The 44,870-nt window shown below is 34.6% G+C and carries 37 protein-coding genes; 16 read left to right on the forward strand and 21 right to left on the reverse strand.

The features are described from left to right. Positions 1 to 218: 218 nt before the first annotated feature. The 8 genes from Q9Q97_RS22340 to Q9Q97_RS22375 all read right to left on the reverse strand — a co-directional run bounded on the left by Q9Q97_RS22340 (position 219) and on the right by Q9Q97_RS22375 (position 8,418). On the reverse strand, positions 219 to 983 hold the full coding sequence (locus Q9Q97_RS22340) for an alpha/beta hydrolase (RefSeq protein WP_306161207.1): 765 nt from the start codon (positions 981 to 983) through the stop codon (positions 219 to 221). Positions 984 to 1,249: 266 nt separating this feature from the next. Continuing rightward, positions 1,250 to 1,666: an OsmC family protein gene (locus tag Q9Q97_RS22345; protein WP_306161209.1), complete on the reverse strand. Its 417-nt coding sequence runs from the start codon at positions 1,664 to 1,666 to the stop codon at positions 1,250 to 1,252. Positions 1,667 to 2,059: 393 nt separating this feature from the next. Continuing rightward, a complete protein-coding gene (locus Q9Q97_RS22350) occupies positions 2,060 to 3,736 on the reverse strand; it encodes an Eco57I restriction-modification methylase domain-containing protein (protein WP_306161211.1) in 1,677 nt (558 codons plus the stop codon). Further along, positions 3,733 to 4,308 (reverse strand): HNH endonuclease, encoded by a 576-nt coding sequence (locus Q9Q97_RS22355; RefSeq protein WP_306161213.1) that lies wholly within the window; start codon positions 4,306 to 4,308, stop codon positions 3,733 to 3,735. The genes Q9Q97_RS22350 and Q9Q97_RS22355 overlap by 4 nt, the downstream gene beginning before the upstream one ends. Positions 4,309 to 4,313: 5 nt before the next feature. Next, entirely contained in the window at positions 4,314 to 4,958 is a 645-nt protein-coding gene (locus tag Q9Q97_RS22360) for a hypothetical protein (protein WP_306161215.1), read from the reverse strand. A gap of 6 nt (positions 4,959 to 4,964) precedes the next feature. Further along, positions 4,965 to 7,475: a sensor histidine kinase gene (locus tag Q9Q97_RS22365; protein ID WP_306161216.1), complete on the reverse strand. Its 2,511-nt coding sequence runs from the start codon at positions 7,473 to 7,475 to the stop codon at positions 4,965 to 4,967. Between the two features lie 161 nt (positions 7,476 to 7,636). After that, positions 7,637 to 7,975: a hypothetical protein gene (locus Q9Q97_RS22370; RefSeq protein ID WP_306161218.1), complete on the reverse strand. Its 339-nt coding sequence runs from the start codon at positions 7,973 to 7,975 to the stop codon at positions 7,637 to 7,639. 212 nt (positions 7,976 to 8,187) lie between these two features. Continuing rightward, positions 8,188 to 8,418 carry a hypothetical protein gene (locus Q9Q97_RS22375; RefSeq protein WP_306161220.1) on the reverse strand — a complete coding sequence of 77 codons (231 nt, stop codon included), beginning with the start codon at positions 8,416 to 8,418 and terminating at the stop codon, positions 8,188 to 8,190. A 529-nt stretch (positions 8,419 to 8,947) separates the two neighbouring features. On the opposite strand from Q9Q97_RS22375, the gene Q9Q97_RS22380 reads away from it, so the two are divergent. From Q9Q97_RS22380 to Q9Q97_RS22410, 7 genes are all read left to right on the forward strand, one after another. Further along, positions 8,948 to 11,497, forward strand: a complete 2,550-nt coding sequence (locus Q9Q97_RS22380; protein WP_306161222.1) for a hypothetical protein — start codon at positions 8,948 to 8,950, stop codon at positions 11,495 to 11,497. Between the two features lie 496 nt (positions 11,498 to 11,993). Next, positions 11,994 to 12,407: a cupin domain-containing protein gene (locus Q9Q97_RS22385; RefSeq protein ID WP_306161224.1), complete on the forward strand. Its 414-nt coding sequence runs from the start codon at positions 11,994 to 11,996 to the stop codon at positions 12,405 to 12,407. A gap of 724 nt (positions 12,408 to 13,131) precedes the next feature. Next, positions 13,132 to 14,151: an alpha/beta fold hydrolase gene (locus Q9Q97_RS22390; RefSeq protein WP_306161226.1), complete on the forward strand. Its 1,020-nt coding sequence runs from the start codon at positions 13,132 to 13,134 to the stop codon at positions 14,149 to 14,151. A 259-nt stretch (positions 14,152 to 14,410) separates the two neighbouring features. Beyond that, positions 14,411 to 14,821: an organic hydroperoxide resistance protein gene (locus tag Q9Q97_RS22395; RefSeq protein ID WP_306161228.1), complete on the forward strand. Its 411-nt coding sequence runs from the start codon at positions 14,411 to 14,413 to the stop codon at positions 14,819 to 14,821. A 115-nt stretch (positions 14,822 to 14,936) separates the two neighbouring features. Continuing rightward, entirely contained in the window at positions 14,937 to 15,671 is a 735-nt protein-coding gene (locus tag Q9Q97_RS22400) for a thioredoxin family protein (RefSeq protein ID WP_306161230.1), read from the forward strand. Positions 15,672 to 16,066: 395 nt separating this feature from the next. Further along, the gene (locus tag Q9Q97_RS22405) at positions 16,067 to 17,083 is read left to right on the forward strand and encodes a sensor histidine kinase (RefSeq protein WP_306161232.1); all 1,017 of its coding nucleotides are present in this window, start codon (positions 16,067 to 16,069) and stop codon (positions 17,081 to 17,083) included. Then, entirely contained in the window at positions 17,064 to 17,831 is a 768-nt protein-coding gene (locus Q9Q97_RS22410) for a LytTR family DNA-binding domain-containing protein (protein ID WP_306161234.1), read from the forward strand. Before Q9Q97_RS22405 ends, Q9Q97_RS22410 begins: the two co-directional genes overlap by 20 nt. Before the next feature lie 326 nt (positions 17,832 to 18,157). Here the strand turns inward: Q9Q97_RS22410 and Q9Q97_RS22415 are convergent, their stop codons facing one another. The 7 genes from Q9Q97_RS22415 to Q9Q97_RS22445 all read right to left on the reverse strand — a co-directional run bounded on the left by Q9Q97_RS22415 (position 18,158) and on the right by Q9Q97_RS22445 (position 22,954). Continuing rightward, positions 18,158 to 18,556 carry a DoxX family protein gene (locus Q9Q97_RS22415; RefSeq protein ID WP_306161235.1) on the reverse strand — a complete coding sequence of 133 codons (399 nt, stop codon included), beginning with the start codon at positions 18,554 to 18,556 and terminating at the stop codon, positions 18,158 to 18,160. Between the two features lie 625 nt (positions 18,557 to 19,181). Then, positions 19,182 to 20,237, reverse strand: a complete 1,056-nt coding sequence (locus Q9Q97_RS22420) for a nitronate monooxygenase family protein (RefSeq protein WP_306161237.1) — start codon at positions 20,235 to 20,237, stop codon at positions 19,182 to 19,184. A gap of 6 nt (positions 20,238 to 20,243) precedes the next feature. Continuing rightward, positions 20,244 to 20,618, reverse strand: a complete 375-nt coding sequence (locus tag Q9Q97_RS22425; protein ID WP_306161239.1) for a nuclear transport factor 2 family protein — start codon at positions 20,616 to 20,618, stop codon at positions 20,244 to 20,246. Between the two features lie 114 nt (positions 20,619 to 20,732). Further along, positions 20,733 to 21,470: an SDR family NAD(P)-dependent oxidoreductase gene (locus tag Q9Q97_RS22430; RefSeq protein WP_306161241.1), complete on the reverse strand. Its 738-nt coding sequence runs from the start codon at positions 21,468 to 21,470 to the stop codon at positions 20,733 to 20,735. Positions 21,471 to 21,490: 20 nt separating this feature from the next. Continuing rightward, entirely contained in the window at positions 21,491 to 21,709 is a 219-nt protein-coding gene (locus Q9Q97_RS22435; RefSeq protein ID WP_306161243.1) for a 4-oxalocrotonate tautomerase family protein, read from the reverse strand. Positions 21,710 to 21,750: 41 nt separating this feature from the next. After that, positions 21,751 to 22,284, reverse strand: coding sequence for a YceI family protein (locus Q9Q97_RS22440; RefSeq protein WP_306161245.1), 534 nt, complete (start codon positions 22,282 to 22,284; stop codon positions 21,751 to 21,753). Positions 22,285 to 22,369: 85 nt separating this feature from the next. Further along, positions 22,370 to 22,954 carry a Crp/Fnr family transcriptional regulator gene (locus Q9Q97_RS22445; RefSeq protein WP_306161247.1) on the reverse strand — a complete coding sequence of 195 codons (585 nt, stop codon included), beginning with the start codon at positions 22,952 to 22,954 and terminating at the stop codon, positions 22,370 to 22,372. A gap of 215 nt (positions 22,955 to 23,169) precedes the next feature. Here Q9Q97_RS22445 and Q9Q97_RS22450 point away from each other — a divergent pair, with 215 nt between their 5' ends. The 8 genes from Q9Q97_RS22450 (at position 23,170) to Q9Q97_RS22485 (ending at position 35,001) form a co-directional block, all read left to right on the forward strand. Then, on the forward strand, positions 23,170 to 24,003 hold the full coding sequence (locus tag Q9Q97_RS22450) for a universal stress protein (RefSeq protein WP_306161249.1): 834 nt from the start codon (positions 23,170 to 23,172) through the stop codon (positions 24,001 to 24,003). 571 nt (positions 24,004 to 24,574) lie between these two features. Then, a complete protein-coding gene (locus Q9Q97_RS22455) occupies positions 24,575 to 25,621 on the forward strand; it encodes a beta-ketoacyl-ACP synthase III (RefSeq protein ID WP_306161252.1) in 1,047 nt (348 codons plus the stop codon). A gap of 23 nt (positions 25,622 to 25,644) precedes the next feature. Further along, on the forward strand, positions 25,645 to 26,739 hold the full coding sequence (locus tag Q9Q97_RS22460) for a sensor histidine kinase (protein ID WP_306161253.1): 1,095 nt from the start codon (positions 25,645 to 25,647) through the stop codon (positions 26,737 to 26,739). A 5-nt stretch (positions 26,740 to 26,744) separates the two neighbouring features. Next, positions 26,745 to 27,500, forward strand: coding sequence for a LytTR family DNA-binding domain-containing protein (locus Q9Q97_RS22465; protein WP_306161255.1), 756 nt, complete (start codon positions 26,745 to 26,747; stop codon positions 27,498 to 27,500). Positions 27,501 to 28,406: 906 nt separating this feature from the next. Beyond that, on the forward strand, positions 28,407 to 29,540 hold the full coding sequence (locus Q9Q97_RS22470; RefSeq protein WP_306161257.1) for an efflux RND transporter periplasmic adaptor subunit: 1,134 nt from the start codon (positions 28,407 to 28,409) through the stop codon (positions 29,538 to 29,540). A 27-nt stretch (positions 29,541 to 29,567) separates the two neighbouring features. Beyond that, positions 29,568 to 32,723: an efflux RND transporter permease subunit gene (locus Q9Q97_RS22475; protein WP_306161259.1), complete on the forward strand. Its 3,156-nt coding sequence runs from the start codon at positions 29,568 to 29,570 to the stop codon at positions 32,721 to 32,723. Between the two features lie 2 nt (positions 32,724 to 32,725). Then, positions 32,726 to 34,135 carry an efflux transporter outer membrane subunit gene (locus Q9Q97_RS22480; RefSeq protein ID WP_306161261.1) on the forward strand — a complete coding sequence of 470 codons (1,410 nt, stop codon included), beginning with the start codon at positions 32,726 to 32,728 and terminating at the stop codon, positions 34,133 to 34,135. An 83-nt stretch (positions 34,136 to 34,218) separates the two neighbouring features. Further along, positions 34,219 to 35,001, forward strand: coding sequence for a hypothetical protein (locus Q9Q97_RS22485; protein WP_306161263.1), 783 nt, complete (start codon positions 34,219 to 34,221; stop codon positions 34,999 to 35,001). Positions 35,002 to 35,260: 259 nt separating this feature from the next. On the opposite strand, the gene Q9Q97_RS22490 is transcribed toward Q9Q97_RS22485, so the two are convergent. From Q9Q97_RS22490 to Q9Q97_RS22505, 4 genes are all read right to left on the reverse strand, one after another. Then, complete coding sequence (locus tag Q9Q97_RS22490) at positions 35,261 to 37,669, reverse strand: sensor histidine kinase (protein WP_306161266.1); 2,409 nt, start codon at positions 37,667 to 37,669, stop codon at positions 35,261 to 35,263. Positions 37,670 to 37,849: 180 nt separating this feature from the next. After that, a complete protein-coding gene (locus Q9Q97_RS22495) occupies positions 37,850 to 38,308 on the reverse strand; it encodes an SRPBCC domain-containing protein (protein WP_306161268.1) in 459 nt (152 codons plus the stop codon). A gap of 226 nt (positions 38,309 to 38,534) precedes the next feature. Then, entirely contained in the window at positions 38,535 to 40,040 is a 1,506-nt protein-coding gene (locus tag Q9Q97_RS22500; RefSeq protein ID WP_306161270.1) for a hypothetical protein, read from the reverse strand. A 217-nt stretch (positions 40,041 to 40,257) separates the two neighbouring features. After that, on the reverse strand, positions 40,258 to 41,196 hold the full coding sequence (locus tag Q9Q97_RS22505) for a ring-cleaving dioxygenase (protein ID WP_306161272.1): 939 nt from the start codon (positions 41,194 to 41,196) through the stop codon (positions 40,258 to 40,260). A 503-nt stretch (positions 41,197 to 41,699) separates the two neighbouring features. Between Q9Q97_RS22505 and Q9Q97_RS22510 the strand changes: the two genes are divergently transcribed. Continuing rightward, positions 41,700 to 43,277, forward strand: a complete 1,578-nt coding sequence (locus Q9Q97_RS22510; protein WP_306161274.1) for a sigma-54-dependent Fis family transcriptional regulator — start codon at positions 41,700 to 41,702, stop codon at positions 43,275 to 43,277. Between the two features lie 315 nt (positions 43,278 to 43,592). Here Q9Q97_RS22510 and Q9Q97_RS22515 read toward each other — a convergent pair whose 3' ends face one another. Continuing rightward, positions 43,593 to 43,946: a hypothetical protein gene (locus Q9Q97_RS22515; RefSeq protein WP_306161276.1), complete on the reverse strand. Its 354-nt coding sequence runs from the start codon at positions 43,944 to 43,946 to the stop codon at positions 43,593 to 43,595. Then, the gene (locus tag Q9Q97_RS22520; RefSeq protein ID WP_306161278.1) at positions 43,946 to 44,566 is read right to left on the reverse strand and encodes an alpha/beta hydrolase; all 621 of its coding nucleotides are present in this window, start codon (positions 44,564 to 44,566) and stop codon (positions 43,946 to 43,948) included. The genes Q9Q97_RS22515 and Q9Q97_RS22520 overlap by 1 nt, the downstream gene beginning before the upstream one ends. Positions 44,567 to 44,870 lie beyond the last annotated feature (304 nt).

Here is a 44,870-nt window from a genome sequence, read left to right on the forward strand (position 1 = left end):
CATCGTAACAAAATTTATTAAAGTTAAATTTTGTTACCGAATTATCTAACCTTTACAATTTCGACGAAGGAGAAATCACACGCGGCTTTCCGTAAAGTTTGTCACCAATCTTTGTAGAGTTTCTAGTGTGATTTCTCCCTCCGGTCGAAATGACAAGTAAACTTGGAATTTGAACCCGAGCGATAGCGAACAGGCGAAGCAATTTAAAATATTGGAATTTAATTTTTCGAAGCATCAACAATCACATTTGCCACTTTCTCTGGCTGAGAAATAAACACCACGTGACTACCTTTAATCTGCGTGATTTTGGTGTTAGAACGTTTGTACATCGCACGTTCGATATCAGGATTGATACTTTTATCTTCAGTCGCTACGATTCCGTAAGAAGGTTTAGTTCTCCAAGCCGCTTTAGTTATTTTTGTTAAAAACCCTTGTGCATGAAAAGCGCCTTGCGAAGCATACATAAAATCGGCTTGTTCTTTGCTCAAATCGCCCGCAAAACCAGCGTGGAATTTAGCTTTGTCATAATATGCAATTCCTTTTTCATCTGGAGCCAATACACCATTTTCTGGAGCTGGAGGAGCAGTTTGTAACCATTGAACAGAATTTTCTCCATTATCAGGCTGTAAAGCCGCTACGTAAACCAAAGCCGCTACTTTCGGGTGATTTCCAGCTTCTGTAATTACAGTTCCACCCCAAGAATGCCCCACCAAAATTGTTGGTCCGTCTTGTTTGTCTAAAGCTAAGTTTGTAGCATTCACATCATCCTCCAAAGAACTCAACGGATTCTGAACGATGGTTACATTATAGCCTTTTTTAGTCAAAACCTTGTATAAACCCTGCCATCCAGATCCATCTGCAAAAGCACCGTGAACCAATACGACATTTTTAATTTTAGGGTTAGTTTGTGCGTTTACGTTTGTGAATGCTATACTAAAAATTATTACTGCGAATGCTAAAAAGCTTTTAAATATTGTTTTCATTTTTATAAAATTTTAGATTGTTGATTTTGATTATTTGTTGGAATTCCGTTTCCCCACAGTTTTGTCATTCCGCGGAACGAGGAATCTTCGCAAGTAGCTCCGCAAAGATTGGTGATATTCTTTGAAGAATTTCTGGTTCATCCTTCGACTCCGCTCAGGAGGACAAAGCTTTGTACGAAATGAGTTATAGCGAAAATACTAAGCAAATCACACAAGTAATTCCGCAAAGTGATTTGGAATTTGGAATTTTAAAATTTGGAATTTATTTATAATAAAGTGATTGCTAAACTAATCTCAGTATTCAACAACTTAGAAATTGGACAAATTTCTTTTGCTTTTTGTGCAGTTTGCTGAAACTCTTCTGCAGAAATTCCAGGTACTTTTCCGGTAAGTTCTAACTGAATTAAAGTAATAGTTCCGTCTTCAAAAGTTACTTTAGCGGTAGTGTCTAAATCTTCTGGAACGAAACCAGCTTCAGATAATAAAAAGCTTAATTGCATTGTAAAACAGCCAGAATGCGCTGCTGCGATTAATTCCTCAGGATTGGTTCCAACACCTTGCTCAAAACGAGTTTTGAATGATAATTGCGCATTGTCTAAAGTTGTGCTTTGTGTACTAATGGTTCCTTTTCCTTCCATTCCTGTACCTTTCCAGTTTGCGTTTGCTCTTCTTGTAAATTTCATGATTTTTATTTTTAAATTATTTTTTAAGATGTTCAAATCGTTTCTTTGATTTTGATGAGACAAAGGTATAGGGAAGCTCTTTATTAATCAAATTAATAATTTTTAGTAGTTATAAAATTTGTTTATAATTATTAAATGAGATATGTGTAGGGTAGAAAGGTGGAGTAAAATAAATATGAAGAGCGGAAGTTTTAGCAAAAATGGCTTCCTATTTTAATAGTGAAGATTCTGGGTTTATTATTCTGGCAATTTTATTATAGATGGTGGTGATGAGTTTTCAGGGTAAAAATTTGATTTTATTGATATGAAAAAGAGTCTGCTTATTATGGCAGACTCTTTCCATTTTAGTTTCTTATTCTCAAGTTTATACTAGAATTATTAAAACTATTAATTTTATATGTTATTGTTTTTTTTACTCTTATTCGTGTTATTCTTTTTTATTCTTCTATTTACTAATTTTATCCATATTTCTCTTAATCTATTATTATCGATATTTTTAAGAAGTAGATTATCTGTAAAATTCAAGATTTTGTGTATAGATTGATTTTCTCGGATCATATTGTCTAATTTTGTAAAATCATCTTCACTTATTATATCGCAATAAGGAATAGATAAATTTTTAAATTCATTAGGAACTAATTCTAATACGCCACCACCATAAAATCTTCCTTCTAATTCTGCTAATACAAAAGTTAAGGTGTTATAAAATGAAAAAGCTAAGTTTTTAATATTGTATGGATCTTTAGTTTGTAATCTATAAAAAGAATCAGTAACCAATGCGTCTGCTGAATTAACAATTATTTTGGGAAATAAATGAGATCTTTTTACAAAAAGACCTTCAGAATACCATATGCTGGGGATATGATACCAATTTTCTCTTTTTGTCATTTTATATCTTTTATGAAGCTCTCCTGATAAATCATCTTTTTTTTCTTCTCCCTTTAAAATATATTTAATAGCAATTTTATTTAGTTTAGTCTTTGGGATATTTGGAAATTGAACTAAAGAGACTCGCTCATTTTTATCTAATAGATTTTTATAGTCATTTTTTGTAAAATCCAAGCTATTCGATAAAATAGATCCTTTAGGTAAAATAGGCTTAATTAAATCTTCAATTTCATTTAATTGATTATCTAAAACTTCTGAATTTCTTATGATAAAATAGTCATTAGCAGCTGAGACAATTCCAACTTGAGCTTTTTCGCAATATTCTTTTATAGGTTTAAATTGATTTTTTAAACCTTCAATAAAATTTAAATCCTCATCACTCAAAATATAATTTGTCCATTTGTCTAGTGAAAACCGATGAATATTACTATGGAGTTCCGTGAATCTAGGTTCATTTAAATCTTCTAAAGACTCTACTTGGTAAAAAGAAACACCATGGTCTAATTTATTTTCAATTCCCTTAATTCCTATTAATGCTACTACATCTTGTTGAATTCCTTCAAAAATGAGTTCATTAAAAGCAAAAATCTCTACTCGATCAAATTCATTTTGAATTAATTTTCGTAATTCTTTTGTATAATTGACATGCATAATTTCCGCTGGAATTACGAAACACATTATTCCGTCATTTTTTAAACTCATTATTGCAGATTCAACAAATGCAGTCCAAAGATTGTTTATTTTGCTTTTTGTTTTTATTTGTGAGTTGTATTTCAGCATTTTAAGATGAACAGCTTCACAATTTAAAATTTGATTTTCCTCCATGTTTTTTTTTCTTACATATGGAGGATTTCCGAATATTAGAGAATATTTAAGTTTGTTATTTAGAAAAAAATTTAAGTAATCATCATTGATGGCTTTTAATTTGGATGATTTAGGAATTAATGAAACAGTTTTGTTTAGTTCACTCTTATCTATATCACAAATTGTCAAATCAATTGAGTTATATTTATTTAAATTACTCTTGCTAAAGAAAGAGCTAATGAATTGACCATCGCCACAACTTGGTTCAAGAATTGATAAATTTTTACTATTTAAGTAATTATTTGAAATATGCGAAACTAAAAAATCTGATAGAATTTTAGGTGTATAGTATGAGCCCGATCTTTTTTTGTCTTTCATTTAAAAATTTTATTCAAAAATTCTTCTTCAATTATGTAAAGTGCTAGTAAACAGTCTTTAAGTTCTTGTGTCTCACCTTCACTTCTCATTATATTTCTGCACTCATCAATTGAATTTCTTATGTCTTCTAATAACCAAAATATAGTATGTTGAATATTAAATAAGGATAATTCTCTGTAAATCCATTTACCAATGTTTGAGGTCCAATTTATATCTCCATCTGTGTGTCTTATAAAATGTGTGTCATACTCTTCATTACAAGGATCAATAAAACCTTCTTCATTCACTATACTGATATTTTCATCATCAGAAATCCATTTGCCAGACTTAGATCTATTACAAGATTTACATGAATAAACTAAGTTTTTATATTCGTTTGTTTTAATTTCATTTAATACTCTTTGAGGAACAAAATGGTCAATTTCGAAATCATTATTTCTTCTTTTATCGAATGAACCGCAATATCCACAACGAAGTTTAAAATCTTCTTTTAGCTCAAGGAAATATTCTCGATAATCAGATTTGTTTGCAATATGAAGTCTTCGTGCAGGAGGTGTACGTCTAAAACTCATAATCTTTAAGCCTTTCTATATTTAGATAGAATTTCGTTTACTTTTTTATTTGCATCATGTAATTCATCGATATAGGCTTTTTGCTCTAAAACTTCATGAATATCAATTATTCTAGTATCGATGGACATTAAAAATTTTTTCGCAATGAATAATTGATTTTCTTCATCTATATTTAAAGGTTCCATTCTTTTTTTTTCTTTTAACTTTTGTAAGGTTTCATTAGCTTTACTTATATCTTCATTATAATTATCAATTAAGGCTTTTAACTTATGTCTGAAATTTCTGCTTCTGTCAGTGTCTGTTTTAATCGATTTGTCATTTATCATATACATAATCTCATTTTCAACTTCAGGAATAACCTTGTCTTCCTTTGCTGTATAAATTATTTTTGGAAAATGTGGTCTGATCTTATGTATTCTTTCAATTATTTCATTTCCTTCAAACTGAACTCCGATATCGGAAAGGTGGTAGTCAACAACAATGCAATGAATTTTAGATGCTAGAATTTCCTCAATTAAATTATCTAATGAAGTGTTTTGATTTACATCAAACATAACAACCTCAAACATATCTTCTTGTGTTATTAAATTCGCAAAATCAATTCTTTCTCCTTCCTTTTCGTCAATGTAACCAATTAAATATTTTGCCATTTTAATTTACTTTTTAAATGATATTTTTATCTTAAAACCTTGCTCAGAATTCATGATTTCTACAGTTCCTTTGTAATCATCAATTACATTTTTAACAATATACATTCCTAAACCCGTTCCAATATTATTTCCTTTTCTATCTTTTTTTGTTGTAACCATTGGTTGGAAAATTTCTTCTGGATGCGAAAAAACATCTGATAAGCCTATTCCATTATCACTATAGATGATTTCAATTTGTTCAGAAACATTAATCCAATCAATAATAATTTCTCTATTGTATTTTTCTCGTCTTAATTTAAATGCTTCTAAAGAATTTGTGAGTAAATTATTAAAAATTGAATCCATGTCTATTTCAAAGGCTTTAATAGAATTGTTAATGTTTTTGTCACCTTTCAATATTACATTAACATTTCTTTCTTTTAAAACGAAACTCCAGTTTTCTTTCCACTTTTCAAAATAACTTCCATAATTTAAAGTCTTACGTTTTCTCTTATCCATTTTTATTGCATTCAAAGAATAATCAAGCCATCCTTTCAAATTGTGATGATCCTCAGAAATATGTTTAATTAATGTAAATGGATTTTTATAATCTGGTAGCCCAATTATAATATCATTTGATATTAATGATTTCAAATGATTTTGTAAAAACTCTAATCTTGGAATTAAATTATTACTGATTGATTTTAACTCGTGATCAAATGAAGCTACAATTAAACCAAGGCTTGCTAAGCTTCTGGATAATCTTAATTCAATATCTTTTTCATTTTCTTCGTTGTTTACACGTTCATCCTCTTCCTGTGAAAATTCCTTTAACTTCTCTAAAATTAAATCTTTAGTCTCACTATCTGCTTTTGTTTCATTTGAATTATTGTCTCTAGCTTGAACAATTTGATTAGCAATTTCTAATGCTTTTCTTTGTAATTCTTCCTCTTTAATTATCTCTAATTTTCTTTTTCTTTCTAAGAAAAAGGGATTTAATATTCTGCTTCGATCATATTCAAATTCATTTATTATACCGATAATTATTTCTTTAAATGTTTCAAAACTCGTATTTTCAATCAATGAACTACGATCAGATTTATCTCGTAATTCGGGATTTGTTACTCTCGATATATTTATTATTCCAGCGATTTGTCTTGATCGAACCCTCCAATCGCCAATTCTTTGTCCTGCACTTGCTGGACTTGAAGCTTGTCTTTTTCCTAAATCTAACCAGTCATCTCCAGGTTCTCCGTATGGTCTTACTCTAAAATGATCTCTATATATTTTAACGCCACCAAAATTTTCAAAAGATTTTTTGATTGACTCATAATCTTTTTCTTGATAGGGATAACTGAGCTTATCGTCTTTGTTTGGTTTTGATAGTTTTGTAAAGTAAAAAGAAAACCTAAAACTACCGACATCCGCTAATTGTTTTTGACTGTCTTCAAGTCTCCACTTTAGAATTTTATTAATACTTTTCTTGTATTCAAATGTTTTTCGCTCTAGAGTTTTTAGGTTATAAGGAGCAGACTCATTATCTAGAATATTTGAAAAATTTTCATCATAAATTTTCAAGTCTAGTTCCTCTCTAGTTATTTTTATGGTTACATCTAAGTTTTTTGAATCGTAAAAAGAATCAATTTTATAATCAAAATCATTAAAGAAAGCTGTAGAAACATTTCCATACTCTTTACTATTTTGTAAATGAATCAAGTTTATACTAAAGACTCCCAATTCTATTGGAGGGATTAGTGATTCCAGGCTCTTATGTAATTTTTTTATTTCAATATTATCCCAAATATCTCTTGGGCTATTAATTTTTATTATTGTTCCTGATTGAAAATCCTTATTTTCTAATACTTCATTTAATGATTCATTTTTTAGATCAGTCTTTAAGACGTCAAGTAAATTTAAATCACTCATATTTGTTAAATCAGCCTGTACTTCTGATAAGAGTTTCGATTGATCTTCAAATTGACTCCAATCCATTTTCCATTCAAATCCAGAAGAACTTTTAATGTTTTTCGTCAAAATTGTCGAAAACTTACCTAATCTATCTAAGGCAAATCTACCAAGTCCTTTAGCTCCAGTTTTTATTCTCCCTTTATCAGATGTAAACTGTAATAATTTATTATCAGTACCAATTTTCATCCATTTTTCGGAAATAATACTCCTATCCATTCCTTCACCATTATCAATAATATATAAGGCATTTTTAGAATTAAAGAAATTGTTTAATTCTATTATGGAATTTTCGATTAAATCAGAATTATCGTGAAATTTATATGCATCTCCTTGTGGAATATAAAATTCAGAAATAATCCCATTTTCGGAATTGAATTGATTATATTCTTTTTGTGAGATGAGTTGTGGTACTTTGGGATATTTAAGATCAAAAACAATTATGGCATTTTTAGCGTCTGCATCATAACAGTTTTTAACTAATTCAATTATGGCACCGTCAGCTGATGCAAAATTTTCTTGACCAATAAGCCTAGCAGTTCTAGCGGTTACATCAAAACTTATTTTAGACATCCTTAATAATTTATTTAATTCTTCTTATTTGATCAATAGATTTTGTTTTTATAATGATTCGATAAAAACGAAACTTATTTAATCTTCTTAAATCTAAGTATACAATGATATGAATATATATCGAATTGTAATATATTTCTATATTTTTTTTAAGTTTAATTTTATAATGTTTCAAAAAAAGATTTAACATCATGTATAGAACTACTGTTGTTAAATGATGCAATTACATTTCCTTGAATAGTTCCATCTCTAGCTTCTATATTCAAATTATCATGATTATAAACAAAGCAAAGTTTCCTACTGTCAACTTCTAGCCATAGAACATTTTTCATTTCACCATCTCTTGACATAACTTTAATGTTATTAGTTGTTTTCCAAATGATGCCGCCGGCAATTGCAAGAGCAATTTCATTGACATTTTGAGCGTGATGATTTGCACGGTCTAATACACCAGCTAAATATTCTCGAAGTAACTCAATATTTTGTATTGTAGTTGCCATAGTTTTATTTTAAAATTGAAAATAAATTTATTTGAACAAATGTCAGAATTTAAAATCTTTGACTGATACGGAAAACCGTAAAGATTAAAATTTAGTTTCAGCAAGTCTAGCAATAATTAAAAACAAAATCACAAGTATTTACACGGTATTTTCAAAAAAGAAAACCCTCAATCTAAAAGAACAAGGGTTTTAATTTTTTCAAAAAAGAAACATTATTCTACATCCAAATATGGATTTAAAGTCTCAGCTAATTCATTGAGCCAATAGAAACTGTCTCTTAACTTCGTTTCTTGCCGAATGTTTTCTTGTTCGCTCATCACGTTTAGTGCGAGGTTGAAATTGACCTGTCTTAGAGCTTTCGCCATAGATTGCGGGTCTATTCTGTCGTTGAAGAAATTCATCAGCCTGATTTCGGCTTCTTTTGAGAGGGTTTTGGTACTCATAACTCTGTAATTTAGGAAATATAAAACCCATGTAGCTAAGGTGTCCTACGCTTACAGAAGCGTTACGGTTGTTTCCAATGCCGCCACCATACCACATGGGCAAGAAGTTTTTTAAGTATCATATGTCTGTAATTTAGGAATGGCAAATATATTAAATTTGATGGTTTTAATATTAGGAAAATTAATACGTTTTTGTGAAAATTTTTTTCCAAAAATCATTTTTTTGAAAACGAAACCCCTAGCCCTGATAGAAGTGGAAATCCTTTTGTGGTGGGGTTCACCACAAAAGATTGGAACGGATAGCAGGAAACAGCTCCTGAAAAATATTCTCACTTCAACTTCACTTTGCAAACTTTAGATGAGCATAAGAATGAAGATTTACGTACAATTTGGTTTCAAATTACAATCTGAAACAAAGTAACCGACTGAATGCTAGTTTTTTTTGCTCGGTGAATTTAATTTTATGGAAACAATTTTATAAGACGACCAGAAGAATAAATTTTTAATGAATAATCTAACTTTTAAATTTATGAGAAATGCTTTTCTACTAATTGCAGTTTGTCTGAGTACGATTTTGTTCTCCTGCAAGAAAGATAAAGATCAATTGAATACGGAAACAGAGAAGTCTGATAGTGCCGACACGGCATTGATTGCCGATAGAGGCTGGCCTCGCGAAGCTGAAAATAACGGTGCGAAACTGGTTTATTATCAGCCTCAGGTAGACGACTGGAAAGATTTTAAAGAACTTACGGCGCGTGTGGCTTTTTCGCTGACTCCAAAAGACGGGAAACAGGTTTTGGGCGTGGCTTCTGTAAAAGTGGAAACGTTGGTAGATAAGGACAATCGAACTGCTTTTATTAAAAATCTTCAGGTGACAGATGTGCGTTTTCCTGCTTTGGATAAAAAGAAGGTTCCTGAAATGGAAAAATTGTTTAAAGAAACGCTGCCTCAAAGTGGAGATCCTATTTCGGTAGATCGTATTCTGGCTGATATAAGTCATACGAAAAGTCCGGCGAAAGGAATTGCGGGTAAAAATGATCCGCCTGCTATTTTTTACAGCACTAATCCGTCGATTTTGCTTATCGTGCAGGGAGAACCGGTTTTGGTTCCTATTGATAAATCGGATATCCAATATGTGGTGAATACCAACTGGGATTTGTTTTTTGATAAAGCGGGAAAAGATTATTACTTATTGGTAGACAATATTTGGCTGACTTCGAAAAGTGTTGAAGGGAAATGGACGAAAACAACGAAACTGCCTGCTGGTTTTAGCAGTCTGCCTTCGGGACAGAATTTTGATGATGTGATTAAAATGATTCCGCCGCCTTCTTCTGGAGGAGCGCCAGAGGTTTTTTACAGCAATAAACCTGCGGAATTGATTGCGGTAAACGGAAATCCGAAGTTTGTGAAAATTGACGGAACTAAATTGATGTATATTGACAATACCGAAAATGATGTTTTTGCCAGTGAAGCCGATGGACTGTATTATGTATTATTATCGGGAAGATGGTTTAAATCTAAAGCTTTAACGGGACCATGGACGTACGCAAGCAATAGTCTGCCAGCTGATTTTGCTAAGATTCCGAAAGATTCTCCACGTGCGAATGTGTTGTCTTCTGTGCCAGGAACGCAGGAAGCAAATGATGCTGTGATGTTATCTCAGGTTCCGACAACTGCTATTTTGAAAAAATCGGATGCTGAAGCGAAAGTTAAAGTAACGTATGATGGTGGAACGCCTCAGTTTAAACCTATTGAAGGAACGAAAATGCAATATGCAAGCAATACGCAGGAGAAAATTATAAAAGTTGGGGATTTGTACTATTTATGTTTTCAAGCGGTTTGGTTTATGTCGACTAGTCCAAACGGACCTTGGAAAACAGCCGATTCTGTTCCGAAAGAAATTTATACGATTCCGCCAAGTTCGCCAGTATATAATGTGACGTATGTAACGCAAACGACAACAGATACAACGGTTGAAAGTAGTTCGACGGCTGGATATTTAGGCGCTTTTATTATTGGTGCTACGTTTGGCGCGATATTGACTTATGGTACAGGATGGTATTATCCGCCTTATATGTATTACGGCGGACTGTATCCAATTTATCGTCCGTGGCCTTATGCGTATGGCGGAGGGGCAGTTTACAATCCGTGGACGGGTGGTTATGCGGCCGGAAGACGCGTTTATGGCCCTTACGGTGCTGCTGGAACTTCGGCTTGGTATAATCCGGCAACAGGAAGATACGGTCGTTCTGCAAGTGTTCAGGGCTGGTACGGTGGTCGTACGGCAGCAAGCACTTATAATCCGTGGACTGGAAATTATGCTAGAACTAATCAAGGGCATAATGCGTATGCGCAATGGGGACATTCTGCTGCGACAAATGGCAATCAATGGGCGCAGACTGGACATATTACGACTCGACGCGGAACGGCAGTTGGCTATAAAACTTCGGGAGGACAAGAAGGCGTGATTACGCATCACCGTGGCGGAGGAACTACTATTCATACCAATAATAATCTATATGCAGGTCACGATGGTCACGTGTATAAAAGAGATGCTAATGGAAACTGGAGCCATTATAATAATGGAAACGGTGGCTGGACACAGGCAGGAACTTTAGGTTCATCCAAAAAAGCGGGTGAAGGAATTCAAAATAGAGCCAATCAAGGACTAGGAGCAAATGGTGCTGGAGAGCGTATTCAGCGTGATAAACCGAATCAAGGACTTGGAGCAAATGGAGCAGGAGAAAGAATTCAGCCGAGAGCAAATCAAAATTTAGGAGGCGAAACCAGAATAGGCGACGGAGCACAACGAGGTAATTTAGGAGGTGAAACTAGAATGGGTGACGGAATCCAGAGAGATAATTTCCCTAAAGCAGATCAAACACTTGGGCATCCTGATAAACCGCTTGGAGAAGCTGGACGCCCTGACGTGACAAACGACCTCGATCGTTCTGCTTTTTCAAGAGACCGCGGAGAAATGCAAACGCGTAACTTTCAAAACATCCAAAGAGGTGGCGGCGGAGGCGGCTTTGGCGGAGGCGGTTTTAGAGGCGGCGGAGGCTTTAGAGGTAGAAGATAAAAGAGTAAAGGGTCAATTATAATTCAGAAAAATCAGGAATGGTAGCAATACTAAACCTGATTTTTTTTATGCGTTTTTTTAACCGCAAAGAGCGCAAAGGTTTACGCAAAGCACGCTAAGTTTTTTTAATCTCGCAAAGTCGCGAAGTCGCAAAGTTATTTTAGAAAAGCATGTTTCACGCAGATTTAAAAAGATTGCAGCAGATGCGCGCAGATTATTTATAAAAATCCTTTTAGATCTGCCAAAATCTTTGTGAAAAAAAACTTTGCGCCTTTGTGCCTTTGCGAGCAATTTCCATCAGTTTTATCCACAAAGCTTTGCGTTCTTTGCGGTTAAATCATCTAGCATTTCACATCTCACATTTCACAACTTAAACATTGTCCGTTTCCCCCTGAAATTTGTCCGTTTGAACTATTTTCTCATTTCGTAAGAAGCATTACCGATATACTTTTGACTCAGAAATTAACTGATAACAAATAATTTAAAATCAAAAGTTATGGAAACGAAAAAACAAAAAACATGGGTTGTAATCGCAATTATTATTTTAGGAATCATAGCCTTTTTAGTTCCGAATCAGATTACGGCACAAACAGGAGTAAAACGCACGGATTTGCAAAAACACGATCTAAGTATTCCGGGACGTGAAACCATTCAAGCTAGAATTGATTTTGATGCACATTCCGCATTTGGAAAACACTTTCACCCAGGAGAAGAAGTGATTTATGTTCTGGAAGGTTCTTTAGAATATCAAATTGAAGGCGAAAAACCGGTAACACTAAAAGCAGGAGAAGTGCTTTTTATCCCGGCAGGGGTAGTGCATTCCGCTAAAAATAATACCAATGCCAAAGCAGCCGAACTGGCGACATATATTGTAGAAAAAGGAAAACCGACTTTGACTTTGGTGAAGTAAGATTTCAAGTTGAATGCGTATGATTTTTTAACGCAAAGAACGCTAAGAAATTTTATCTAAAGTGGTTTTATGTAAACGTAAAAAAGTTCGCAAAGCTTTGCATAATAAAATGCTTTTTTAATCTCGCAAAGTCGCAAAGACGCCAAGTTTTAAGACAAAGCTTTGTGAACTTAAGCAAACTTAGTTTGAGCTCAAAAAAACTCAGCGCCCTCTGCGAATCCTTTGCGCCCTTTGCGTTAAAATAGTAGTAATAAAAAACATAAGACTTTTTTAATCTCGCAAAGTCGCGAAGCCGCAAAGTTTAAGACAAAGCTTTGTGAACTTAAAGCAAACTTAGTTTGAGCTCAAAAAAACTTAGCGCCCTCTTCGGATCCTTTGCGCCCTTTGCGTTAAAATAGTAGTAATAAAAAACATAAGACTTTTTTAATCTCGCAAAGACGCGAAATCGCAAAGTTTTGAAGACAAAGCTTTGTGAACTCAAAGAAACTAAGTTTCATCTTAAAAACTTTGCGTTTTCTGCGAAAAATCCTTTGCGCCCTTTGCGTTAAAAAAAAAGCAGCAGTAAAAACTTAGAGCCTTAGTGTCTTCGTGGCAAAAACACATACTGTCCATTTCAACCCCAACTTTGTCCACTTCACCTTTTTTCTCCTTTCAAAACAAGCAATGTCGAGATACCTTTGACGAAGAAATTAACTGATAATCAAATAATAAAAAACAAATAATTATGAAAACGATATTAAAAATCACAAACAGCATTTTAGCAAAAACATTCTTAATCGCTATCCTTTTTATGGGAGCAACTTTAGCTCAAGCACAAACTTCAACTCAAAAAACAATCGAAGTTAGCAGTTCACTAGGAACTTTAAAACAAATCAACGCTGGACTTTTAAATGTTGGTTATACCGAAGCAGGTCCAGCAAACGGAACTCCAGTAATATTACTTCACGGTTGGCCTTACGATATTCACAGCTATAATGAAGTTGTTCCGATTCTGGTTGCAAAAGGATACCACGTCTTTACACCTTATTTAAGAGGTTTTGGGACTACAACCTTCCTTTCAAAAGAAACCTTCAGAAACGGTCAGCAAGCAGCTTTAGCAAGTGATATTATAGCTTTTATGGATGCGTTGAAAATTGATAAAGCCGTAATTGGCGGTTTCGATTGGGGAGCAAGAACAGCGGTTGTCGTATCGGCACTTTGGCCAGAACGTGTAAAAGGTTTGGTTTCGGTAAGCGGTTATTTGGTAGTGAATTTAGAAGCAAATTTAAAACCGCTTCCTCCAACTGCTGAATTAGGATGGTGGTACCAATATTATTTCGCAACCGAAAGAGGAAAACAAGGGTACACTCAAAACACTTACGATTTCAATAAACTAATATGGAAAATCGCTTCTCCACTATGGAATTTCGACAAAGCAACTTACGATCAGACAGCGCAATCATTTGACAATCCAGATCATGTAGCTATTGTGATTCACAATTACAGATGGAGACAATCTCTAGAAGTTGGTGAATCTAAATACGATGCTTTAGAAAAACGTTTGTCAGCAAAACCAGAGATTAAAGTTCCAACCATTACAATAGGAAGTGATTTTGACGGCGCTTTCGCGGATGGAAAAGCGTACGCAAACAAATTCACAGGAAAATACGAACACAGAATTTTGAAAGGAATCGGACACAACGTTCCGCAAGAAGATCCAAAGGTGTTTGCACAAGCAATAATTGATGTTACTCAATTGAGATAATTAGATAATTAGTCAATTAGAAAATTCAATATCAATAAAATTTAAACACATAGAGACATAGCTTTTAGGTTGCTGAAAAAAGGCATTTCATTTTGTCTAAATGCACATAGCTATGTGTGAGAAACTAGTTTCTTTTAGCACTCTTTTTTATTCATTTCAAAAAAAATCTATGTCTCTATGTGTTAAAACATCAATTCAAAAATCAATAACATTTTATAATAATCTAAAATCAACAATCTAAAATCTAAAATTTAAAATCATGAACACAAAAGTTTTATACACAGGAAAAATACACACAACAGGCGGTAGAGAAGGAGCTTCTCAAAGTTCAGACGAACAATTGAATATCAAATTAAGCGCACCGGGATCTGGACGTCCGGGTACAAATCCAGAACAGTTATTTGCAGCAGGATGGTCGGCTTGCTTTATCGGAGCTTTAGGAATTGCGGCAGCAAAACAAGGAGTTAAACTTCCTGCTGATACTGCGGTAGATGCCGAAGTCGATTTATGTGTAACGGAAGGAGAATATTCGCTTCAAGCGAGATTAAATATCAGCCTTCCAGGAATAGATACTGAGACTGCAGAAGCTTTGGCGGCTCAAGCACATCAAACTTGTCCGTATTCTAAGGCTACAAGAGGAAATATTTTTGTAGAAATTAATATTCTTTAATTAGTCGTTAACCTGCAAGGTTTTCAAAACCTTGTAGGTTTTTATAATTTTTTAGAATGTTCAAATCATACCTACAAGGTTTTGAAAACCTTGCAGGAAAACAATAACTAAGGAAATGAAAGAAATTAAAAAAATAACAGCTTTATTAGTGCTGTTTCTTTTAACAGGAAACAGTATTTTCAGTCAAAACGCAGATAAAAAAGGTTTTGCCCTTTTAGAATTATATACATCAGAAGGTTGTTCAAGTTGTCCGCCGGCAGACGAATTGTTAGGCAAAATCCAGAATGAATATCATGATAAAAATGTTTATGTATTAGCGTATCATGTAGATTATTGGGACAAGCAAGGCTGGAAAGATATTTTTAGCAATGCCAACTATACGCAGAGACAATACGATTACGCTCAATTTTTGGGAAAAGAACCAATTTACACACCGCAAGTTATCATTAACGGAAAAGCTGATTATATTGGTTCTCAGGAAACAAGCCTTAGAAACGGAATTAAATCGGCACTTTCTAAACCTGCCGTAGCTGATTTGTCTTTAGACGGAAAACAGCAAAATGATAAATTAACGTTGAATTACAGCATTAATGGCGCTTTAAAAAACAGTCGTTTATTGGTTGCAGTCGTTCAGAAATCGGCTAAAAGCAATGTAAAAAGAGGAGAGAATGCACATCGCGTTTTATCGCATTTTCAAATCGTACAGCGTTTGCAGTCTATTGATTTGAAAACTTCAAAAGGAAGTACAACAATTGCTTTGCCGAAAAATTACAATACAGAAGATTTTGAAGTGGTTGGCTTTGTTCAGGATAGTCGAACTGGAGCTATTTTGGGTGTAAATCGAGTGTAGTTTTTGTTTCACGCAGATTTAGCAGATTGAAGCAGATATCGCAGATTTTTAAACACATAGAAACATAGATTGCTTTGCGTATGAAGGCGTTTCACTTGCATAAATACACATAGCTGTTGTCATCTGCTTTGTCAAAGTTTCAAACTTTGACAAAGCTTAGGCGTTCTATCATTTAGATGAAGAGAATCGTTTCAATAATCCGAGCCAACTATGTGTTAAAAACTAGTTTTTTTCTCCCTTCTCGTTTAGAATAGAATAAAAAACTCTATGTTTCTATGTGTTTAAAAAAAACAATAATCTGCACTATCTGCATAAATCTTTTTTAAATCTGCGTGAAAAACCCTTTCAAAATAAACCTATCTTTGGCAGACTAAGATCAAAAACAACCTTAAATTATGGAAAAAGTTAAACGCTTTCAGGTTTCTCAAAAAGTCATTTGGGGAAGTTCTATTGCGCTGGCGGTTATGGCTTCGATACCCAAATTATTTGATGCCGATTCTACGCTTCATGATCTTATCATAAATTCTTCGATTACACTACTGTTTTCCCTTTTTATATGGTATTACAATATTTACAGTTTACCCAAATTTTCATCGCATAAAGCTAATAAAAGCCTGTTTAACTGGAAACTTTTGCTGAGTGTCGTAATGGGAATTCTGCTGATGGTTATTCTGGTAATTGCACATCAGGAACTTTTTCAGGTGTCAAAAATGGACGCACCGATTATGTTCGAACTTCGCGGGGTTTTGATTAACCTTATTGTGTATATGTTTTTGCATTTGCTTTTTCAAAACTACCAGACACAGCAAATGGGAGTAGAATTGGAGCGCACAAAAGCAGTAAATCTGGGCGCTCAATACGAATTATTAAAACAGCAGGTTAATCCGCATTTTTTATTTAATAGTTTGAATACACTGAAATCGATGGTCGATATTCAAGATCCGCAGAGTTCAGATTTTATTTTGAAATTGTCTGATTTTTACCGCTTTACTTTAGAAAGCCGTAAAATGGATTTGATTCCGCTTAGTGAAGAACTTCAGATTTTGGATTCGTATGTTTATCTGCTAAAAGCGCGTTTCGAAGACGGATTTGTTTTAGAAAAAGAAATTGATCCGAAACAATACGAATCTGCTATTCCGCCTTTTTCGCTGCAGTTATTAATTGAAAATTGTATCAAACACAATGTGGTTTCTTTAGATAAACCTTTGATAATAAAACTTTATACGGAAAATGAATTTTTAGTAGTTGAAAATAAAATTCAGCTGAAAAGAGGTGCGGTTTCTACAGGCGTTGGTTTGGATAATATTAATCAGCGTTTTATGCATCTCATTCACAAAGAAATCATAATTGATAAAGACGAAACCACTTTTAAAGTAAAAATACCACTCCTTTATGAATATCATAATAATTGAAGATGAAGTAAAAACGGCCAAAGCGCTTGGCCAGCTTATTCTGAGCATCAGACCCGATGTTCAGATTTTGTCGTATATACAAAGCATTGATGGAGCGGTTGATTATCTTTTGGAAAACGATCAACCCGACTTGATTTTTATGGATATTCAGCTGGCAGATGGCCAGTGTTTTGAGATTTTTAAGAATGTTGAGGTTGTGTCTCCAGTCATTTTTTGTACCGCTTTTGACGATTATGCAATCGAAGCTTTTAAGTCAAACGGAATTGATTATGTTCTAAAGCCTTTTTCAAGAGATAGTATTTCCCAAGCTTTAAAAAAAGCAGGAGAACTGAAAAATTTCTTTCAGCGAAATAAAAAAGCAATGCCAGATTTCGAATATTTGCTTACGCGAAATGGGGAAAATAAAGGGAAAAGCAGTTTTTTGGTTTTCAAAAACAATAAATATCAGACGGTTTTAACGGAGAATATCGCGTTTTTCTTTATCAAAAATGAAACGCCTACGATTATGACTTTAGATAAAAACGAATATCCGTTAACGCAGTCACTAGACGAAATTCATAAGCTTTTGTCGCCAATTCAGTTCTTTAGAATCAACAGACAGTATTTGGTTAATTTTTCAGCAATTAGAGAAGCAGAACATTATTTTTCGCGTAAAATAATCGTGAAATTAAGTGTTCCAACAGAAGAAAAAATATTAGTTGGAAAAGAAAAAGCAACAGCATTTTTAAGCTGGTTAGAAAACCGATAAATCCAATTAATTTATCGTTTTCTATAAATTAATTGGATACTTTTTTAGAGCCATAAATCGACTCCAGGAAACATAAAACAACTCAAAAAGAAAAGAGCTGATAATATAAAACAGATAATAAGAATGATTTTTTTCATTGGGAAAGAATTAAATTGAAATAAAAAAAGAGAGTTTTTAGTCTCTATAGTAAGCTTCGGAGAAGCGAAATATTTATAACAAAAAATAAACGTTTATAATATAAAGCTCCGGAGGAGTGACATCTTTTTTACAATCTGTAATATATGCCGCTCCGCTGGAGCTTTTTTTGTAAAATGATTTAGCCTTCCTTAAAAGTTTTCGGAAGATGGAGCATAAGTCGCTGTATATAATTTTCTATACATTGCATACGTTACACTTACCATTACAAAAGCGATTATCGCATCTGTTGCTGCGCCAAAACCTAAAACGGCAATTTTTGAAAAGAAAGCAAAGATGATATCGAAAAAGATTCCTGCGAAAACCCATTCTTTCAATCGCAATAATTTGTTCGGAATTAAAAGTGTAATGACACCAGCTAATTTAAAAACGCCCAAGATGTAAATAAAATGTGCTGGATAACCCAATTGCTGTGTAATTCCCCAAACGATTGGATTGCTTGTTAATTCGAAAAAACCACTTGCGCCAAACCATAATGAAGTTAATACTGCGCCTGTCCAATAGATAATTTTTGTTGTTTTTGAGTTCATGATTTTGATATTTAAAGTTATTTAACGGTACAAATGTGCGTTGAATGCCTTAAAAACGAAATCGAAATTTTGGTGAAACGGACAAACTTGGAGGCGAACTGGACATCTGATTGGCTTGTTTTTTTTTACCGCAATGTTTTTTTTAACGCAAAGTTCGCGAAGGTCTTTTTTTGATATACTTTGAGTGTATTTTAAGTTCGCAAAGCTTTGTGGTTAATTTTTAACGCAGAGTACGCGGAGGATTTTCGCAAAGTTCGCTAAGGTTTTTTTTTATATACTATGAGTGTATTTTAAGTTCGCAAAGCTTTGTGCAAAGCTGGCTGAAATGCTCGCAAAGTCGCGAAGGCGCGAAGTTTGTTTCACGCAGATTTAAAAAGATTTCAGCAGATGCGCACAGATTATTTATAAAAATCCTTTTAGATCTGCTCAGATCTTTTTATCCCGATAGCTATCGGGAGCACGAAATATATTAGCTTAAAAAAACTTTGCGACTTCGCGACTTTGCGCGATTAAAAACTCAGCGCACTTTGGTCAAAAAATAACCACAAAGCTTTGCGAGCTTAAAATAGGTTCAAAGTATATAAAAAAACCTTAGCGAACTTTGCGGTAAAATAAGCAACGTAGGCTACAGCCCAGCAATTAAAGCCTGCATTAGTTCATCAGCTTTATGGTGTTGTAAAGTGCTTGTATTTTGTCCTGACCAGAAACTAATCATATCGGTTCTGCCTTGAGCTAGAGCGGCGACTTTTAAAGGTGCTATTAATTTCGTCTGAAGCGGAAAAGGCAATACTTCCGTTTCAAAAGGAACAGCATCAGATATTTTATTGGAGATCATTCGGCCCATTCTTCCTGTTAGTGATTTAGAAACCGTTGTTGGAACATTCGGATGATCAAAAAGCATTTTTTTGTGAACGGGAGTTGCGCCAGATTCGTCGGTAACCATAAAAGCAGTTCCCAATTGTACAGCGTCGGCACCGAGAGCCATGGCGGCGGCAATTCCTTTTGAGTCAATAATTCCGCCTGCAGCTATAATGGGCGTTTTGGTTTTGGCTTTTAATTGCTGAACCAATGTAAATAATCCGGTGAAAGAATCTTGAGCAGGTTTTAAAAACGAAGGTCTGTGTCCGCCCGCTTCAAATCCGGCTGCGATAATCGCATCAACTTGAGCATCTTCAAGAGCGAGTGCTTCTTCGAGAGTTGTGGCAGCGCCAATTGTTTTGATTCCTAGTTTTCGACTTTCTTGCAGAATTTCTTTTGACGGAATTCCGAAAATAAAACTGAAAACAGCCGGTTTCAATTCAAATAAAACTTCAACCTGTTTTTCAAATTTCGAAGGAATATCCGAAGATAAATCAGGAAGCGGAATCCCTAATTCGTCAAAATAAGGTTTAAAAAGCTGTTTTATTTTGTCCAGTTTCTCAGCAGGATAATTTACAAGACTTTTATCGACATCATTCACCCATAAATTGATATTATAAGGTTTAGAAGTTGCCAATTTAATTTCTTTTCCTGCTTCGCGAATTTCATCAGGAGTTAGCGTATATGCGCCGTAACTGCCCAATCCGCCTGCATTGCTTACAGCGGCCAAAAGAGCGGCAGTCGAAAAACCACCGCCCATCGGACCTTGTAATATTGGATACTCAATACCTAGTAATTGCGTTATTTTGGTTGAATTCCACATCGTGTTTTATTTTACGTTTGTTAGTAATTTATTCACAATAATCCACTTGCCATCAACTACGACAAGACTTAACTGATCGTAATAATTGTATTCAAAGATCGGAACCTGAACTTTCGCGACAGCGGTATTATTGATAATTTCTAAAGATAGGATTTTCATCTTAAAATCTTCGCCCAATTCCTTTGGACTTTTACGATTTTTTACGCCTTCTAAATATTGTTCTACCGTTTTAAAATACGGCTGACCGTTAATATCTCCCGAAACAATTGCTTGCGGATGAAAAGCGCTTTGTAGCGTAGTAACGTCACCATTGTAAATTCCGTTAAAATAATTCATTAAAACAGCCGTAATCAAAGCTGCATTTGTGCCAAAACTTTCCATAATTTCTTGATTTAAAATTGATGTTTAATTGATTGTCAGGCTGAGCGGAGTCGAAGATTTACGTTTCATAAATGGCTTCGACTCCGCTCAGCCTGACAATATGTTTGAAAGGAATTAAATGCTGTGTCCAGCAACGTGACCGCCATCTAAATTAATGATTTCGCCAGTTACAAAATTGCTTTCGGCCAGATAAAGTGCCAATTGAGCGACATCGCTGGTTTCTCCAATACGTTTTAGCAAATGCAGTCCCGCTAAACTATCGGCATTGTCAACTCCCGTTTTTGCCTGCAGCGGACTTCTGATAATTCCAGGAGCAATAGCATTGACGCGAATATTGTTTTTTCCGAATTCAGCTGCGAGCTGTCTTGTAAAGGCATGAATACCGCCTTTACTTGAAATAGGTGCAGTAGCTGGAAATCCGTCGATGGCGTGATCGACCAAAACGGTTCCTATATTAATGATCGATCCGTCGCCTTGCTTAAGCATTTGTTTTACTGCTGCCTGACTGGTAAAAAAAGTTCCCTTTAAATTAATGTTTAAAAAACGATCCAAGTCTTTTTCTTCGACATCTAAAAAAGATTGTGGCTGAAAAATTCCGGCATTGTTGATTAAAACATCAACGCTTCCAAAACGGTCTAAAGCAGTTTGAACCAGTTTTTTTCCAGTTTCTATTAAACTTACGTCGCCATGAACCATTGCTAATTGGTTTGAATGACCTAATTCGTTAAATGTATTTTCAAGATTCTGAAGGTTTGCCGAGTTGATTACGACATTAAATCCTTTTTCTAAAAATAATTGTGCTATCGATTTACCGATGCCTGTAGAAGCACCGGTTACTATAATTGTTTTCATTTTTTTTCTGATTTAAAAATTTATTTCTTGTGAGCAGTAATTCCTTTTTCGCGTAGTACCGAAACCTGTTCGCCTGCAAATCCCCAATCGTCCAATTCGATTTCCTGAATTACGATATGTGTAAGGCTGGGATCTTTGTCTAAGACATCTGTAATAAGTTGTGTGATGCCTGAAATTAACTGCTGTTTTTGTTCTCTTGTAACGCCTTCACGAGTTACTTCAATTTTTACGTATGGCATGATTTCTAATTAATTATGAATTATTAATTATGAGTTATGAATTATTTTAGACTTGCTGTAATGTCTACGTCCAATTCAAATTCATTGTAGATTAAAGTATCTCCCAAATTGGTGAAGAAATTTCCAGAACGGAATTTCATATCATATTTGGTGCGGTCAATAATGATTTTGCCAGAAGCTTTCAGATTATTGTCGTTTCTTTTTACTTCCAAATTAAAACCAATCGGATGAGTAATCGCTTTAATCGTTAGTTTTCCTTCAACAAAATAATCTGAAGAAGATTGTTTAGAAACCGCTGTAATGTCTAAAAAAGCTGTTTTGAATTTTTCTGTAGAAAAGAAATCATCAGAAGCTAAATGTCCTGCAAATTGTTGGTTTGTCGCAGGATCTGTAACGTCAAGAATTACGATAGAAGTAGTGTCGATAACGACGTTTCCGCCAGAAAGTTCCCCATTAGAAAAAGTAAAATTACCTTCTTCGATATTGATGGTTCCATTGTGTTGTCCAGTAACTTTTTTACCAATCCAGTTTACTTGACTTTGAGTGTTCGAAATTTTAAAATTTTGAGTTTCCATTATTTGTGTTTTTAAATTGTTATTAATTTATAGTACAAAGTAATGGCGGTATTCAAAATTGATTACGTGATGTAGATCACATTCGTCAATGCGGTTTAGAAGCGTTGTACAATCGGCTTAAAGTTTCTCTGGAAACACCCAAATAAGCGGCTATTAAATGTTTTGGAACCATATTATATAAAGCAGGATAAAGCGCTAGAAGTTCTTCGTATCTCGTTTTGGTATCATTATTCATAAAAGAAAGCAATCTTTTCTGAGAAGCGACATAACCGCGATTGGTTCTCCATCTAAAAAAATGTTCTACTTCGTGAATTTCGCTACAGATTTTTTCTCGGTCCGCATTAGAAAGAGAAAGAATTTCAACATCAGAAACACAATCGACATTGATTGTCGCTTTGGTTTTATTGTAAAGTGCCGCATAATCAGACGCCCACCAAGTTGGCATGGCAAATTGCAGAATGTACATTTTTACTTCATCATTGACATAAAAAGATTTTAAACAGCCCGAAACCACAAAGTATTCTTTCTCTACATCTTGGCCTTCGCTAATAACAGTTTGCCCTTTTTGGAAAGTTTCGGTTTTAAAATGCGAAAAAAAATAGTCGAATTGTTCATCTGTTAAAGAGACAATTTTGGCAACATGTTCTTTTAATAATGTTTTGGAATCCATTAGTGAAGTTTTACTAAGAGTAAAAGTACTAAATATTAAAACGGTCAGAAAAGATTATTTTGGATCGTTTTTTAAAGTAAGAAACAAAAAAAGAAAGCTAGTTTTTTCAGGAATGAAATTTTACGGTTGAGTCGTAAAAAATGATTATTCGGTTATATAAAAAAAGCTTGAAGCCTTTATTTAAAGAATTTTGCACAAAGCTTAATTACTATTTTATGAATTCACCCCTTACTATAATCGCCGCGACTAACTTTTCTGCCATTGCCACTAATGCTGTTGCTTATGCTGCTGGACTTGCAAAAGCTACAGGTGCAAAATTGGTTTTATTTAATTCATTTTCGTTGAGTGTACACAGCGCCAACTCCCATATTACTGCAGATGCAATGCAGAAACAAATTGATAGAGCAATTTCCAGACTGGAAGATTTAGCCAAAGAAACATCCAATTCATTTCAAATTGAAACTTCGGCAATCTGTACCTATTCTTTTTTAGAAGACGAACTTCCGAGAATTATTAAGGAAACCAACGCAGATGTTGTGGTTATGGGAATGGCTGAACGTTCTTTCGAACAGGAATTATTAGGAAATTCGACTACATCGGCCATAAAGAATCTTCAGATTCCAGTTTTGGCAGTTCCAGAAAATGCTCGTTTTATAAATATTAAAAAGGTGCTGTATGCTTGCGATAGCTTAAGTTTTTCGGCTATTAAGAAATTCAGTTGGATTAAAAATGCATTAGGAGATTTTGGTGCAGAAATTGAATTTTTTAGCGTAGACGAAAAATTGGATGATTTGAAGGAAGAACAGCACAGAATTTTAATGAATTCGAATATCGAAAAAGAATTTGAAGATGTAAAATATCTATATAAAACCGTAAGATCGAATGCCGTAATTAACGAAATTAAGAAAGAAATTAAGAATTACGAGGCTGATTTGCTGATTATGGTGCCTCAAAAGTATGGTTTTTGGGATTCTTTAGTCCACAGAAGCAAAACTAGGATTCTGGCAGCCGGACTTGATATTCCGTTATTGTCGTTTCCGAATTATTAAAGATTAATTTGATTTAAAAATAATGATATAAAAATTACAAGGTTTTTTTGAAGAAATTTTATCAAAATAAATTTTAACAGATTTTTTTTGATTTTAGGGATTCTATAATTTTTGGAGCTTGTTGGCCAATATCGAAATTATATTTTAACATTTGAGGCAGTTTTGTTAATTATTCTTAATTACCTGCTCGATTAAGATTTTTTTAAATTAATTTTGTGGCACTCTAAAAACGTAATGCAAATAGGTTTTTTATCAGTATGGCAACAGCTATAAATGGGAATTATCTACAAACTGAAACAGCATTGTATGATTTTAAAAATAAGATAAATTAAAGATTGTATACCAAGCAATGCCGAGAAAACACTTGGTGTAGATTTTTAATTTATTTTAATTGGATTTTGTATAGTGTTTTTAGTTTGTTCCGTTTTTCTAAAAACAATATTTCTCAGAAAAGTTATTGCCAATAGATTTAATCGGCTTTTTGGGATAATGATTATTTGGAATGTCAAAAAGAAGAAAAAAGTAGTAAGCATTGGTTTTAAGGGTACAAAGCTTAAAAAAACAAAAACAAATGGGCGCAGTAATTACAGCTATAGGTGGTTTCGTACCATCATCAATCTTGACCAACAAAAAGATTTCAGAAACGGTTGATACATCGGAGGAATGGATCATCAAGAGAACTGGAATTAGAGAACGAAGAATCGCAGATGACGATACGGCAACATCTGATCTTGCCGCTGCTGCGATTGAAAATCTTATCGAAAATTATAATGTAGATCGTGGCGAAATCGAAGCTTTGCTTGTAGCAACAGCAACTCCAGATCACATTTTAGCACCAACAGCAAGTATTGTCTGCGATAAAAGCGGACTTACAAATGCTTTTGGAATTGACATGAATGCAGCTTGCAGCGGATTTTTATATGCGCTGGAAATAGGTGCAAACATGATCGAAAGCGGACGCTATAAAAAATTAATCATCGTTGGAGCCGATAAAATGAGCTCTATCGTAGATTATGAAGACCGAAATACTTGTATTCTTTTCGGAGATGGAGCAGGAGCGGTTTTGTTAGAAAAAACAGAATCGGATTACGGTTTAATGAAAACGATTCTGAAAACAGACGGAAGCGGTGTTTCTTCTCTAGCTGTGCCAGCGGGAGGTTCTAGAAACCCAACGTCTATGCAGAGTCTTTTGCACAGAACACATTATTTAAAACAAGACGGGGCGTTTGTATTTAAAAGAGCCGTTGCAGCAATGAGCCAGGTTTCGCAAGATGCTTTGGTGAAAAATGATATAGAAGCAAGCGAAATTGACTGGGTTGTGCCACATCAGGCTAACTTAAGAATTATTAACGCTGTAGGCGAAAGTTTAAATATTGATTCTGAAAAAGTTAAAGTAAATATTGACCGTTACGGAAATACAACTTCTGCAACTGTTCCGTTATGTTTATGGGACTTTGCAGCTGATTTCAAAGAAGGTCAGAATGTATTGATTACAACTTTTGGTGCAGGATTTTCTTGGGGTGCAACATGCTTGAAATGGGGCGTGATGCGTGAGAAAAAAACAGTTGAAAAAAATGTGGTAAAAGCTGAAGCAGAAAATGTTTTGGTAGCACATTAATTTTCAAAAAATAAAAAAAGTGAATGGGGTTATTCAACCAAAATAAAAAATCGGGCAAGAATTTTTTCTATAAATATTACAGGGTTATAGTAATTCCGGCCGTTTTTTTGGTTTATCTCTCTTCGTATTATTGGCTAAACCCGTATAGAAGTTTTGATGAAAAAGGGTTGCTCGATATCGATCAGACCTTTGATATTTTTATCATTTTAGTGTATTGCGCCATTTTAACAGAGCTTACACTTTTTATAGGCAGAAAACTTAATTATTATATTAGTTGGGAACAAAATCCGGCATTTAGAGCGATAGCACAGTTTATCTGTTTAATTGCCGGAAACAGTCTCTTAAACCTTATTTTTTCTAGCATCTGGGATTATCTGTATCCTTGTACAGCACTAGAAGAAAACGATTTGGTTACCATTTGGCAGTCTAAAATTATGGCTGCAATTATTTCGCTTTTAATGAGCGCCATTCATACTGGAATATTTTTATTAAACAGATGGCGAATTAATGCAGAAGAAACAGCAGAATTAAAAATAAAAGCTTCGGAACTTCAGGAAGCGGTGACACGATCAAAATTAGAATCTTTAAAAATGCAGTTAGATCCGCATTTTGTGTTCAATAATTTCAGTACGCTCACAGAATTGATTTACGAAGACCAAAAAGAAGCGGCTTCATTTCTGGAAAATATAACGAGAGTATATCGTTATATGATTTCGAATTCTAATAAAGATACAATTACAGTAAAAGAAGAAATAGAATTCTTGAACGCGTATTTTTATTTATTGAAAAAAAGATTGGGCGATAAAATCGATTTGAAAATTGAGATCGATTCTCCTTCTTTAGCGCTTCATTTACCGCCATTAACGTTGCAGTTATTGGTAGAAAATGCAGTAAAGCACAATATGGCAACTTTAGCCAATCCGCTTACGATTTCTGTTTTTTCAGATTCTGGAGATATTATCGTTCGAAATAACTTGCAGCGAACAGCAGGAAAAAGTCTGGTTTCTACCGGAATTGGAAATAAAAATATTGAATTCCGTTATAAAATTTTATCTGAAAGAATGCCGATTTTTAACGAATCAAACGGCTATTATGAAGTGCGTCTGCCATTAATTTAAGAGTTATGAAAATTTTAATTGTAGAAGATGAAAGTATTAACGCCAGCCGATTAAAAAGACTGCTTGAAGAGCTGGAATCCGATTGTGAAATCGTCGCGATTATTGATACGGTTGTAGATACAGTCGCTTGGCTGAACTCAAATCCGTGTCCTGATTTAATTACAATGGATATCCGTTTAGCCGACGGACTGAGTTTTGCTATTTTTGATGAAATAAATATCACTTGCCCCGTAATTTTTACTACCGCTTACGACGAATATGCCATTCGCGCTTTTAAGGTAAACAGCATCGATTATTTGATGAAACCCATCGAAAAAACCGAATTGGAATTTGCCTTATCAAAATTCAAATCTCTAAATAAAAACGAAACCAGCGTTACCAATATTACTGGCATTCTTAAGGAACTTATTCAAAAACCAGTATTCAGAATGCGCTTTTTAGTAACGTATCGTGACGGCTATAAAAGTGTAGACGTTTCAGATATAGACTTCATCTATTCTGAATTTAAAACCAGTAATTTATTTCTGAAATCGGGTGTAATTATCTCGATTCCGCAAACCATGGAAGAACTGGAACAAGAACTCGATCCAAATATCTTTTTCCGTGCCAATCGCCAGTTTTTCATTCGTGCAGAAAGCATCAAATCGATTGCGAACTACTTCAACGCAAAACTAAAAATCCAACTAAAACTCGATCCCGAACGCGAGGTAATCATCAGCAGAGAAAAGACGCCTTTTTTCAAGCAGTGGATGGATCGCTAGCTAGAGAAGCTGCTAAGGTTCTGAGGTGCTAAGGGGCTAAGTTTTTTTTCTGCCACGAATTCACGAATTTTATTTTGCACGCGAAGTTTTTTTGCCACAAATTTCACAAATTTTCGCTAATTTTTTCCTGTATTTACTCTCATTTTTGTCATTTCGACGGAGGAGAAATCTCCACAAGTAGCTCCGCAATCTATAGCCAATCTTTGTATATTTTTTTCTGCCACGAATTTCACTAATTGCACTAATTTTTTATACTGTGGATGTATTTCTCGAATTTTTTTGAAAATCATTTGCCACTCCCGATAGCTATCGGGATAAAGGATTAAAAAGGATTTTATTATGATCTCATTTTTTGTCATCCTGAGCGGAGTCGAAGGACACGCAAGCAGCTCCACAATGCATTTCGCCAATCTTTGTAGAGTTTCGAGCGTGTCCTTCGACTCCGCTCAGGAAGACAAACGTTGTGTTTACTATTCTAAGTGATAAAAAATCGAGAAATTATTCGTCATCAATTTTAACGCAAAGCATTAATTAGCGAAAATTCGTGAATTGCTTCGCCTGTCACTATCGTTCGAGTCGTGGCGAAAAAAACTTCGCGACTTTGCGAGATTTAATCAGCAATCTAAAAATTAATGTAATTCGAGAAATTATTCGTCATCAATTTAACTCAAAGTATTAATTAGCGAAAATTCGTGAATTCGTGGCGAAAAAACTTCGCGACTTAGCGCCTTCGTGGCAAAAACAAAAAGAAAACCTTCGTGCCTTAGCGCCTTCGTGGCATAACAAATTCCTTTCGTTTCGGTGCCAAAAAATGTCGTTTGGGTAACTTTCTTCCCTAAAAAAGTCCTTTTCTGCTGTTATTTTGCGCCCAAATTTGAGGTAATTCATTTAAAAATGAAAAGTAAAATGACAAAACAATTTTTTAGAAATAATAAAGCAATTGGCAGAATTGCAATTTTATTGATCACAATTTCTCTTTCTTCATGCGGAAAAAGTGGAGAAGGACAAATGGCCCCTCCAAAGCCAGAAGTAGACTTCTTGCAGACGAGTTCTGTAACGGGAGAAGTAGAAAAAAAATATCCAGGAACAGTAGAAGGTACCGTAAATGTTGATATAAAAGCGCAAGTTTCAGGTTATCTGGAAGCAATTTATGTAAAAGAAGGAGATTATGTTACCAAAGGACAATCTCTTTTTAAAATTAAAGGCGACGTTTACGCCGAACAAGTAAACAACAGCCGTGCAGCTTATAAAAGCGCTTTGGCGAATCAGGCAAATGCTAAATTAGAAGTAGAGAAAATCAAACCTTTGGTGGAAGGAAAAGTATTTTCAGACATGCAGTTAAAAACCGCACAAGCCAATTACGAAGCAGCAACTGCACAAGTAGCACAGGCTAAGGCCGCTTTGGGATCATCTCAGATTAATGCCGATTTCTCTTTGATTAAAGCTCCTGTAAGCGGCTATATTAGCCGTATTCCAAATCGTGTTGGGAATTTAGTGACCCCAGCAGATACAGTTCCGCTAACTGTTTTATCTGAAATCAATAACGTATTTGTTTATTTTTCTTTGACAGAAGCAGACTATCTAGCTTTTTCTAAAGATGCCAAAAACAATCAGACCGTAAGTTTAATTATGGCCGATGATAGCGAGTACGAACACAAAGGAAAACTAGAAGTGGCGAGTGGAAACATTGATCGCGCGACAGGAACAATTGCATTAAAAGCCATTTTCCCAAATCCGAAAAAGCAATTGCGTGCGGGAGGTTCTGCAAGAATTGTGCTGAACAAAAGTTTATCGTCTGTAATTACCGTTCCGATGGCAAGCGTTAAAGATATTCAGGATAAATTCTTTGTTTTTATTTTAAAGGACGGCAACAAAGTAGCTATGGTTCCAATCGAAATCGCGGGTAGTGCAGGAGTAGATTATTTTGTAAAATCGGGATTAAAACCAGGCGATAAAGTAGCGCTAAATTCTATCGATGTGCTATTTGACGGAATGGAAGTCATTCCAAAATCCGCTGCTAAAAGCGCAAGCAGTAAATAATTTTTCATTTAATAAAATAACATTTCCATGTTAAAGAAAATAATAGACAGGCCAGTATTGGCCACAGTTATCTCTATTGTACTGGTGATACTGGGGATTATAGGTCTTACCCGATTATCTGTAACGCGATTCCCAGATATTTCGCCGCCAACGGTTATGGTGAGCGGTTCGTATCCTGGAGGAAACAGTGAAACCGTAATTCGTTCGGTAGTAACGCCTTTAGAAGAGCAGATTAACGGAGTAGAGAACATGCAGTACATCAAATCGACTGCAAGTAATGACGGAACATTTTCGATCAACGTCATTTTTAAACAAGGAGTAGATCCCGATCAGGCTGCGGTAAACGTTCAGAATAGAGTGCAGCAAGCGACTCCAAAACTGCCTCAAGAAGTAATCCGTATGGGATTAACGACTTCGAAACAGCAAAACAGTATGATTGTTATTTTCAACTTATACACAGATGATAATAGCAAATACGATGAGTTGTTCTTGCAGAATTACGCGAATATCAACTTAGTGCCTCAAATGAAACGTGTTCCTGGTGTTGGACAGGTTCAGATTTTCGGGCAGAAAGATTATTCGATGCGTATTTGGTTAGATCCGCGAAAAATGGCCAATGCAGGCCTAGTACCTTCAGATGTAACTCAGGCCATTGCGGAGCAGAGTTTAGAATCGGCTCCAGGGAAACTGGGAGAAGAATCTACTGCCGCTTTAGAATATGTAATTCGATACAAAGGAAAAAAGAACAAACCAGAGCAATATGAAAATATTGTCGTTAAAAACGTAGGTAGCAATGTTTTAAGATTGAAAGACGTTGCACGAGTAGAATTTGGTTCTATTTCGTACAGTGGAGATAACAAATCGAATAGTAAAAATGCCGTTACAATGGCGATTTTACAAACTTCGGGTTCTAACGCCAACGACATCGAAATCGGAATCAATAAAGAAGTAGAACGATTGTCTAAATCTTTTCCTCCAGGTATAAAATACGTAAACGTAATGAGTACCAAAGAAAGACTAGACGAAGCGACTGGACAGGTAAAATCGACTTTGCTTGAAGCTTTTATTCTGGTATTTATCGTAGTATTTATTTTCCTTCAAGACATTCGCTCGACGATTATTCCCGCTATTGCGGTTCCAGTAGCGATTGTAGGAACGTTTTTCTTCCTTTTGGTTTTCGGTTTTACGATTAATATTCTAACGCTTTTTGCTTTGGTATTAGCGATCGGAATTGTCGTCGATGATGCGATTGTCGTTGTCGAAGCCGTTCACAGTAAAATGGAAGAAGATTCAGAAATTTCAGCAAAAGACGCTACACACGGCGCGATGGCAGAAATCACAGGAGCGGTAATTTCGATTACTTTGGTCATGTCTGCGGTATTTATTCCAATCGGATTCATGACAGGATCTTCTGGAATTTTCTATAAACAATTTGCTTATACATTGGCAATTGCGATTATCATTTCGGCTGTAAATGCCTTGACGCTTACGCCTGCATTATGTGCGCTTTTGCTAAAGAATCATGGAGAAAAACATGGCGATCATGAACATAAGACCAGTTTTAAAGAGCGTTTCTTCGTAGGTTTTAATTCAAGTTTCGACAATTTAACAGGAAGATATATTAAAGGCGTTCGTTTCTTAATTGGAAGAAAATGGATTGCTGCCGGCTTAGTTGCAGGAATTACAGCAATTGCAGTTTACATGATGATGTCGACACCAAAAAGTTTCGTGCCTCTAGAAGATGACGGTTTCATGGTGTACAGTTTGTCTATGCCACCAGGAACAGCTCTTGATCGAACTACTGCCGTTATTTCGAAATTAGAAAAAGAATTGGCTCCAATAGAAGCGATCGATGTGAATACGAGTATTACAGGATTCAACATCTTGAGTAACAGTGCGAGTCCAGCTTACGGATTAGGTTTTATAAAACTGAAACCGAAGAAAGACAGGGGAGCTGTAAAGGATATTGAAGAAATTATGAACATCGTAAACGGTAAACTGGCTAAAATTAAAGAAGGTCAGATTATGGTTTTCAGAATGCCTCCAGTTGAAGGTTTTGGGGTAACGAGTGGTGCCGAAATTGTATTGCAAGACAGAATGGCGAGAAGTCCAGAAACGCTAAAAGCAATGTCTGATAAAGTAATTGGTCAGATTATGCAGCAGCCTGGAGTGCAATATGCTTATACGACTTTTAGAGCTGATTATCCACAATTGGAATTGGAAGTTGATGAAGACAAAGCGCGCCAAATGGGTGTAAACATCAAAGAACTTTTAGGAAATATTCAGACGTATTTTGCAGGAGACCAATCGGCTGACTTTTCAAGATTTGGTAAGTTTTACCGCGTAAACGTAAAAGCGGATGGAATTTTTAGAATGGATGAAGATGCATTTAACGAGATTTTCGTGAGAAATGCCGATATGCAGATGGTTCCAGTAAAATCAATCGTAAAATTCCACAAAGTTTACGGTCCAGAATCAGTGAATCGTTACAACCTTTATAATTCGGTAAGTATTACAGCGATGGCGAAGCCGGGTTACAGTAACGGTCAGATTATGGATAATCTGGAGCAAGTTTTAGATAAACTTCCGTCTGATTACAGTTACGAATGGACTGGTTTAAGTTTAGAAGAAAAAGCAGGAGGAAGCCAAACCGTTGCCATTTTCGGATTGTGTTTATTGTTTGTATTCTTCTTATTGGCAGCACAATACGAAAGTTATTTACTGCCACTTGCGGTATTGCTTTCAATCCCGACAGGTATTTTGGGAGCTTTTGCAGGAATCAAGGCAGTAGGTTTAGACAACAATATTTACGTTCAGGTCGGATTAATCATGCTGGTCGGACTTCTAGCTAAAAATGCCATTTTGATTGTCGAATTTGCTTTGCAGAGACGTCTTGCTGGATTAACGATAATCGAAGCGGCAATTGAAGGTTCAAGATCAAGGTTACGACCAATTATCATGACTTCGCTTGCATTTATTGTAGGTATGATTCCGTTAATGTTTGCCTCTGGAGGAACTGCCGTTGGAAACCGATCTATCAGTGTGAGTGCCGCAGTAGGAATGTTTAGCGGCGTTATTCTAGGAATTTTTGTGATTCCGTTGCTTTTCATTGTATTCCAATATTTACAAGAAAAAGTATCCAGAAAAAAGATCGCAACTCAAGTTCAAACGATAAAAGAATAAGAATGAAAAGTATATATAAAATCGGAATGGTTTTACTTACGGGCGTGATTATGACATCGTGCGTAGTAGGGAAAAAATATTCTCGTGAAGATTTAAATGCTCCAGAAAAATACCGCGAAGAAGTCGCGGTTACTGGAGACACGGTTTTGCTTCCGTGGAAAAACTATTACAAAGATCCTTTGCTGGTTGCTTTGATAGAAAAAGCTTTAGTCAAAAACAATGAAGTGATCATTGCCATGAAAAGCATGGAACAGCTCGATCTCAGCTATAAACAAGCCAAATTATCGTTATTACCCACACTAGATTTCGATGCTGGAGCGAGCCGTTCTTATCCGTCAAAAAATTCCCTAAACGGATCTCTGAGCCAGCAGTTTATTGGTAAAGATTATATGGATGATTACAGTGCCAATCTTCGACTTTCTTGGGAAGTGGATATTTGGGGAAAAGCAACCATGCAGAAAAGAGATGCTAAAGCAACTTATTTTGCTCAAAAAGAGAATCTTTCAGCCTTAAAAACCCGAATTATTGTGCAAGTGGCGCAAGCCTATTACAATCTTTTAGGTTTAGATGAACAGCTGAAAATAGCTGAGAAAAACATCGAATTGAGCACGAATACTTTGAGTATGATGCAATTGCAATACAATTCGGGGTCAATTAGTTCTTTGGCTGTAAACCAGACCGAAGCGCAGAAAAAAACGGCTGAATTGCTAGTGCCTTTAGCGAAAGCGAATATTGCGGTTCAAGAAAATGCTTTGCAGATTTTATGCGGAGAATATCCAGATAAGATTGAAAGAGCAGGAAATATTGATGCTGCAGAAGTTGCTGTTGTTTTCCCATCTGGAATTCCAGTTTCACTTTTAAGCCGAAGACCAGATGTAAAAGCAAGCGAATATGCGGTTATGTCAGCTGCTGCTAAAACGGGATTGGCAAAAGCAACCATGTATCCGACTTTAAGTTTGAGTCCGTCAATTGGGGTTAACTCTTTTGAATTTGATAATTGGTTCGATTTTCCAGGTTCTTTGACTAAAACTATTGCAGCCAATTTAGCGCAGCCGATTTTTAGAAAAAAAGCGTTGCGAACTGCTTATGAAGTTGCTGTTTTAGAACAGGAAAAAGCGGCTGTACAATTTAAACAGTCTTTTATAGTAGCAGTTGGAGAAGTAAACGATGCCATGTCTCGATTAAAATATGCTGACGAACGTATCATTTTAGCAAAAGATAAAGCAGCATCGTTAGACAAAGCCACTTCAGACGCTGGTTTGCTTTACAAAAGCGGAATGGCCAATTATCTGGAAGTAATTGCGGCTCAGAACAGTTCGCTGCAAAACGAATTGGATCTGGTAACCATAAAACTCGAAAAACTGAATGCAGCAATTAACCTGTACCGTGCTTTAGGAGGCGGAGTAGAGTAGTTCTTTATTTTTTTTACAATTCACCGTTTCTGTAAGCAATTATGGAGATGGTGAATTTTCTTTTGAATTGAATTTACTGATTTATGGACAAAATTATTTTTACCCGATCAGAACTTTATACCTTGGTTTGGAAATTTCCAATTCCGCAGATTGCCAAACATTACGAAGTTTCCAGTATGGGAATCAAAAATGCTTGCGAAAAAATGAATATTCCGCTTCCTAAAAGCCGACATTGGATTGCTCCAGCTTATAAAAGAAAAAGTATTCCTAGACTTCCTTCAGATTTTAAAGGGAATCCTGAAACTGCCATTTTGAAAAAGACTTACGAAATGCAGCTTCGAGTTCCAGCTCAATCTACACCTTTATTAGATTTGGCACAAAAAATAAAAAACGATACTAACGCGCCTTTAGTTGTTAGCGAAAAGCTTGAAAATCCGTGTGCAATTATTGCGGCAACACAGAAATATTGGGAAAGCAAAATTTCTAATGCAAATATGGAAGAAGACAAATTTCAGATTTTGGATTTAAATGTTTCTAAAGAAAACGTAGATCGTGCTTTGCGGTTTATGAATGTTTTTATTCAGCTAATTGAATATCGCGGACATGAATTCAAAAAAGATATTGACGGTTTGGAAACAGTTGTTTGTAAAAACGGAATCGAAATTAAAGTTGATTTGAGAGAAGCGCAGAAACGGCTAACTAAAAACGGTTTAAGAGAAACTACAGGCTATATTTTTACAGGCGATTTTATTTTTAGAATTTCAAGAGGTTCCAATAAAAAAGAATGGCGCGACGGCAAGATTACATTAGAAAATAATCTCGCCTTAATCATGGCGAAAATAGAATTAATGGCAGCAGAAGATTAATTCGTGAATGAAATTATTAATAGAAGCCGTAGTAGGAGAATCCACAAAAGGAGCACAAATTATAAATTATAATTTGGGGTTCATTATAAAGAATCCGAAGGATTCAATGTCTATAGCGTATAATTTGAAGTTTGCTATAAAGAATCCGGAGGATTCAAATATTTATAGCACATAATTCTTGCCGCATATATGTGACCCCGAAGGGGTCATACCCACGCTCTAGAATGAAATTCTATAAACATTTGAATCCTTCGGATTCCTATCGAAAGTCTTTTTTAAAGGTCAACTGAAAACTTACGCCATTTTCGTTTGTAATAGACAAATCTCCTTCCAGCGTATTGCTTAAACCATTTATAAGCGTCATTCCGAACGACTCGCTATTTTGCAATGATTCAATATCCTGTATTCCAATTCCATTATCAGAAATATGAAGCCTGTAAAAGTCTTCTGAAATCTCCGTTAACGTTAGACTAATTCTGCAGTTTTTGGTATCTTTAAAAGCGTATTTTATCGAATTGGTTATAACCTCATTAATAATTAATCCTATAGCAATTGCCTGAGAAATATCTAATTCTATCGGGTCAATTTTAACTTCGAAATGAATATATTCTGCATTAAAAGACTCTTTTAAATATTCAACCAATTCATTGCAGTATTCCGGCATATCGATCATCGAAACATTGTCTTCACGATACAACCTCTGATGAATCAATGACATCGCATAAATTCTATTCTGGCTGTTTTTTATAGTCGAAATAGCCAAATCATCTTTTAAATAAGACGACTGTGAATTAAGCAGACTAATTACAGTTTGAAGATTGTTTTTTACGCGATGATGAATTTCTTTCAAAAGCCATTCTTTTTCTTCTACCAAGCGTTCCAATTTAATATTCTTCAGCTTGATTTCCTTTTCTTTTACTTGCAAACGGCTCGTATTGCGCTGTTTTATTTTAGCTCTATTGTATAATAAAATAATGATAATCAGCAGTAAAAATAAACTGCTGACAGAAATCGTATTAAGAAGTCTAGACGATTGCAACTGACTTTTCTGAAGATTCGTCTGCTGTTTTAAAGATTTAATGTTTTGTATTTTGGCCGACGTTTCAAACTTAAATTTTAAATTTTCATAATCCCGATGCTTGGCAATATCATCAATCGAATCTTGAATTCGGTTGTAATTTTTCATGTGATCGATCGCGGAAAGATAATTTCCGTTGATCGAATCGATTTTAAATAAAGAAAGCTCCAATAGCTGCGGATTAAATCCTTCTGTTTTTGGTGTCGTAATAGAGAGAATTCGATCTGTAATCTCTTTTGCTTTCTGTGGCTTATTGATTTTAAGGTAAAATAAAGCCATGATCGAAGAACAAGTTGCTACATCTTTGACAGCTTCTTTGTTTTTCAATTTCTTGGCATAAAAATCGAGTTTTTCATAACTAGCTTCAGCTTCTTTCAGTCTTCCTAATTCTTCATAACAACGCCCTTTAAGCTGGTATAAAATCATGTTGTCAAGGTCATTTTTCGGCGGATATTTTTTGGAATTTGTTTCTAGATATTTTAAAGCTTCGCCATATTTCGAATTGTCCATAAACGATCGTAAAGCTCCAAAAAAGCTTTTGTACCATGTTCCCGCGTTCAATTCGCGCTGATTGTACTCAATTCCTTTCTGATAAAATTTAAGAGCATCTTCATAGTAGCCCGTGCTAGTGTAAATGTTGCCCAAACGTATATAAAAACTGTCTGCAAAAGCGTAGTCTTTTGTTTTTTCCATTGAGCTAACGCTTTTCAAAGCATAATACAAGGAATTTCGTAAATTGTTATTCAACAATTCGATATACGAAATAGTAGTCTCCGTATATTGCGTATGTAGAAAACCTATTTTTTTCTGAAGATTAAGACTTGTAAAAAGTTCTTGTTTGGCCAATTCCATTTTTCCAGTCCAAAAATGCACTGGAATTATTTTCATTAAGGTTTCAATTTCCTTTTCTTTATTTCCAATATTTTTATAAATCTCTCGAGCTTCGGCTAAAACAACTGCTTTTTCAGGATTATCATCTGGTATGTAAGTGCCTTGATTATCAATAGCTTCGGCTAATGATTTATCATTTTTCGTTTTTCTTGCTACGTTGACCAGATGCGTAAAAATCTTGTTGCTTAGTTGTGTGTTTCCTGCTTGATAATAGTATTTGGCAAGAAGAAATTGAGATTGGAAAATCCATTTTTGAATATGGGTTTTTTCAGCCAGTTTTTGCGCCTTATGAATATACAAAAGCGCATTTTTCAAATCATTTTTTTTAGCGCCAGTTTTAAAAAGATAAAAACTCCCAATCTGCAATGCCAGCTTGATCTGGTTAATGCTACTAAGTCTTGGCAGAAGCATTTCTGCACCGCGAACATAATTGTTGGTGATTAAATTATTTCCAGGAAAATCAGATCCGTCATTAAAACCTTCATCATTGGCAAGCGTGTAGGGCAAATTATGCGATTTGCAAGCCAAAATCATAGCGCTGTCAATATCTATAGAACCTTGATTAACGTTACGGAGATAAATCGCAACATTATGAAGCATCAATCTATCTTTCTGAAGCTTAAGTTTATCGGTTTTGTTTTGGCAAAAAGAGGGTGTGGTAAAGAAAGTTAGTAAAAGTAAGAAAATTACTTTTTTCATGTTTAGGAGTGTTTGGAAACGTAAAACTAAGCGTTTTAAAAGTGTTTAGAAAACATTTTTAGCCATATTTTTTGCTTGAAAAAAGAATTTATGTGTTGAAACAATATCAAAAAAAGCTATCTAAAATCTAGACAGCTTTTTTAAAATGTGATGTATTCGCGATAAGTGAATTTCAGTTTTTTATTGCTCTGAAATTTCTTTTAATTTGTCCATAGCTTTTGGATACGTACTGTTGAAATAATCCAAATATTCCTCAATAGTATCCATTTCGACAGTTACGGTTGTGATACCGTTATTTTCCTCAAAAGTATAATTTTCATGTCCGCCGGCCCATTTTTCAACTTGTTCGCCTGTGGTTACCTCGGTATCTCCATCCAAAAAACCGTAATGGCGAATGGAAACAAAATCAGCAGGTTTATTTTCCTCAATTTCCGAAACCATTCCGGCTTTTTTACCGTTTTCATCTGTTCCAACAAAACGGATTTTACTTCCTTTTTCCCAACTGCCTTCAAAAGTAGAAGTAGGATTAAAAGTTTTGACCCAATATTCATAAGTGGCTTTGTCCTTTAAGCCGAGCATCGTTTCGTATACCTTTTGAGCAGATGCATTTATTTCTTTTTTAAATTGTAATTTTTGCATGGCTTCTTTGTTTTTTTATAATCTTAAAGGTATGTATTATTTTGATTATAATGCCGAAACATTTTGATAATGATGTTGATAGGGTGTTGATAGCGCGGATTTGCAATCCGTGCCCGCAACAGTAAGACACAATACAAATTATCAAATACAAACTCATTACTAAATATTTAGTTTTTGTATTTACAGGAAATAGACAATCTTTACGGGAACGGATTGCAAATCCTCGCTATTGGGTTTTGTCTGTTGCTAATTTTAAAGGCTCCAAAAATGTGCTTTCGAATTCATCGCCAAACACTATATCAAATTTAAAATTTTGAGTTAATTCCACGAGTTCATTTTTAGTTCGTTTATCAAAGTAATAAGTCAATCCAAAATGGTTTATCAATTGTATGTGATTTTCAAAATCATCAGTTGAAATGATTTGGTAAGGAAATTTGTCTAATAATGTCTTGTCGATATTTTCAAGATCAAATATTTCTAAAACGAAATTATTTAGCATTTGCATTATCCTAGGATTGATATTTATAAACCAATTTTCTAAAGTTAGAACTATTGGGATGAATCTTTGAGTAGCTTCGTAGGATATGTGTGGATATAGACCATTTTTGAAGTCAATGTATGTTTTGTAAACTTGGACAACAAATTTGGCCATATGTCTGATATCATTTACAAGACTAACTTGAATATCAGCTTCCGTTTTGGAAGCCATTGTCATCCTTTTAGACTTACATTCAAAGAAAACAATCGTATTGTTGTCTGCTAGAATCCAATCTGTTGTTTTTTTTCCTTTTCCATATTGTGCTTCTGGTAAAATGTAAATATCAGTTCGTGTTACTGCTTTTGACAAAACTTCACCAATGTATTTCTCAAAAGCGTTGCCGAATGCATTTTGAAAATTCTTTTCATTTACTATTGAATAGTATAAACCCGATGTGAATTGCCAAAAAATCAAAAGAGGTATAGGACACAAAAATGTTTCTTCAAATATTAAAATTGGTTTTGCACGCAAAGGGTTGTATGTGTATAATAAATTTTCATTTATTTTTTGATTTTCAAGTAGTTGTTTTTGTGCTTCTTCGTAAGACATTGAGAAGTGATTAAAAAACTTTTGGATCATCTCAGTAGAGATCACATCGACATGCGATAAATATGGATATTTTGTTCTGAAATTCTTTCCTGTAACAACAAATAATGCAAATCCTATTAGGAAAATTTGGAATACGGTCAAATCAAATTTTTCTTCAACTAACTTTTTGACTTTTATATCTGAGTATATTTTAAAATATCGAAAAATGATATTGTTATTATGTCCAAGTTGCCAAAGAAATTGGTTATGGGCCATTCTATTAAATTCGAATAGAAAATCTTCAGTTTTTTCTGAGACTGTCATTTTAGAAATTTCTTCTTTTAATTTGAATCTTAGGTAGTTCACGACTTTAGCAAGTTCACTTTTTTGCCTTAAGGATGTTTTTGTATTTAAATTAGACCCATGTATAATTACTTCTTTTATCAAAAACTCAATTTCTTGCTCGGGCATTCCAAAATGTCTACGACTATTTATATCGGCATTAAATTGATATCCAGCTGGAATATCAATATTTTCAGGTAATGGATTTCCGAATGAAAAATTTCTAGAAAATGCCCAGAATACATACAGGGAATCGAAAGTATTCACTCGCCTCAATTTATTTCTAAATGGAGTATATAAATCGTATATTCTAAAGTTTTTCATTTTTAGAAATGTTTTTTCTCAATCGATTTGTTAAGAGATGGTAACTTGTATACATGCATAGCTGACGATATCAAATTTATTATACCCAAATGTAAAATATTTTCCTATAAAAAATCAAAACCTTTTTAATTCTCCAAACAAAAAAAGCCGCCCCATTCAGGACAGCTTTTTCAAAAAATAGTTGTGTTGTTCGGGATAACCCCAGTTTAGTAAGCAATTAATTAATTTTAACCAAATGTTTTTCAATAGCTTCTCTTTGAGATTCGTATTGTGCTGGAAGTTTTAAGTTTAGACCTAATTCTTCTAAGCTTTCGTCTACAGTAAATCCAGGATTATCGGTTGCAATTTCGAATAAAACTCCTCCTGGTTCTCTGAAATATAGAGAGTGGAAATATTGTCTGTCAATTTGTGGAGTAATCTGTAATCCGTATTCTTCAATTTTTTCTCTGAATTTCATTAAAACTTCATCATTCGGTACACGGAAAGCCACGTGGTGAACAGTTCCGTTAGCGTTTAAACCGCGCTTTTCTTCAGGTAATTCTACCAAGTCAACAATTGCAGCATTTTCTACAGCATCTGTTGCATAACGGTAACGGTTTACATCCTGATCGATCAATTTATAACCAAATATTTCAGTTAAGATTGCAGCCGTTGGTTTGATGTCGTTTAAAGTCAAAGTAATGTTGTGGAAACCTTTTGTAGCCACATCTGCTTTTACCTCGTCAGTTTCCCAAGCTTTTCTGTTATCGTCTGTTTTAGATTCGATTAACTCCAATTTCAATCCGTCTGGGTCTAAGAAAGTCAAATATTTTTCACCAAACTTTTCAGCTGGTTTATTGTAAATTACATTATACTGTTCAAAACGTTTTTGCCAGAAATCTAAGCTTCCTTTTGGAACAGAATATCCAATTTCTGTTGCCATTCCAGAACCTTTTCTTCCTTGTTGGATTCCTGCTCCCCAAGGGAAAAAAGTTAAGATTGTTCCTGCGCTTCCTACTTCGTCACCAAAGTAAAAATGGTAAGTTCCTGGATCGTCAAAGTTTACTGTTTTTTTGATAAATCTTAATCCTAAAACTTTTGAATAAAAGTCAAAATTGCGTTTAGCGTCACCTGCGATTGCAGTAATATGGTGTAAGCCTAAAATTTTATTTTCCATGGTATTTGTTATATTAAATTGTTATTGATTTTCTTTTACAAATTTACGGCGGTTATGCATGTTGATCGATTAACCTAGATTAAGAAATGAAAAGGCATTCTTTTTTGAAATGGCATATGCTAACCAAATAACATTCCGATTTTTAAAAGGCTTTGAAATACAAGACGTTTAAATCAATAACAAGTTTTAATAGATACGATATATCGTAATTTTATGAAATTGAAAAGGCATATTTAGAAAATGTTAGTTGCAGAGATGATTTTAACACATAGAAACATAGTTATTGTAAATGTAAAAAGGCGTTTCACTTATTTAAATGCACATAGCAAACTATGTGTGAGAAATGAATTTCTATTTTGCCTCCTCTGATAGACAAAAAAATCTATGTTTCTATGTGTTATAATTACATCTCGTTCAATTTAGCGCAATCGATTAGCTATTTACTAAAGGCTATTTCTTAAATTTACGCTCTCACCGCCAAAATACCACATTAAATACCGTTTATGGAAAAGCCTACAGATAAAACTGCAATCACAATAAACCGATTGCAGGAAAGAGAAAGAGAACAAATGCTGATTATGGATATTTGTACAGCGCTTTCTCAGGCTTTAAATAAAAATGAATTTGGTGCTATTTTAAATGGATTGGTAAAAGAAAACCTTCAGTTTGATGATTTTGTTGTAGCTTCTTCTTATGACAGCAAAGCCGAATATCGAATTTTCTATTCAACAGATAAAAATACAGATTCAAAAAGCTATTCCGAAAATGATGCTTTTTTCGACCGCTGTACAGATTCTGCCGATATTGTTTCTTTTGATTTAAAATCAAATCCTAAAAGTCCAGATTACATTCAGAACATTTGTAAAAAAGGATTTAAAAACGCGATCGGAATTGGGCTTCCTTATATAAAAGGAAATCGAAATGTGCTTTTTCTTTTCTTTAAAAATGCCAAAACTTTTAGCAGAGAATCCAGTCGAGTTTTGAAAGGAATTATTATGCAGCTTTCTATAACACTTAGAAATATTGTATTGACACAGCAAAATGAAACTGCTCTAGCCGAACTGGAAATCTTGAAAAACAATATTTCGGAAAAGAGAAAAGAAAATTTTACATCAAAAAACGAAGATTTTCATGGAATCGTTGGAAGCAGCAATGCCATGAAAGAAGTTTACGAATTGATTTCGCAAGTGGCCTCTTCCAATTCTACCGTTTTAATTTTGGGTGAAACGGGAACTGGAAAAGAACTTGTGGCCAACGCCATTCACAGTTTGTCTGAGGTTTCGAATCAAAAAATGGTTAAAGTAAATTGTGCTTCTATTCCTGAAAACCTTATTGAAAGCGAATTATTCGGACATGAAAAAGGTGCTTTCACAGGCGCCACAGAACAGCGAATCGGAAAGTTTGAACAAGCAGAAAATAGCACGATTTTTTTGGATGAAATAGGGGAGCTGCCTTTAGAATTGCAGGGAAAACTGCTTCGGGTTTTGCAGGAAAAAGAAATTGAAAGAGTTGGCGGAAATAAAAGCATAAAAGTAAACGCTAGAGTGATCGCCGCAACCAATAAAATTTTAGAGAAAGAAGTTTACGCCGACCGTTTTAGAAACGATTTGTATTTTAGATTGAATGTTTATCCTATAAAACTTCCTGCTTTACGCGAGCGCAAAGACGATATTCCTGTTTTGGGCTATTTTTTCTTAGAAAAACATGCTTCAAAGATGGGCAGAAATGTAAAACGTTTCTCCAAAAAAGTACTCAACAGCATGATGGCTAATGCTTGGCCGGGCAATGTGCGCGAACTGGAAAATATGGTAGAAAGAAGCATTTTGTTTGCCAAAGAAGACAAAATCAAAGAAATGATTTTTCCTGAAATTGCAATTGCAAGTCCAGATAATTTAGTAAATGAATTTTATACCAAAACACTTCAAGAAGTCGAAAAAGAACACATTCTAAAAGTCCTAAAAAAATGCAACGGACGAATTTCTGGTCCGCAGGGCGCGGCTGTTTTGCTTGGTTTGCCCTCTACAACATTGACTTCTAGAATGCGAAAGCTGGGAATTAAAAAAGAACACTTTTTGGATTGATTTTTTGCGAGCAGAAGATTTTTAACACATAGAAACATTCCCGATAGCTATCGGGATTGAAACGTATAAAAGGCGTTTCACTTGCATAAATGCACATAGAGCTTCATGTTTTAAACTTTGTCAAAGTTCAAAACTTTGACAAAGTTCTCGCAAAGAAATACGCAAACTGCTATGTGTTAGAAACTAGTTTCTTTCTTTATTCTTTTTCAAAAGCAAAGAAAATCTATGTTTCTATGTGTTTAAAAACGTTACCAACTTTGTCAAAGTTTTAAACTTTGAAGTTCGAGCAGAAACTTGAAACTTGAAACAACGTCTTTAAATCAACTTTATAAAAATTGATTTCCGCAGCTTTGGCTCAAGATTTTTAGTTTTATGTCCTTTTCCTGTGGTGTCTTCGACTAATAAAATAGAACCAGTCGGAAAGGTTCTTTTTTCTCCTAACGAAGTTTCGATTTCTACACCGCCTTCTAGCAAAACAATGTATTGGCGGTCTGGCGCATTGTGAAAATCGTAATCATAAGACGGACTTACTTCTCTAAAAACAATAGATTTCACCGGTTCATCGTCAGATAAAAAACCGATGTCGCCATTGTTTTTCAACGGAACTTCAAAGTCTTCAAAATGACTTTCTCCGTTGGCATCGCTGTAAACACGAGTTATCGTAATCATTATTTTTTATTGAAAATTAATGCATTAGCACAATTAATTTCATCTTGACTGATGGTATGTCCCATGTTCGGGTAGATTTTTTTAGTAACATCGGCACCCATTTTTTCCATAAGTGTTTCAGTATCATTGACTCTTTCTACAGGAACGTGAAAATCTGGATCACTTGTTCCTATAAAAACAGGCGTGTTTTCGAAATTTCCGGTATAATGATTTTCATATACTTTATCGCCAATTAATCCGCCTGTGAAAGCTACGATTCCGCCGTATTTTGCTGCATTTCTCGTAGTGAATTCCAAAGCAAGACAAGCCCCTTGAGAAAACCCTAAGAAATATATATTTTCTTTTTCAATTCCGTTTTGCTGAATAGCGACCACAACTTGATGAATCGCTTCTAAAGATTTAGAAAACGAAGGTTCATTTTCGTCCAGCGGAGCTAAAAACGAATACGGATACCAAGTGCTGTTTTCTGCTTGTGGCGCAACCAATGCAAAATCATCAACTTTAAGATGTTTCGCAAGCGAAAGTATATCATGAGCGCTGGCACCGCGTCCGTGTATCATAACCAATGCTTTTTTTGCTTCGTTTAAAGGAATACCGTCTGTTAAAATTTCTGTATTCATAGTATATTTTTTTGAGTTTTTAGTGAATTTGGTTTTACGCAGATTTTAATCTTTGCGTATAGATTTGTTTCACGCAGATTTTTGATGGATTTTAGCAGATTAAAATAGATTTTATTTTAAGAAATCTGCGCAAATCTTTTAGACAATCAAAATCTGCATTATCTGCTAAATCTGCGTGAAAAAAACTTTGCGTATAGATTTGTTTCACGCAGATTTTAAAAGATTCTAGCAGATTAAAATAGATTTTATTTTAAGAAATCTGCTAGATCTTTTTTCGATAAAGCAAATCTAAATTATCTGCTAA

The sequence above is a fragment of the Flavobacterium sp. DG2-3 genome (assembly GCF_030730925.1).
Lineage (GTDB): Bacteria > Bacteroidota > Bacteroidia > Flavobacteriales > Flavobacteriaceae > Flavobacterium.

Bases quoted from the DNA above. Each gene is read 5' to 3' on its own strand.
- Q9Q97_RS22340 (WP_306161207.1), bottom strand. From the start codon at position 983: ATGAAAACAATATTTAAAAGCTTTTTAGCATTCGCAGTAATAATTTTT.
- Q9Q97_RS22345 (WP_306161209.1), bottom strand. From the start codon at position 1,666: ATGAAATTTACAAGAAGAGCAAACGCAAACTGGAAAGGTACAGGAATG.
- Q9Q97_RS22350 (WP_306161211.1), bottom strand. From the start codon at position 3,736: ATGAAAGACAAAAAAAGATCGGGCTCATACTATACACCTAAAATTCTA.
- Q9Q97_RS22355 (WP_306161213.1), bottom strand. From the start codon at position 4,308: ATGAGTTTTAGACGTACACCTCCTGCACGAAGACTTCATATTGCAAAC.
- Q9Q97_RS22360 (WP_306161215.1), bottom strand. From the start codon at position 4,958: ATGGCAAAATATTTAATTGGTTACATTGACGAAAAGGAAGGAGAAAGA.
- Q9Q97_RS22365 (WP_306161216.1), bottom strand. From the start codon at position 7,475: ATGTCTAAAATAAGTTTTGATGTAACCGCTAGAACTGCTAGGCTTATT.
- Q9Q97_RS22370 (WP_306161218.1), bottom strand. From the start codon at position 7,975: ATGGCAACTACAATACAAAATATTGAGTTACTTCGAGAATATTTAGCT.
- Q9Q97_RS22375 (WP_306161220.1), bottom strand. From the start codon at position 8,418: ATGAGTACCAAAACCCTCTCAAAAGAAGCCGAAATCAGGCTGATGAAT.
- Q9Q97_RS22380 (WP_306161222.1), top strand. From the start codon at position 8,948: ATGAGAAATGCTTTTCTACTAATTGCAGTTTGTCTGAGTACGATTTTG.
- Q9Q97_RS22385 (WP_306161224.1), top strand. From the start codon at position 11,994: ATGGAAACGAAAAAACAAAAAACATGGGTTGTAATCGCAATTATTATT.
- Q9Q97_RS22390 (WP_306161226.1), top strand. From the start codon at position 13,132: ATGAAAACGATATTAAAAATCACAAACAGCATTTTAGCAAAAACATTC.
- Q9Q97_RS22395 (WP_306161228.1), top strand. From the start codon at position 14,411: ATGAACACAAAAGTTTTATACACAGGAAAAATACACACAACAGGCGGT.
- Q9Q97_RS22400 (WP_306161230.1), top strand. From the start codon at position 14,937: ATGAAAGAAATTAAAAAAATAACAGCTTTATTAGTGCTGTTTCTTTTA.
- Q9Q97_RS22405 (WP_306161232.1), top strand. From the start codon at position 16,067: ATGGAAAAAGTTAAACGCTTTCAGGTTTCTCAAAAAGTCATTTGGGGA.
- Q9Q97_RS22410 (WP_306161234.1), top strand. From the start codon at position 17,064: ATGAATATCATAATAATTGAAGATGAAGTAAAAACGGCCAAAGCGCTT.
- Q9Q97_RS22415 (WP_306161235.1), bottom strand. From the start codon at position 18,556: ATGAACTCAAAAACAACAAAAATTATCTATTGGACAGGCGCAGTATTA.
- Q9Q97_RS22420 (WP_306161237.1), bottom strand. From the start codon at position 20,237: ATGTGGAATTCAACCAAAATAACGCAATTACTAGGTATTGAGTATCCA.
- Q9Q97_RS22425 (WP_306161239.1), bottom strand. From the start codon at position 20,618: ATGGAAAGTTTTGGCACAAATGCAGCTTTGATTACGGCTGTTTTAATG.
- Q9Q97_RS22430 (WP_306161241.1), bottom strand. From the start codon at position 21,470: ATGAAAACAATTATAGTAACCGGTGCTTCTACAGGCATCGGTAAATCG.
- Q9Q97_RS22435 (WP_306161243.1), bottom strand. From the start codon at position 21,709: ATGCCATACGTAAAAATTGAAGTAACTCGTGAAGGCGTTACAAGAGAA.
- Q9Q97_RS22440 (WP_306161245.1), bottom strand. From the start codon at position 22,284: ATGGAAACTCAAAATTTTAAAATTTCGAACACTCAAAGTCAAGTAAAC.
- Q9Q97_RS22445 (WP_306161247.1), bottom strand. From the start codon at position 22,954: ATGGATTCCAAAACATTATTAAAAGAACATGTTGCCAAAATTGTCTCT.
- Q9Q97_RS22450 (WP_306161249.1), top strand. From the start codon at position 23,170: ATGAATTCACCCCTTACTATAATCGCCGCGACTAACTTTTCTGCCATT.
- Q9Q97_RS22455 (WP_306161252.1), top strand. From the start codon at position 24,575: ATGGGCGCAGTAATTACAGCTATAGGTGGTTTCGTACCATCATCAATC.
- Q9Q97_RS22460 (WP_306161253.1), top strand. From the start codon at position 25,645: ATGGGGTTATTCAACCAAAATAAAAAATCGGGCAAGAATTTTTTCTAT.
- Q9Q97_RS22465 (WP_306161255.1), top strand. From the start codon at position 26,745: ATGAAAATTTTAATTGTAGAAGATGAAAGTATTAACGCCAGCCGATTA.
- Q9Q97_RS22470 (WP_306161257.1), top strand. From the start codon at position 28,407: ATGACAAAACAATTTTTTAGAAATAATAAAGCAATTGGCAGAATTGCA.
- Q9Q97_RS22475 (WP_306161259.1), top strand. From the start codon at position 29,568: ATGTTAAAGAAAATAATAGACAGGCCAGTATTGGCCACAGTTATCTCT.
- Q9Q97_RS22480 (WP_306161261.1), top strand. From the start codon at position 32,726: ATGAAAAGTATATATAAAATCGGAATGGTTTTACTTACGGGCGTGATT.
- Q9Q97_RS22485 (WP_306161263.1), top strand. From the start codon at position 34,219: ATGGACAAAATTATTTTTACCCGATCAGAACTTTATACCTTGGTTTGG.
- Q9Q97_RS22490 (WP_306161266.1), bottom strand. From the start codon at position 37,669: ATGAAAAAAGTAATTTTCTTACTTTTACTAACTTTCTTTACCACACCC.
- Q9Q97_RS22495 (WP_306161268.1), bottom strand. From the start codon at position 38,308: ATGCAAAAATTACAATTTAAAAAAGAAATAAATGCATCTGCTCAAAAG.
- Q9Q97_RS22500 (WP_306161270.1), bottom strand. From the start codon at position 40,040: ATGAAAAACTTTAGAATATACGATTTATATACTCCATTTAGAAATAAA.
- Q9Q97_RS22505 (WP_306161272.1), bottom strand. From the start codon at position 41,196: ATGGAAAATAAAATTTTAGGCTTACACCATATTACTGCAATCGCAGGT.
- Q9Q97_RS22510 (WP_306161274.1), top strand. From the start codon at position 41,700: ATGGAAAAGCCTACAGATAAAACTGCAATCACAATAAACCGATTGCAG.
- Q9Q97_RS22515 (WP_306161276.1), bottom strand. From the start codon at position 43,946: ATGATTACGATAACTCGTGTTTACAGCGATGCCAACGGAGAAAGTCAT.
- Q9Q97_RS22520 (WP_306161278.1), bottom strand. From the start codon at position 44,566: ATGAATACAGAAATTTTAACAGACGGTATTCCTTTAAACGAAGCAAAA.